Genomic DNA, 56514 nt, shown 5'->3' with positions numbered 1-56514 from the left:
CCCGTGTAGATGTTCGCGCCGTTCAGCGTCTGCGTGCCGGTGCCCGCGAGCGTCAGGCTCCCCGTGCCGCCGATCACGCCGCCGAACGTGCCGCTGGCGGTGCCGCCCAGCGTCAGCGCGCTGGCGCCGAGATTCACGCTCGTGCCGGCGCTGCCCGACAACGCGCCGATCGACTGTGCACCGCCCGCGCTGATGTCGAGCGCGGCACCCGGATTGACCAGGTTCACCGTGCCCGTGGACGACAGGCTGCCGCCCGCGCCGATCGCCAGCGTGCCGGCGTTGATCGTCGTGCCGCCCGTGTACGTGTTCGCGCCCGTCAGCGTCGTGGTCGACGCGCCGTTCTTCACGAGCGCACCCGCACCGGAAATCACGCCGCTCAGCCCGAGCGCGTTGCTGCCGCCGAGCGTCAGCGTATTGCCCGTCCCGATATCGATCGCATTGCCGACCGTGAGATTCGCGTTCGTATCGAGCGTCGCCGAGCCGCCGACGGTCAGTGCGCCGGTGCCGAGTGCCGACGCGTTGCCGAGCACCAGGCCGCCGGCGTTCAGCGTCGTACCGCCCGAGTAGGTATTCGCGCCGGACAGCGTCGTGGTCGCCGCGCCGTTCTTCACGAGGCCGCCGCCGCCCGAGATCGTGCCGCCCAGCCCGAGCGCGGTGCTGCCGGCGAGCGTCAGCGTCGTGCCCGTCGCGAGGTTGACGGCATTCGCGAGCGACACGTTGGTGGTCGCGTCGAGCGACGACGAAGCGTTCACGTTCACCGTGCCGCTGCCGAGCGCCGTGTTGCTGCCGACGGCGAGGTTGCCGCCGTTCAGGTTGGTCCCGCCCGTGTACACGTTCGTGCCGGTCAGCGATTGCGTGCCGGCGCCCGACAGCGTCACGCTGCCCGCGCCGCCGATCGTGCCGGCATAGGTCGCGTTGCCGGTGGCGTTGATCGTCAATCCGTTGCTGCCGAGAGCCACGTTCGTGCCCGCCGCGCCTGCCAGCGAGCCGATCGTCCGCGCGCCCGACGCACCGCTCAGGTCGAACGTCGCGCCCGCGCCGGTCAGGTTCACGGTGCCGGTCGACGCAAGGCTGCCGTTTCCGCTCAGCGCGAGCGTACCGGAATTGATCGTCGTGTCGCCGGTGTACGTGTTCGTGCCGGTCAGCGTCGTGGTCGCCGCGCCGTTCTTCACGAGGCCGCCGGCCCCGGAGATCGTGCCGGTGAGCCCGAGATTGTTGCTGCCGCCAACTGTCAGTGTCGTACCCGTCGCAAGATTGACCGCATTGCCGAGCGTCACGTTCGTGCTCGTGTCGAGCGACGCCGACGCGTTGACGTTGAGCGCACCCGTGCCGAGCGCCGAGTTGTTGCCGACCGTGAGGCCGCCGCCGTTCAGGTTCGTGCCGCCCGTGTAGGTATTCGCGCCGGACAGCGTCAGCACGCCGCCATCGTTCTTTGTCAGCGCGCCGCCGCCCGACACCGCGCCCGACAGCGTAAGCCCGGTCGCGCCCTGCACCGTCAGCCCGCCCGCGCCGATCGTCACGCCGTTGGCGACGTTGAGCCCCGCCGTGCCGGCCTGCAGCGCGCCGCCGATGGCCGTGACGGTGCCCGTGCCGAGCGACGCGTTGTCGTTGATGATCGCGACGCCGCCCGCCAGCGTCGCGTCCTGCGCGGTGGACGCACCGTTGATCGTCCAGTTGCCGCTCGTGACGTCGAGGTGATTGAAGTTGATGTAGTTGTTGGCCGCGATCGTGCCGTTCGCGGGAGCGCCCTGCTGCAGGACGAGCGTGTTGTTGCCGCCCGCGCCGCCGTCGACGACGCCGGTCGCCGCGACACCGAGCGTGACCGGACCGACCGTGATGTTGAACGCTCCGCCAGTGCCGCCTGCCGTGTTGACCGACGAGCCGGTGACCGCGGTAAACGTGTTCGTGCTGTTCGCACCCATCGACACGCTGCCGTTGATCACGCCCGAGTTGGTGAACGTATTGCCCGCCCCTGGCGAGTTGTTCGAGCCCAACGACACCCGCCCGGTGATCGTCCCGCTGTTCGTCACGTTGACCTGGCCGCCGCCGTACGCAGCGACCACGGGCGCATCCGCGCCGACCAACGTCGCACCGACCAGCGGGGTGGAACCGATCGAACCGGTGTTCGTGATGTTGGAAACGCCGCCCGTGCCGTTCTGGACCGACAGCGCCATGCCCGTCACGCCACTGATCGCCACGCCGGTCGAGCCGTTCATCACGCCGTTGTTGGTGATGTTGACCGAGCTCGCCGCCGCGTTGCCGATCACCGCGCCGCTCGACAGTATGCCGAGCCCCGAGCCGAGCGCGGACGGGTCGATCGTGCCGTTGTTGGTCAGCGTGGCGTTGTTGCCCGTCAGCGACATCGCCGTGCCGCCGACGCCAAGCAGCACGCCGACGCTTGCGCCGGGGTTGACGGTCGCGTTCACATTGTTGAGGTTGCTCGAGTAACTCGGCGCCAGCGGGTTCGCGACGCCGGAACAGGTCACCGTCGTGCCCGCCTGGCTGCAGGTCGCATGGGCAGGCACGATACCCGCGCCGGACAGTGCCAGGAAAACGCCCGTGGGCAACAGCAGTCTCGGAAACGGCTCACCGGCTTTTTTCGAACGCGCAAGATTCATGCTTTCCCTCGTTTTTGGTTTTGATATGGGTATGGCAGCCGCACCGAACGGCGCGCAGCAGAAAATCGCGGACAAAAGCGTCCGCCCCGGCAGTCGCGATGCAACGTCGGTTTATTCAAGGATGAATTTTCAATCAGCCCGGGATCGGGATGGCAGACGCAAGACTAGTCGAATGACATGATGGTGGCCCCTGTTTTTCTGCAGCGACTTTCTGGTTGATTTGATTACTGCCCTGCTTTTATCAGACAAGGCTATATCAAACTCGAACCGTTTTCCAGTCGATGTTTAGCCATCGGATCAAGGGCCGGCAAGCATGTATTTTTTACCCACCGAGAGACGTCCGGCGGCGCCTCTGCATGTTTTTCGTCTTTGTTATTTGATTTTTCGCAGAAAGAGCGGAATCGCCGCATCCGTGAAAACGCTGATGCGCATTCTCGATTCAAGGTATATGAATCCCGCAGTGCAATATTCAAATTCCCGAAAATCGCCTACGCGGATAATCAGCACTCACTTAATTACCGGAGAAAATCGGGATTTTATGGAGCCTGATGGATTTATCCGGATTTCTGCATTGCATCAAAATTGCAATGCGAATCGTTATCGCCTGCCGAGTGTCGAATATATTCGTGCTGCGGAGAGGAAACGACAGGAAACCGGAAAAAAGAGAGAGAACGACGCGCGCCGGAAGCATTCGCCCCGCGGCGCGGCGCGTTACGAAAACAGGCTCATCAGATAAAGCATCGGCCGGAACGATAGCGGCCGCGCATCGGGATTCACCCACAGCCGCACCGCATACATCGCGTATGCCGGCACTTCGCGCCAGCTCGAATAGACATCACGCAACTGGAAGCGGTGCGGATACGCGGCAGAGATGTTCGCCCGCGCGATGCCGACGCGCTCGAACGCGAGCCGGGCCCGCGCGAGGTGGTAGTACTGGCTGACGATCAGCACGCGCGACAGCTTGTGCGCCTGCAGGTAAGCGAGCGTGTGCTGCGCGGTCGCGAGCGTGTTGTCGCCCTGGTCGTCGACCGCGATCCGGTCGGCCGGCACGCCGCGCGCGACGAGATAGTCGCGCATGGCCGTCGCCTCGTTCAGCCCGGGACCGTCGATCGCGCCGCTGACCAGAAACGCCGGGCACTGCCCCGCGCGGTAGCAGCGCACGCCGACATCGAGCCGGGCCGCGAGCACGGGCTTCGGCGCGCCGGTATCGTCGAGCGCGTTGCCGAAGATCACGGCGACGTCCGCCGGTTCACTCGGCATCCGCATCCCGTGGACGACGATCGCAACGGCCGCCGCGATCCAGAGGCACGCGAACACGGCCAGCAGGCGGCCCGCTCGGGCCGCGAAGCCCCGTTTGGTTCGATATTTCAAGGTTGTCGGTCTCTCAGGTCGGCGGGCGTGCCGGCTCGCCCGGCCCCGGACGGGCGCAACACCCTAGCATGGCGCGCTCGCGCCTGTCCACGCGGCGGATCGATGCCGGAAGGTCGGCGGCCGTTCGACACGACGACCGACGCAGTGCGTGGCGGCAAGAGGGAGACCGAAAGAGTGCGAAAGCCTGCGCGACCGGCCGCGGAACCGGCTCAGTCGGCCGGACACATCGACAGCCGCCCCATCGCCTCGCCGGCGCCGCGCACCGCGCAGGTGGCCGGTTCGTCGGCGATCCGGGCGACCAGCCCCGTCTCGTCGTAGAGCAGGCGCTCGAGGTCGGCGAGCAGCGCGCCGCCGCCCGTCAGCACCACGCCGCGATTGGCGATGTCGGTCACGAGCTCGGCCGGCGCGTTTTCCAGCACCGACTTCACCGCACCGATCACCTGCTTCAGCGGCGCGGCCAGCGCGTCCGCGACGTCGTGGTTGGACAGCTCGACCGAGCGCGGCAGGCCGTCGCCGATGCTGCGCCCCACCGCACGCGTCGACGTGCGCGGCACCGCGCTGGTGGCCGAGCCGATCGTCTTCTTCACGTGCTCGGCCGTCTGCTCGCCGAGCAGCACGCCATACAGGTTGCGGACATGGTTGACGATCGCCGCGTCGAACTGGCTGCCGCCGACGCGGATCGCCTCGCGATAGACGATCCCGCCGAGCGCGATCACCGCGACTTCGGTCGTCCCGCCGCCGATGTCGATGACCATCGAGCCGACCGGCTCGGTTACCGGCAGGCCGGCGCCGAGCCCGGCCGCGAGCGACTCCTCGATCAGTTCGACGTCCGATGCACCGGCCGCGAACGCGGCCTCGCGAATCGCGCGGCGCTCGACGGCCGTCGCGTCGGACGGCACGCACAGCGTGACCTCGACCCGGCGGCCGAAGCGCGACCGCGTGCGCGACATGTCGATGAAGCTGCGGATCATCTGCTCGGCCGCGTGCGCGTCGGCGATCACACCGTGCCGCATCGGCCGCACGGCTTCGAGATGCCCCGGTTCGCGGCCGAGCAGCGCCTTCGCGAGCTCGCCGACGGCCTCGAGCGTCGGCCGCGCGTCGGTCGCACCGCCCTTGCGGAAGCAGACGACCGACGGCTGGTTCAGCACCACACCGCGCTCGTGCGTATAAATCTGCGTACTCGCCGTTCCAGGGTCGATCGCAACGGGTTGCGCAAACAACTTTCCGAACAGCGGTGTCGACATATCAAACCTTTGTGAAGGAACGGGCCGGGACAGCCGCGCCGCGTTTTCGCGGCGCGTCCATGCCGCCCCATCACGAGCTTAGCGGCAAATCGTTCCGATACTTTAGGCAATTCCGATGATTTTTTCGCGACGATATTGCCGAAAATGACATTTCGGATGCCTCAGGCTGCACAACGGCCTCTCGCGTTGCGCGTGTAAAACACGGTAATCTCTCGGTCTTGCCTGCTCCCGGCAGGCCTCAGACGCCCGATCACGCCAGGTATTTTCACCATGACAGCGACCGTTTCCTCCCGCTGGGCGCGGGTGCGCCCGCTCTGCACGACGCTCGTCGCCTTCTGGTGCTGCACGGTCGCCGCGCAGCCGCTGCCGGCCACCGAACCCACTGCTGCCCCCGCCGCCTCGGCCGCGGCAGCCGGCACGCCCGCGGCCAGGCCCGCTGCGCCCGCGGACGCCTGCACGGCCGACGGCGGCCCGGCCGGCCGGCCGTCGATCGGCCTCGTGCTGTCCGGCGGCGGCGCGCGCGGTTACGCACACCTCGGTGTCCTGAAGGTATTGGAGGACAACCGGATCCCGATCGACTGCATCGCGGGCACCAGCATGGGCGCCGTGGTCGGCGGCCTGTACGCGAGCGGGATGGCGGCCGGCGAGATGCAGAAGCGGCTGTCGGAGGTCAACCTCGCGGATATCGCGTTCGACGTGACGGACCGCGCGGACCTGCCGCAAACGAGCCGGGAAGACGAACGCCTGTACATCAACGGGCTGACGCTCGGCTTCGGCAAGAAGGGCGTGAAGGCGCCGGTCGGCCTCGTGCAGGGCAACCGGTTGCAGGCGCTGCTCGCGAACTGGACGGCCGCCGTGCCGACCAACCAGCCGTTCGATCGCCTGCCGATCCCGTACCGCGCGGTCGCGACCGACCTGCAGACGGGCCAGATGGTCGTGCTCGACCACGGCTCGCTGCCGCTCGCGATCCGCGCGAGCATGGCGATGCCGGGCCTGTTCGCGCCGGCCGAGATCAACGGGCGCGCGCTCGTGGACGGCGGGCTCGTCAGCAACCTGCCCGTCGACACCGCGCGGCAGATGGGCGCGAACGTCGTGATCGCGGTCGACATCGGCTCGCAACTGCGCCCGCTCGATGCGCTTGCGTCGCCCGCCGACGTGATGCAGCAGATGGTCGGCATCCTGATTCGCCAGAACGTGACCGCGCAGCGCAAGCAGCTCGACGCACGGGACGTGCTGCTCACGCCGGACCTCGGCGCGCTCGCGTTCACCGATTTCCAGAACGCGAAGCAGGCGATCGCCGCCGGCGCGGCCGCCGCGACCGCCGCGCTGCCGAAGCTGCAGCGTTTCGCGCTCACGCCGGAGCAGTACGCCGCCTACCGGTCGGCGCACGCGCAGCCGCTGCCGCCGCCGATCCGGATCACGCGCATCGACATCCAGACCAGCGGCGGCGTGCCGAAGCGCGTCGTCAGCAATGCGCTGCACGTGAAGCCCGGCGATACCTACGATCCGCAGACCGTCAGCCAGGACCTGCTCGGGCTCACGACGGGCGGCAATTTCGAGAGCGTCACGCAGCAGATCGTGAGCCACGGCGACGACAACGTGCTCGAGATCAACGCGCGCGAGAAGTACTGGGGGCCGAATTTCCTGCTGTTCGGGCTCGGCATGTCGAGCAGCTCGACCGACGAGGGCGGCTTCCGCCTGCACGTCGGCTACCGGCGGCCCTGGCTCACCGAATCGGGGCTCGAATTCCGCGCGGACACGACGATCGGCAGCGACCTGCAGTCGGCGCGCATCGAATTGCGCCAGCCGCTGCCGGCCGCCTACGGCGTCTACCTGTCGCCCTACGCGGAATACCAGCGCCGCTACGCGAACCTGTACGACGACAGCGGCAACGTGAAGATCACGCAGTACCTGATGCAGACGGCACGCGCCGGGCTCGATCTCGGCCTGCCGATCGGGCGGCTCGGCGATTTCCGGATCGGCGTCGGTTACGTGACCGGACACGGTTCGCCGACCTACAACGTGCCGTTGGACGACGGGAGCGGCCAGACGCTGCTGTGGCCAAGCTTCACGTCGCAGGCGCTGACCGCGCGCGCGCGGCTCGTCATCGACCAGCTCGACGATCCGCTGTTCCCGCGCAAGGGTTATTTCACCGAGCTGCGTATCGAACGCTCGCTGGTGTCGCGCAACGGGGGCTCGGCGTCGTCGTTCGACGACAGCATCAACAACGCGCCCTACACCGAGATCTACGGCAAGGCGATGGTCGCGCAGCAGTTCGGCCGGCACAGCATCAGCGCGACGATCGAAGGCGGCAAGAGCATCGGCGGCACCAACCTGATCAACGCGTTCAATTTCACGCTCGGCGGCTTCCAGCACCTGTCCGCGTATGCGGCCGACCAGCTGAACGGCAACGAGCTCGCGTATGCGCAGGTAACCTACATGAACCAGTTGATGACGTTCAACGCGTCGCCGGTCAAGGCGCTGTCGATCGGCGCCAGCGCGGAAGTCGGCAACGTGTGGTCGAGCGGGCAGCAGATCGGCGGCGGCGCACTCAAGCAGAGCTATACGTTCTTCACGAGCCTGTCGACCGCGTTCGGGCCCGTCTATATCGGCGTGGCGCTTGCGCCGAGCGGCCGGCGCAACTTCTATCTGCAGCTCGGCCGTACGTACTGAGCATGCGCGGATGCCGCTTCGGCGGCATCCGTGTTGCCGCGTTGCCGTCCTGCCTTCGAACTCCCGATCAGAATTCCGCGGCCATCGCCACCGCCCGCGCTTGCGCCCGCTCGATGCTGTCGCGCGCCCTCGCATTCCACGTGTGTTCGACGGTCAGGCTCCTGACCTCGTCCACGCCGATGAACTTCAGCCAGAATTCGATGTAATCGGCCTGATGCCCGAACCCGGGGGTGTCGAGACGCCCCGCACCGGTTTCCCCGCTCTGTCCGCGAACATGGATGACCAGCGCGCGCGGAATCTTCAGCAGCGGGCCATAGGCGGCACCGTCGAACGTGAACAGCATGTTCCGCTGGCTGACGAGATCGATCAGTTGCTTGAGTTTGTACGGATAACCGAAATTCCACATCGGCACGCCGACAACGATCCGGTCCGCCTCCTGAAACCGCTTCACTAGCGACTGAATCCGCAGCCAGGCCGACTGCTCGGCGGCATTCATCGGTTCGTTGGCGACGCCTTTGTACTTCGCGCCGATCGCCTCGCTGTCGAAGTCCGGCAAGTCCGCGTCCCAGACATTCAGCGTATCGACGTCGAGCAGCGCGTTCGCGTTGCGGCACGCATCGACAAACGCACTGGCGACCGCGATTGACGCCGACCGGACGCCGCGCGGAGAAGACACGATGTTCAGCAGCCGCATGATGCGTGACCTCGCACACGATTTATAGTTGCAAATGCAATCGTAATGCAAAGCGTGCGCATGCCGCAAACGAATCTTCGTCCGATTGCGGCTAAAAAAGGCATCAACGAGGGAAAGGGACGGCAGGAATCGTCGGCGACGCGCGTCCAATCGAAGCGCGCCGCCATCGCGGCGATCGAGGATCGGACCTCGCGCGCGGAATTGCTAGACCGGCCAGCTGATTTCGAAGCGCGCGCCGCCGAGCTCGACCGGATCGACAACCGCGATCCGGCCGTTGTGCGCATGGAGCACCTGCCGCGTGATCGACAGGCCTAACCCGTAGCCGCCGGTGCGGCGGTCGAGGCGCACGAAGGCATCGAAGATCCGTTCGCGCTCGCTCTCGGGCACGCCGGGGCCATCATCCTCGACGAAGATGCCGATGTTGCCGTGCACGAGCGAGATCCCGACGACGATTCGCGATCTCGCGTACTTGCTCGCGTTGCGCAGCAGGTTGCGCATCGCATACGACATCAGCCGCCGGTCCATCTTCACGCGCAGGTCCGACGTGATCGCGATGCGCGACTCGATCGCGCGTTCCGGATACAGCAGTTGCGCGTCGTCGACCTGATGCTCGAACCACGCGACGGGCGCGGTCATCTCGAGGTTCGACTGCAGCGAGCTGTATTCGAGCCGCGCGTACGTGAGGCTCATGTCGATCAGCTCCTCGAGCTCGGTCACGTCCTGCGCGATGCTCTCGAGCGCGCCCTGGTACTCGGCCGCGGAACTCGGCTCGCGCAGCATTTCGAGCGCGAAGCGCACGCGCGCGAGCGGCGTGCGCAGCTCGTGCGAAATGCCGTTCGTCAGGTCGCGCTGCGCGGCGATCAGCCGCTCCATGCGCATCGCGAGCGCATTCAGCGTGCGCGCGAGCGGGCCGATGATCACGCTGTGCGATTCACGTGCACGCGTGTTGAAGCGCCCGCCCGTGAAGTCGATCGCGCGTTCGCGCACCATCACCAGATCCGACCAGACGGGCCGCATCCACCGGTACGCGGCGAGCGCGGGCGCGGCGAACACGAACGCGAGCACGATCCAGATATCGCCCGGCAGCGAGTCGAACGCATGCCACACGATTTGCGGCGACAATTCGACGCACAGCGCGAGCGCCGGCACCAGCGCGGTCAGCAGGACGAGGCCGAGCAGGTGCAGGTAGGTGCGCACATACAGGCGCGACCAGCTCGGTATACGGTCGGCGCGCGTGTCGGTCCATGCGCGGCGGAAATGCAGCCAGCGCCATTTGACGTAGCGCAGCGTCGGCAGCGGCGGTGCATCGGGGTGCGAACGGGTTCGTCGAATCATCGCGGCTCCCGGCCGGCGGGCGGAATGCCCGCGCGGAACGTGACGGCGTCGCGCGCGGGCGGCGTCATTCCCACGCGTGCTTGCTGAATTGATAACCCTTGCTGCGGATCGTCTTGATCCGCTGCGGGTTGCTCGCGTCGTCGCGCAGCTTGCGACGCAGCTTCGAGATGCGCCCGTCGATCGTGCGGTCGAGGCCGTCGAATTCGACGCCGCGCAACTGCAGCATCAGGTCGTCGCGGCTGACGACTTCGCCCGCATGGCACACGAGCGCCCACAGCAGGTCGAATTCGGCCGACGTCAGGTCGGGCGTGCTGCCGTCGGGCAGCACGACGGTGCGGTCGGTGCGATCGATCGAGAACTTGCCGAACGCGTAGCGCTCGGGCTGCGGCGCGGCATTCTCGGTCGCGCGCACGGGCGCGCGGCGCAGCTGCGCCTTGATCCGCGCGAGCAGGATGCGCGGCTCGACCGGCTTGTGCACGTAGTCGTCCGCGCCGAATTCGAGGCCGAGCAGTTCGTCGAACGGCTCGTCGCGCGCCGTCACCATGATGATCACGCCGTCGTACTGCTTGCGCGCCTCGCGGCAGATTTCGAAGCCGTCCTTGCCCGGCAGGTTCACGTCGAGGATGACGAGATCGGGACGAATGGACAGGATCGCCGGCACCGCGGCGTCGCCATGCAGCACAGTGTCGACTTCGTAGTCGTTCTTGCGCAGGTAGCCGGCGATCAGCGTGGACAGGCGGGTGTCGTCTTCGACGAGCAGGATACGAAAAGACATGGGCAGCGGTCGGATCATCAGGAAGGCCGCGGCGACGGCGCCGGCCCGTGCCGGACGCCGGCCCTCGGCCGAAACGTACCGCATGATACTGCGCCCGCCGCTTGCCTGTTTGCCGGTCTTGAAAATAAGGGCGCGATGCAGGCCGCGCTTGACGAATCGGCGCCGGGGCGGTTCCATACGGGCTCGCCGGAATCCCCGGCTCTGCTTCTACCCCGCCCGACGTGATGAATTACCAATCGATTCTCGAACGCATCCATACCGAACTCGCCCCCTGGATCGGCCAGGGACGGGTTGCCGACTATATTCCCGAACTCGCGAAAGTGCCTGCCGACAAGTTCGGGATGGCCGTCGTGACGCTCGACGGAAACGTTTACACGGTCGGCGACGCGCGCGAGCGCTTCTCGATCCAGAGCATCTCGAAGCTGTTCGCGTGCACGCTCGCGTTCCAGCTGCTGGGCGACGAGCTGTGGGAACGGGTCGGCCGCGAGCCGTCCGGCACCGCGTTCAATTCGCTCGTCCAGCTCGAAAGCGAGCGCGGCAAGCCGCGCAATCCGTTCATCAACGCGGGCGCGCTGGTCGTCACCGACGTCCTGTGCCGCCGCTTCGTGAAGGCCGAGACGGCGCTCGTCGAGTTCGTGCGGCGGCTGATCGGCGCGAACGACATCGACTACGACTCGCGGGTCGCGCTGTCGGAGTTGCAGCACGCGGAGCGCAATCGTGCGATGGCGCATTTCATGGCGAGCTTCGGCAACATGCAGATGCCGCCCGATACCGTGATCGACGCGTATTGCCGCCAGTGTGCGATCGAGATGAACTGCGTCGAGCTGGCCAGCGCCGCGCTGTTTCTTGCGAACGGCGGCGTCGCACCGGTGACGGGCGAGCGGGTCGTCGATTCGAGTTCGGCGAAGCGGCTGTCGGCGCTGATGCTGACCTGCGGCACCTACGATGCGGCCGGCGATTTCGTGTATCGCGTCGGGCTGCCGGCGAAGAGCGGCGTCGGCGGCGGGATCGTCGCGGTGCTGCCGGGTGAGATGGCCGTGTGCGTGTGGGCGCCGGGGCTCGATGCGAACGGGAACTCGCTGGCGGGGACGCTGGCGCTGGAGTGGTTGACGACTTATACGGGAAGGTCGATTTTTTGAGGCGTTGGGGTGAGGCATGCCTCACCTGGCGCAACGGCGGTCGATTCATATCGGCGCGGCGGTGCGCCGGGTTGCTGGACGGGTCACTGGAGAACAGTGACTTTTCCACCGTTACGCTCGAACTCGGAGCGAGTCGTACGACTGACCTCCTGCGCCAGTGAGTCACTGTGAAGAATGTCTCGGAAAAACAATTTTGGTGGCCGATACGTCTCCCGAAACGTCTGGAACGACCCGCCTGCGACGTTCGAGCCAACTTCTTCAACACGCGCCAGCCATGAGCACTTGAAATCGGACCGCTTAAGCGCGGCGTTTACCCGGCGTTCAATAGCAAGATAACCGTCCGTACCATCCGCTATCGCGCGGAACTCTTCTGCCGTTACCTGCGTAACGACGATTTCCGGTCGATCTGTGCTCGTCAAGGACACCCATCCCATGGTCGCCATGTCGGTGTCGGCAGAAAATTCAGCGATCGGAAATTGCTCCGCACTGGTATTCGACTGCAACCAGACGATGGTGTCGTAAATAGTGGTCATGTAGAGGGTAGAGACAGAATCGATTATCGACGAACGATACAACCTTATTGAGCGACCAAGAATGGCCGGTTCTCGCCCGACAGTTTCGGGGTTCTCTCATCTGGCTGCGATGCCGTCGACGGGGTTACCGATAACCCGCTCTATCAGCCAGCGCCGAGCAATGTCGGTACAAAGCGACGGCCGCTCCAGCGTCGGAAAGTGCCCGCATCCTTCCAGCGTCTCGAAGCGGGCATGCGGCATCAGCTTGGCGATCCGACGGCCGACATCGACCGGAACGAAACGGTCTGCCTCGCCCCATATGAGAAGTGTCGGAATCGCACTCGTGGCCAGCGTCGACCAATGATCCGAGCGAGTCAAAGTCGCATCGGATTGTCGTGCGAACATGTCAGCACCTGTATCGCGAGCCATTTGAACAAACGCTGCTCTTGACCTGACATCTACAGGGGGAATGGCATTTTCGGCAAACTCGGCGATAACTTGTTCATGCTCCCCCACCAGAATCCTTCGGCTGGTGTCGCGAACACGATCCGGATACGGATGTAATCCGGGCTGACAGTTCATCAACCACAGTCCACGCACGCGCTGGGCCGCCCGCGCGACTACTTCCATCGCAATACAGCCACCGTAGGCCGTGCCTGCAATGATGAACGGGCCATCAATAGAAGCAAGCAGCCTCTCGGCGCTTTCAGCGAACGTAGGATAGGCCAGCATCCGGACGGACGGTACGACCAGATCGCTCAACCCTTCGAGTTGATCGGCATACATGCGTCCGTCGCAGGGCATTGCGGGCAAAAAGACGAGCGGTAATTGGCATGGCATTCTGCGAGGACCGGTTGGACGACTGAGGTAACGCGTTCGCGATCTCGCACAACGAGACCAAGACGTCTTACGTATTGTCGAGGATTTCAACCGGATCGTCGATTGACCGCTCCAGGCGGAAACCCCATCGCCGACAGCCGCGTGGCGCTCGTCTGCCTGGTTGGCGCTGGAATGGTTGACGACTTATACTGGGCGGTCGATTTTCTGAAGTCGCGAAATCGAGCGCGCGTCATCTGGCGTGACTGCGGCAGGTGAATATCGGCGTGCTCGATCGAGAATTCGTCATTCGGCAGCAGTCGACCCCAAAGAGACATTCACAAGTTCATAAAACAAAATCAAAAAAATGAAAATATTCGTCGTCGCCTCGCTAGGGATTTCATTACTGGCCCAAGCATCACCGACCTTTGCGGACAGTGACAACGGGAAAAGGATCTTCCTCGCGAGATGTGCCATGTGCCACGGAGCAGATGCCAAAGGAACGGGGCCGTTGGCCAACAAAAGCAACCCACCCACACCCGACCTTACGACGCCCGCCTTCAAAAAACGGCTTGGCGACTATCCGGGCGTCATCGTCTCGTCAGTCATACTTCGCCCGAATGGCGACCTGATTCCCAAAACCTTGCGAGAAAACGGCGTAAAGCTACCGCCCCACTCCTGGACGGTTAAGGATTTTCGCGATTTGAATCAATACCTGAGTGGCTTGATCTTGAAAAGCTGAATGCTTGCTTGTTGCCCGCCGCGCTCACGGATATCCTCACGCGAGGCTACGAGCCGCGAGCAAACGGCATGGTTGACGACGTATGCAGAACGATCAGATTTTCTGACGCCCCGCAGCGGTTACTGGAGAACATCACGCATGCATCCGGACAACGCACCAGCAGTCGCAACGACCTCAGGCCCCGGCGCCTCCGCACCGATTCCCGCCATCGTGCCGTCGAAAACCGCGCTGCTCGTCATGCATTACCAGACCGACATCCTCGGCCTCTTCCCGTCGGTTGCGCCTGAATTGCTCGCCAATACGCGTCGTCTGTGCGACGCTGCACGAGCCGCCGGCGTCGGCGCCTGGTTCGCGAACCTCCGCTTCAGCCCCGGCTATCCGGAAGTCAGCCCGCTCAACAAGAACGGTCAGGGCATCAAGCAACTGGGCCTCTTCATCGACGATGCCCCGTGTCCCGAACTGGGCAAGCAGCCCGACGAGCCGCTGATCGTCGCGCATCGCGCCAGCGTGTTCTTCGGCACCGATCTGCAGGCACGGCTGGTCGCGCAAGGCATCGATTCGCTGATCATGGTCGGCATTGCGTCGACCGGCGTGATGCTGTCGTCGATCGCCCACGCGAGCGACGCGGATTTCCGCCTCTACACGGTTAAGGATTGCTGCTACGACCCGGACCCGATCGTCCACGAGCATCTGTTCGCCACCGCGTTCGAATCGCGCACGACGGTGCTGTGGCTCGTGGATGCGTTGCGGTTGCTGGCATAGCGACGGACGAGCCGAACCGCTGCCAGAATGAGGTCGATGCGGCATTGCGCGCTTTCAGCGGCGTGCCCGACATCCCCGAATACCCGGATCGGCCGCGACGTGCGCGATATCGCGCACGTCAGCCGCATCCGCCTTACTTCGCGATAAACACCCCCGACGTCGGGCACGTGCCCTGCGTGTTGCCGTCCGTCACGAGCGACGCTGCGCTCGGGAACTGCGCGGCCGCGTCCGTCTTCACCGCGATCCACGCTTCGGTGAAGTAGCTCACGCCGTTCGTCTTCGTGCATTTCAGCGACACCGCGCTGCGCGTGTTGCTGCCGAACGCGCCTTCGAATGCCGACAGCAACTGGTTACGCGTGACCGTCTTGCCCGCGTTCGTCTGCAGGAACGCGTTGAACGACGTATTGCCGAGCCGGCTGATCATGCCCGACGCCTGATTCCAGTACGCATCGGGCGTCGCCGAGTTCGAGCAGGTACCGTGCTTGAACCACTCGTGCTTGTCGAGACACGACGCGACGCCCGGCATGTACGTCGACAGCGTATTGCGCGTCGCGCTGCTGATCGGGTAGGCGTCCATGCTGCACCACTGGTGCGCGTTGTCGAGGTCGATGTCGTTCTGCGGCACGCCGCAGTAGAACGGCTGGTTGCCGTCATAGCGGTTCGGCCACAGGCCATGCAGCGAGAGGCTCGTCGCCGCATACGAGCCGGCGAGGTTCGTGCACTCCGGCGTGTCGTGCGACGCGCAGAAGCCGGGCTCCCACGATGCGGCAAGCAACAGGTAGTCGTAGCTGGTCTGCGCGGCGGCGTGCAGTGAAACGGAAGCGACGGCGAGTGCGGCAGCGGCGCGGGCGAGCGTCTTGAGCATGGCGTGTTTCCTCGGAAAAGGCATGCGGTCGCGGGATGCGCCGCACGGTTGTCGAATGTCTGCCCGCGATTGTTGCTGCCGCAACGTGGCACGAATGTGAAGGTGGACGAAAGAATTCGCACGCACCGCCGCCTCCGCTACGCGCGGGACCGGTACCAACCGTTGCCTTCCGTCGCTAGCGATGCCGGCAAGCGGGCGCTACGACCCGCTACCGAGCTGCGTGCACGCGCGAGCGGACGCTTCGGGGCCTTCGAGCGCGAGTATCTGCCACACGCCGATACTGACGCGCTGGCGGGCCGCCGTCGACGCATCGGCCAGCAGCGCCTCGACACGCGGCGCGGCATCGGGCGCCTTCTGCTGCAGCGCCGCGTGATGCCGCGCGCGCGACGCCGGCTCGGATTCGTACACGTCGCAGAGGCGCACCATGCCGGCGAGCCCGGCCACGTCGTCGTCCTTGTCGATCGCGCCCGGCTCGACGGGCGCGAGCCCCTTGCGCTCCTCCGGCGGCAGCTTGTTGCGCGCGCCTTCGTCGATCGCCGTGGCGGACGCCGGCGGCAGGCCGCCGATCGCCGCGACGATCCGGCTGCCCGCGGCGATCATGTCGCCCTGGCACGCGATCTTCTCGGCGGCCGCAACGTTCGAGCAGAACGATACCGATGTCCGGTACACGTCATTGCTCATGCGCGGCACTTCGTCCGTGCCCGCCTGCGCGAGGCCCGCGCCGGCCAGCACGAGCGCCACGGGAATCAGGGTGCGGAAAGCTCTCGTCTCGTTCATTGTTGTCGTCTGTGGGTTGTCATGGCGGGCATACTCACCGGGCCGCACGGTGGCGGCCCCTGTGACGCCGGGCCCTCGTCCGGCGCCACGCGCTTCACTTCATCGACGCCGCCTCCGATCCGCCGGGCGACAGCGCCGCGTTGTCCTGCTCGCGCCACGTGCGGCGCGATGCCATGATCGCGCTCACCGCCGAGCGCGCGACCTTCCACCACGCGAACGGCCGCGGATCGGCGAGCATGCTGAGCGCGCGTGCGTAGTCGAGCGTGAGGCCGGGCGTCCACGCCATCGTCACCGCACGTTTGCGGATCTGCGCGGCCACCCACAGCTCGGGCGTCAGCAACAGCCGCACGAACGCACCCCACCCGGCCCGTGCGCCCTTCAGCCGCCATACCGCGCCGTCGAGTGCGGCTTCGAGCGCATTCGACACGGTGCTCGAACAGTTGCGGTATGTGAGGTTGTACGTCACGTTCTGCCGGTACGACGACCAGAACGCATCGAGCTTCGCCGGATCGTAGTTGCGGATGCGCACGCGCACGGTCGACGGGCACCACGCGATCGACTCGGTCGCATAGTCGGGCTGGAACAGGCCCGGCACGTCGTTCTCGCGCGTCGCGCGCAGGATGCGCGTGAATTCGTCCGGAGAACGATCGATTTCAACGCCGGGGTACAGGCTGATGTAGATGCCTTCCGGCGACTCCAGCGCCGCATGCCCGGTCGAGATCACGCCATTGACGTCGACCGCCGCGATGTAGCGGTCGATCACCGGATAGCGCTGCGCTTCGGCCTTCGACGTGCCGGTCGGCGTCCACACGTGCACGGTGAGCGCGTGCTCGCCGTCGGCCGGCGGGCCGTCCCATTCGGATTGCGTGAACCGCGGCTGCTCGCGCGGATCGTCGAGATCGGGCACGAGCGCCGGCGCGGGCGACGTCGCGAACGCGGGATTGCGCGTCAGCCGCCGCACGCGCGCGGCGAGGCTCAGCATGTGCATCCCGCCGAACATCAGCAGCAGGCCGAGGCAGTACGGTACGGTGCCCGCGTAATGCGTCGGGTACGGCTGGAAGAAGAAGACCGCCAGCAGGATCTCGACGACGCCCCACGCGAACGCGACGTTCCAGCGGCGGTAGCGCACCATCCACGCGGACGTGCACTGCAGCAGCCCGTCGACGAGGAACAGCGTGCCGAAGATCATCGACAGCAGGAAGTGGCCGTGGTGATGGCCGGCGAACACGAGCCCCGCGGCCACCACGGCCACGACGCCCTTCACGTAGCGCAGGATGCGCTGCCCGCCGACGCCGCTGCCGGCCACCGCGAGCGTCGCGAGCCCCTCGATCAGGAACAACCACGCGAACAGCTCGATCGGGAAATGCAGCGCGCCGTCGAGCGCGTCGACGAAGATGCCGACGCCTGCTGCCACCCACACCCAGCCGAGCACGGTCAGCCCGCGCCAGCGGGTTCGCAGATATTCGATGCCCAGCAACAGCAACACCAGTCGTACCATCGCGCCCTCGTGTCATTTTTCGGGATACGCGCGGCCTCGCGCTCCCTGTCATGTCGACCGCGCGTCGTGCGACGCGGCGGCCGGAAGGCGGTCATCGTTGCCGGCGTGTCATGCCATCGACATGACCGATGGCGGCCGGCACGCGCCGCTCTGGCCGAATAATAAGATATGAAGGAGCCGGTTGAAAGCGCGACGGAAACGTTTTCGGCGGGGCGCGGGCCGATCGGGCCGCACGCTGCCATGACAGATTTCCCGTTCGACAACCTGCCGCGGATACGCGAGAATCCGGCTTCCGAGGGCGAAAGCCTCTGAATAGAACCGAACCGCACAGACGGGACAACAAGAAATGAGCATATCGATCACGCGCCGGCGCCTGCTGGCCGCGGGCATGGCCGCGAGCAGCCTCGCGCTGTCGGGCTGTTTCACGCCGAAGCTGTACAAGAACGACGCTTACAGCGAAAACGTATCCGCATTCATGATTACCGAAGACGGCAAGAAACTGGTCGTCCTCGGCACGCGCTACCATTACATCTTCGATCTGCCGGCGCGGTTGCGGCCGGTACTGCAGTCCGGCTACCGGAAATCGGTGCGCACGACGTTTGCCGATTTTCATGCGAGAGGCGGCGGCGTCACCGGGCATTACCGGATCGTGCTGCCGAAAGATGCTTCGGACGACGATCGACGGGCCGCTGCCGCCGACGGCTTCGTGAGCGAGACCGCCGGCCTCGTGCTCGAAGGCGACATCGACGGCAAGCGCTACTCGACCGAAGGCTTCGTCGAGCAGGACAAGACGGCCGCGCAGCCGTTCAACCGCCCGTACTCGGTCACCATCAGGGAATCGCCGTCCGTCGTCGGCATGGGGCTGCGGATTCTCGCCACGCCGATCACCGTGGCCGCCGACGGCGTGCTCGTGCTGGGTGGCATCGTGCTCGTGCCGTTCGCGGCGATCGCGATCAAGGCGAACGGCGGCCTCCGGATCATGTAACGGCGTGCGCCGTACGGCCGCCACAGGAGCATCGCCATGACCGCCTCACCGCTTCATACGCCGCCGCTCGGCCCGCAGCTCAAGCGCTGGCGCGCGCTGCACCGCGTCAAGCAAAGCCATGCGGCCGAACTGTTCGGCGTCGCGCAATCGACGATCTCGCGCTGGGAAGCCGGCCGCCAGCAGATGTCGCCCGACGAGCGCGCGACGGCCGAGCGGTTGCTCGCCGCGCGCGTCGATTCGGCGGGCGACCACGCGCTCGCGCGGCTGATCGCCGGCAGCGCGGGCCGCATGCATCTCGTGTGCGATCTCACGCACCGCCTGCTCGCCAGTTCGCCGGCGCGCGCGGCCGAATTCTCGCAACCGCTTTCGAGGCTGCTCGGCACGTCGCTGTGGCGCTACGCGACGCCCGAGATCGTCCGCATGGAAGCCGCGCTCGACCCGCTCGGCTGGCACGACCGCGCAGGGCCGCCGAGCGTCGAGTTCGACACCGGCGCGAATGCGTCGCGCGTCGTGCCGATTCGCGGCAGCCGGTGCCGATGGACACGGATGACGCTGTCGGACGGTGCGGCGGTGCGGCTGGTGGAAACGCTCGACGCGCACTGACACCCCGCGCATATTTCATGCGTGGACGAACCGTACGCGGCCGGCGTACGCTTGGCGGCTCATCGCAAGGAGCCGACCATGAACCCCGATACGATCCGCGCACGGCTCGATTTCCTGCGCGAAGCCGAACGCCTGAAGGACGTGCTGCGCAGCGGCCATACGTCGGGCGGCCGCCCCGAAAGCACGGCCGAGCACAGCTGGCGGCTGTGCCTGATGGCGCTCGTGTTCGCCGACGCACTGCCCGGCATCGACACGCTGAAGCTGCTGAAGCTGTGCGTCGTCCACGATCTCGGCGAGGCGCTGCACGGCGACATCCCCGCAATCGAGCAGGCCGCGCACCCCGACAAGAGCGCGCACGAACGCGACGACCTGCTGACGCTGACGGCATCGCTCGACCGCACGCGGCGCGACGAGATCGTCGCGCTGTGGGACGAATACGAGGCGGCCGCGTCGCCGGAAGCACGCGCGGCGAAGGCGCTCGACAAGCTCGAAACGATCCTGCAGCACATCCAGGGCAGCAATCCGCCCGATTTCGACTACGCGTTCAATCTCGGCTACGGCCGGCGCTATACCGACGCTGCACCACTGTTCAGCGCGATCCGCGAGATCGTCGACGCCGATACGCAGCGCAGGATCGACGCCGCGCGGAGGTAACGCGGGCCTCCCCCCTCCGGCGTCACGATTGGCAACCATGCTGCAGCCCGGCCCCCGCTCCGGCACGGCATTCGCACAATTCAGCACAAATTCCACACGATTTGTCGCGAAATCCTCGCTTACCATGAGCGCCTGATTCGACTCGGCACGCCCGCGCGATGCGTATGCGGATGCCGTCGCGGGCGACATGCCCGGCATGCGACGCCGACCGCCTCGTCCCGCTCGGCGGCACGCATCGCCGGCGCCGCCTCATCCTCGCAGCGTTCTCATGACCCAGAAGACCCATCGCTGCCGGCGCATCGTGCTGGCCACCCTCGCCGTCGTCGCGATCGCCGCCGGCGTGACGCTGAAGGCCTGCGCGCCCGACAAGCATCCGCAATACCTGTCCGCGCCCGTCACGCGCGGCGATCTCGAGAACGCGGTGCTCGCGACCGGCGCGCTGCAGGCGTTCAGGCAGGTCGACGTCGGCGCGCAGGTGTCGGGACAGTTGAAGACGCTGAAGGTCAAGCTCGGCGACAAGGTCACGAAGGGCCAGTGGCTCGCCGAAATCGATCCCGTGATCTCGGAAAACGCGCTGCGCCAGGCGCGCGCCAGCGAAGAAAGCCTGCGCGCGCAACAGCAATCGGCGGCCGCGCAACTGACGCAAGCCGAACTCGCGTTCCGCCGCCAGCAGGCGATGCTGCCCGACGACGCGACGTCGCGCGAATCGTTCGAGGCCGCAAAGGCGACGCTCGACGTGCAGCGCGCGACCCTCGCGTCGCTCGCCGCGCAGATCCGTTCGGCCCGCATCCAGATCGAGACCGCGCAGGCCAACCTCGGCTATACGCGCATCGTCGCGCCGATCGACGGCGAGGTCGTCGCGATCGTCACGCAGGAAGGCCAGACCGTGATCGCGCAGCAGCAGGCGCCGGTGATCCTGAAGCTCGCGAATCTCGACACGATGACCGTGAAGGCGCAGGTGTCGGAAGCCGACGTGATTCGCGTGAGCGCCGGCCAGACCGCGTATTTCACGAGCCTCGGCGAACCGGACAAGCGTCATTACGGCAAACTGCGCGCGATCGAACCGGCGCCGCAGAACTACGCCGACGCACAAAGCCCGCTCGGCGGAGGCGGCGCAAAGCCGAACGCCGCAGTGTTCTACAACGCGCTGTTCGACGTGCCGAATCCCGAGCACCGGCTGCGCATCGCGATGACCGCGCAGGTCAACATCGTGCTCGGCGACGCACGCAACGCGCTCAGCATTCCGGCCGCCGCACTCGGCGAGAAGCGCAAGGACGGCACCTATGCGGTGCGCGTGCTGCGCGCCGACGGCAGCACGGAAACGCGGCATGTCCGCATCGGCATCAACAACAACGTGCGCGTCGAAGTGCTGGCCGGCCTGAAGGCCGGCGAGCGCGTGGTGATCGGCGAAGCCTCGGCGGACGAGCACGTACCGCTGTCGGACGCGTTGTGACGATGAGCCAGCCCCTGCTGAAACTCTCGGCCGTCACGCGACGCTTTCCCGCCGGCGACAAGGACGTCGTCGTCCTGAACAACGTGAACCTGTCGATCGACGCGGGCGAGATCGTCGCGATCGTCGGCGCGTCGGGCTCGGGCAAGTCGACGCTGATGAACATCCTCGGCTGCCTCGATCACCCGAGCGAAGGGATCTATACGGTCGGCGGCCGCGACACGCACATGCTCGACAGCGACGAGCTCGCGCAGCTGCGGCGCGAGCACTTCGGCTTCGTGTTCCAGCGCTATCACCTGCTGCCGCACGTCGACGCGGTCGCGAACCTCGAAATGCCCGCGATCTACGCGGGCACCACGCGCGCGGCGCGGCACGCACGCGCACGCGAACTGCTCGCGCGCCTCGGGCTCGCGGATCGTGCGCATCACCGGCCGGGGCAGCTGTCCGGCGGCCAGCAGCAGCGCGTGAGCATCGCACGCGCGCTGATGAACGGCGGCCAGGTGATCCTCGCCGACGAACCGACCGGCGCGCTCGACACGAAGAGCGGCCAGGACGTGATCCGCATCCTGCACGAGCTGAACGCGCTCGGCCATACGATCGTGATCGTCACGCACGACAAGGCCGTCGCGCGCCATGCGCGGCGCATCATCGAGATCAGCGACGGCGAGATCGTCGCCGACCGGCCGAATCGCCAGTACGCGGAAGCGCTCGCGGAAACCGGCATCGAGACGATCGATGCCGCCGCAACCGCCGTGGCAGCCGGCACGCCGCCAGCAAGCGGTCGTCACGATGAACCACCACCCGCCGGCGCCGGTGCCGATACCGATACCGATGCCGGCCCACGCGCCCCGCGCTTCGCGGCCAGCACCGGCCGTTTCGCCGAAGCATGCCGGATGGCGTGGATCGCGCTCGTGTCACATAGGCTGCGCACGCTGCTGACGATGCTCGGCATCATCATCGGCATCACGTCGGTCGTGTCGATCGTCGCGGTCGGCGAAGGCGCGAAGCGCTACATGCTCGACGAGATCGGCAGCATCGGCACCAATACGATCAGCCTCTATCCGGGCAGCGACTGGGGCGACAGCCGCGCGGACACGATCCAGACGCTCGTGCCGGCCGATGTCGCCGCGCTCGCCGAGCAGCCGTACGTCGACAGCGCGACGCCCGAAACGTCGCGCACGCTGCTGCTGCGCTACCGCAACATCGACGTCCACGCGCTCGTGAGCGGCGTCGGTGACAGCTACTTCCAGACGCGCGGGATGCGTTTCGCGCTCGGCGTGGCGTTCGACGACGATGCAGTGCGCCGCCAGGCGCAGGTCGCCGTGATCGACCAGAACACGCGCCGCAAGCTGTTCGGCGCGACGCGCAATCCGGTGGGCGAAGTGATCCTGGCCGACAACGTGCCGTGCGTCGTGATCGGCGTGACCGCCGACAAGAAGAGTGCATTCGGCAGCGTGAAGAGCCTGAACGTGTGGGTGCCGTACACGACCGCGAGCGGCCGCCTGTTCGGCCAGCGCCATCTCGACAGCATCACCGTGCGCGTGCGCGACGGGCAGCCGAGCGCCGCCGCCGAGAAAAGCCTCGAGAAGCTGATGATCCAGCGCCACGGGCGCAAGGACTTCTTCACGTACAACATGGACAGCGTGGTCAAGACCGTCGAGAAGACCGGCCAGTCGCTGACGCTGCTGCTGTCGCTGATCGCCGTGATCTCGCTCGTCGTCGGCGGGATCGGCGTGATGAACATCATGCTGGTGTCGGTCACCGAGCGCACGCGCGAGATCGGCATCCGGATGGCGGTCGGCGCGCGCCAGTCGGACATCCTGCAACAGTTCCTCGTCGAGGCCGTGCTCGTCTGCCTGCTCGGCGGCACGATCGGCATCGCGCTGTCGTTCGGGCTCGGCGCGCTGTTCTCGATGTTCGTCACGCAGTGGAAGATGGTGTTCTCGGCCGGCGCGATCGTGACGGCGTTCGTGTGCTCGACGCTCACCGGTGTGATTTTCGGGTTCATGCCCGCGCGCAACGCGTCGCGGCTCGATCCGATCGATGCGCTCGCGCGCGACTGACGAAACATGGCCATCACGCATTCCTCACCGCTTCACCGCCTCGGCGCATTCGCGTGCGCGGCCGCGCTGCTCGCCGGCTGCGCGGGCGCACGCCACGACCCGCTGCCGGCCGTCGCGATGCCCGCGAACTGGGCCGCGCCGGTCGCGGCCGATGCGCCGGCCGCCACGCGTGACTGGTGGCGCAGCTTCGGCGATCCGCAACTCGACGCGTTGATCGACGACGCGCTGCGCGCCAACAACGACCTCGCGATCGCGACGATCCGCGTCTATCGCGCGCAGTTGCAGGCCGGGCTCGTCGACACGAACCTCACACCCAACGTGACGCTCGGCGCGAACGGCGCCGTGTCGCGCACGCTCGATACGCACCGGACGAGCCGGTCGAGCGGCATCAATGGTTCGCTAAGCTATGAAATCGACCTGTGGGGGAGGCTTGCCGCGCTGCGCGACGCCGCGCGCTGGGAAGCCGACGCGACGGCCGCCGATCTCGAAGCCGCGCGGCTGTCGTTGATCGGCACGACCGCGTCGCTGTACTGGCAGCTCGGCTACCTGAACCGGCAGATCGCGCTCGGCGACGCGAACATCGCGTATGCCGTGCGCACGCTCGCCGTCGTCCGGTCGCGGCACACGGCCGGTGCCGTGTCGGGGCTCGATCTCGCGCAGGCCGAACAGAGCCTCGCCGCGCAACGCGCCGCGCAGACGCAGTTGATCCAGCAACGCACCGAGAACCGCCACGCGCTCGCGATCCTGTTCGACCGGCCGCCGCAGCAGCTCGCGGCCGAGCCATCGGCACTGCCCGACGCGGCCCCGCCGGAAGTGGCGGCCGGCCTGCCCGCGAGCCTGCTCGGCCGGCGCCCCGACCTGCGTGCGGCGGAATTCCGGCTGCGCGAATCGCTCGCGCAGGTCGATGCGACACGCACGAGCTTCTACCCGACCTTCACGCTGACCGGCAGCGCCGGCACATCGAGCGCGAGCCTCGAGCGCGTGCTGACGAATCCGGTCGGCACGCTCGGGCTCGGCCTCGCGCTGCCGTTCATCCAGTGGAACACGATGCAGTTGCAGATCAAGGTGTCGAAGTCGCAGTACGAGGAAGCGGTAGTCGGCTTCCGCCAGCGGCTCTACACGGCGCTCGCGGAAGTCGAGAATGCGCTGTCGGCGCGCGTGCAGCTCGAACGCGAAGCCGAACAGCGCGCGCTGTCGCTGGCCCAGGCGCAGCGTGCCGAGCGGCTGGCCGCCGCGCGCTTCGCGGCCGGCGCGACCGCCGTGCAGCCATGGCTCGACCAGCAGCAGGTACTGAGGAACGCGCAAAGCGCCGATGAACTGACGCGCCTGAACCGGCTCAACAACCAGATGACGCTGTACCGCGCGCTCGGCGGCGGGACGTCCTGACCGGCCGCCACAAGTCGCACGCCGCGCGTCGACCGCCTCACTCGCACACGGCCGCCCGGCGCCGCGCGGGCGCGAACGCCACCGCGCTCGCGGTGGCGAGCACGGCCACGCCAGCCGCACCGTACACCATCACCCAGCCGAAGCCGTGCACGAGCGCCGCATGCAATGCAGCACCGGTCGGGTCGGCCTGCGCGAGCGCCGGCGCGATCGCGTTCAGCCCGTCGGTGCGGCCCGACGCGATCTCCTGCGCAAGCCGGCGCAGCGCGGCATCGCCGATCGCGCCCGCCGCCCCGCCCTTCAGGCTCGCGACGATCCCCGCGACCAGCACGAAGCCCATCGCCGCAATGTTCAGCGCGAGCGAGATCATCCGCGCACTCATGTCGATGCCCGACGCCATCCCGGCCCGCGAACTCGGCACCGCGCCCGTCGTCGTGTTCGTGACGGGCGTGTTCGTCAAGCCGAGCCCGATGCCGGCGATCACGCAGCCGGGCAGCATCGTCAGCCAGCTCGCATGCTCGGCCGCGCTGCCGAGCCGCATCAGCGCGAAGCCCGCCGCGATCGTGAACAGGCCGCCCGGAATCACGACGCCCGGCCCGTAGCGCAGCGCGAGCCGCTCGCCGAGCGGCGGCGCGACCAGCGTCGGCAGCGTGTACGCGAGCAACGCGAGGCCGGCCGTCACGCTGTCGTAGCCGAGCGCGACCTGGAACCAGATCGGCAGGTAGATCATGAACGGCCAGAAGCTGAAGTTCATCCCCATCGAGCCGAAGATCGCGCCGGTGAACGCGCGGATCCGGAACACCTGGAAGTCGAACATCGGCCGCGCGCTGGCGCGCTCCGCGAAGACGAAACCGATCACCGCGAGCACGGTCGCGCCGAGTACGCCGAGGCCGGCCGCACTCGTCAGCCCGAGTTCCGCACTTTGCGTGATGTAGAACGCGAGGCCGAGCACCGCGAGCGACAGCGTGACGATGCCCGCGACGTCGAGCGTGCCCGCATGCGGATCGCGCGACTCCTGCACCGCGCCGCCGATCAGCACGAGCGCGACGGCCGCAAGCGGCGCATGGACGAGGAACACCCACGGCCAGCTCGCCAGCGCGACGATCGCGCCGCCGACGATCGGTCCGAAGCCGAGCCCGATGCCGAACACGATCCCCCAGATCCCGAACGCGCGGCCGCGCTCGCGGCCCTCGCGGAACTGGTGCGACAGCACGGCAATCTGGCAGATCAGCATCGCGCCGCCGCTCGCACCCTGCAGCAGCCGGCCCGCGACGAGCACCGGCACGTTCGGCGCGAGCCCGCACAGCAGCGACGTCGCGCCGAACAACGCGGTGCCGATCACGTACACGCGCTTGCGGCCGAACCGGTCGGCGAGCGTGCCGGCCGCCATCAGCACCGTCGTGCACGCGATCGTGTACGCGTTCATGATCCACTGCATGCCGTTGAAATCGCCATGCAGCACGTGTTCGAGCGTCGGCAGGATCACCGGCACGCTCGAGATTTCGAGGCCGAACATTAGCGACGTGAGACAGACGGCCGCGAGTGCGACCGCATTCCTGCGGGAGTCGGATAGCGTCATGCGTATTGCGCGGCGGCCCGGTCACGAGCCGCGCGCCTCCAGGTGATTAGGATTCCCCGCGTGCGGCCGGCAACGCACGCTGGACGGGAATCGGTACTATAGTGAGAATTTCCCGCCCCATTGACGCGCATATTTCCACGAACTGGGGAATTTCAGGACCCAATCGACGCAACCAGCGATGACCGACAGACTCGACGGCGTGACGACCTTCGTCCAGGTAGTGGAATCGGGCAGCTTCGCGCTCGCGGCGGAGCGGCTCGACATGACGCGCTCGGCGGTCGGCAAGGCGATCGCGCGGCTCGAGAAGCGGCTCGGCGCGCGGCTGCTGCAGCGCACGACGCGCAGCCAGAGCCTGACCGACGACGGCCAGGCGTATTACGACCGCTGCGTGCGTGCGCTGGCGGAGCTCGAAGCCGCGGAAGCCGATCTCGATTGCGGCCGCAACGAAGCGCGCGGCAAGCTGCGGCTGAGCGTGCCGCTCGCGTTCGGGCACCACTGCGTGACGCCGATCGTGCTCGATCTCGCGCGCACTTACCCGCACCTGCGGATCGACGTGTCGATCACCGATCGCTTCGTCGATCTCGTCGAGGAAGGCATCGACCTCGCGGTGCGGATCGGCACGCTGGCGGACAGCACGAGCCTCGCGGTGCGCCGGCTCGGCACGCAATACGGCAGCCTCGGCGCGGCGCCGTCGTATCTCGCGCGCCATGGGGTGCCGAAGACGCTCGACGACCTGAAGCATCACCGGACGATCGCGTATTCACGCTCGGGCGTGGTTCAACCGTGGGACTTGCGCGCGCCGGACGGCACGACGGTGCGGATCGACATGCCGCACCAGCTGAGTTTCGACGACGTGCAGGCGATCGCGGCGGCCGGTGCGTCGGGGTTCGGGATCGCATGGGTGCCGAGCTGGCTGCTCGACCATTACGTGAAGCGCGGCGAGATGGTCGTCGTGCTCGATCGCTGCTTCGTGTGCGAAGGCGACATTCACGCGATCTGGCCGAAGACGCGCTACCTGCCGCGCAAGACGCGCTGCGTGATCGACGCGCTCGCACAGGCGGTTCCGCCGATGATCGAGCGCCCGGACGAAGTGCGATGAGATGAGTCGAAACCGACGCGCCGATGCGCGGCGCGTCGGGAGATCACGCCGCGCCGAGATCGGCGAGCGGATGCGCGAACAGCTTCCACGGCGACGTCAGGAAATGCCGCACGCGTTCGGCACGCACTTCGACGAGCGACGCGGGCGCCCAGCGCGGCTTGCGATCCTTGTCGACGAGATGCGCGCGCACACCTTCGCAGAAGTCGCCCTCCTCGATCGCGCGCGCCACGATGCCGAGCTCCATCCGGAACGATTCGGCGAGCGTCATCTGCCGGCCGCGCAGCAGCGCCTCGCGCGTCACCGAGAGCATCGTCGGCGAATGGCTCGCGAGCGCATCGAGCGTCGCCTGCAGCCATTGACGGTGCTCGCGCGACAGCTCTTCACGCGCGAGATCCTGCGTGAGCGTCGCGACGATCCGCTCGACGGTCGAGCGCTTGTCGAACTGACGGACGATCCACGGCATCTGGCTGTCGAGCGCCGCGTGCGGCACCACGTTGCACGGCGGCTCGAACACCTTGCGCAGCAGCGGCAGCGCATCGCCGTCCCACTTGACGCTTTCGATGCGCGTCTCGAACGTATCGAGCCATGCGGACGGCACGCACAGGTCCGCGAGCTTCGCGGTCAATGCATCGGCACCCGACAGCATCGCGCCGGTCAGCCCGACGTACAGCTCGAGTTCGACCGGCATGCGCGACAGGAAATGCGTCGCGCCGACGTCGGGCACGAGGCCGATGCGCGTCTCCGGCATCGCGATCCTGCTGCGCTCGGTCGCGACGCGCAGCGCCGCGCCCTGCGCGAGCCCCATGCCGCCGCCCATCGTCACGCCGTCCATCAGCGCGACCACCGGTTTCGGGAACGTGTGAATCGCGTAGTCGAGCCGGTATTCGTCGACGAAGAACGGCAGCCAGGTTTCGCGCTGCGCGACCATCCGGTACAGCGCACGCACGTCGCCGCCCGCGCAGAAACCCTTCTCGCCCGCGCCGCGCAGCACGACCGCGACGATCTGGCTGTCGTCGCGGCAGCGCTCGAACAGCGCGGCCAGCTCGCCGATCATCGCGTACGACAGCGCGTTGAGCGCGGCCGGACGGTTCAGCGTGATCAGCGCCACGCGGTTCACCACGCGGAACAGCACCTCGGGCGCGTGCTCCGCGAATGCGTCGCGACTCGTGACCGGCGTGCTCATCGTTGCGGCTCCCCGTCGGTCTGCCACTGCGGCGCGCGCTTGCCGAGGAACGCGGCCACGCCTTCGCGCGGATCGTTCGTCTCGAACAGGTCGACGAAGCGTTCGCGCTCGACCGCGAGCGCCGCGCTGCGCGGCACGCCACGGCGCGCGAGGCCGATCAGTTCCTTGCTGTACGCGACCGCGTGCGGGCTCTGCCGCGCGACGTTGCGCGCCAGCGCCAGCGCCGCATCGCGTGCGCCGCCGCTCTCCACCACGTCCTCGACGAGGCCGATCCGCAGCGCGGTGGCCGCGTCGACGCGCGCGCCGGTCAGGATGATCTTCTTCGCCCAGCCTTCTCCGACGAGCCAGGGCAGCGTCTGCGTGCCGAGCCCGCACGGCAGCAGGCCGACCGACGGCTCGGGCAGCGCCATCTGCGCATGCGTCTCGGCGATCCGCAGGTCGCACGCGAGCGCGCATTCGAGCCCGCCGCCCATCGCATAGCCGTTGATCGCGGCGATCGTCACGACGCGCGCGTCGTGCAGCGCCTCGAACGCCGCACCGAAGCGCGACGCCATCTCACGCGCGACCGCGCGATCGCCGTCGGCGAACGTGTTGAGATCGGCGCCCGCGCTGAAGAACTTCGGGCCGTCGCCGGTGATCACCAGTGCGCGCACGCGCGGGTTCGCATTCAGATCCGCGACGGCTGCCTGCAATTGCTGCAGCCCTTGCGCGGTAAACGCGTTCGCAGGCGGACGCTTGAGCGTCGCGCACGCGATCGCGCCGTCGTCGACGTAGTCCAGTTCGATCATCATGCGTCCTTCTTCGTTGCCGGTTGATACAGGCGGATCACCGCCGAGAAATCGAGCTGGCCGTCGCCGCGGCTGCTCATCGTCTGGTACAGCTGCTGCGCGAGCGCGCCGAGATAGACGGGCTGGCGCGCCTGCTTCGCCGCGTCGTTCGCGAGGCCGAGATCCTTCAGCATCAGGTCGGTGCCGAAGCCGCCCGAGTAGCCGCGCGACGACGGCGCGGTCTCGATCACGCCCGGATACGGGTTGTAGGTGTCCGAACTCCAGCAGCGGCCCGTCGACGTGTTGACGATGCCGGCCAGCACCTTCGGATCGATGCCGAGCGCGACGCCGAGCGACATCGCCTCGGACACGGCCGCCATCGAGATGCCGAGCACGAGGTTGTTGCAGACCTTCGCGACCTGCCCCATGCCCGTCGCGCCGCAATGGACGATGTTCTTGCCCATGCCGGCGAGCACCGGCTTCACGCGCTCGAAATCCGCGTCGCTGCCGCCGACCATGAAGGTCAGCGTGCCGGCTGCCGCACCGCCGGTGCCACCCGACACCGGCGCATCGACGAACGCGCCGCCGTGCTCGCGCACCAGCGCGCCGAACGCCTGCGCGCTGGCCGGGTCGATCGTGCTCGAATCGATCACGGTTGCGCCCGCACCGAGGCCGGCCAGCACGCCGTTCTCGCCGGACAGCACCGAGCGCACGTGCGGCGCGGCCGGCAGCATCGTGATCACGAACGTCGCGCCCGACGCCGCGTCGCGCGGCGACGCGGCCACCTGCGCGCCGGCGTCCTGCAGCGCGCGCAATGCGTCGGCGCTCAGGTCGAACGCGTGCACGTCGTGGCCGGCTTTCAGCAGGTTCAGCGCCATCGGCGCGCCCATGTGGCCGAGGCCGATAAATCCGATTTTCATGTTCGTTTCCTCCGTCGCTCAATGCAGCCGGATCGTCGTGTTCACCGGGCCGGCCGTCGTGTCGTCGTCGAACCAGCGCGCGGTGACCGTCTTGGTCTGCGTGTAGAACTGCACGACCTGCTTGCCGTACGGGCCGAGGTCGCCGAGCTTCGAGCCGCGCGAGCCGGTGAAGCTGAAGAACGGCACCGGCACCGGGATCGGGATGTTGATGCCGACCTGGCCGATGTCGATCTCGCTCTGGAACCTGCGGGCCGCCGCGCCGCTTTGCGTGAACAGGCCGACGCCGTTGCCGAACGGATTCGCGTTGACGAGCGCGATCGCTTCGTCGAGCGTGTCGACTTCCATCACGACCAGCACGGGGCCGAAGATTTCATGCGTGTAGACCGACATGTCGGTGGTCACGCCCGAGAAGATCGTCGGGCCGATGAAGTTGCCGTGTTCGTAGCCGTCCACCTTCACGCCGCGGCCGTCGAGTTCGAGCTTCGCGCCTTCCTTCACGCCCGCCTCGACCAGCGACAGGATGCGTTCCTTCGCGGCCTTCGACACGACCGGCCCGACGTCCGTGCCGGCTTCCGCGCCCGCATTGACCTTCAGCGCCTTCGCCTTCGCGACGAGGTCCGGCAGCCAGTCGCGCGCACGGCCGACGAGCACCGCGACCGAGGTCGCCATGCAGCGCTGGCCGGCCGCGCCGAAGCCCGCGCCGACGAGCGCATTGAGCGCCTGCTCGCGGTTCGCGTCAGGCAGGACGATCGCGTGGTTCTTCGCGCCCATCATCGACTGCACGCGCTTGCCGTGCGCGCTGCCGAGGTTGTACACGTGCGTGCCGACCGCCGTCGAGCCGACGAACGAGATCGCCTTCACGAGCGGATGCGTGCAGATCGCATCGACGACTTCCTTGCCGCCGTGCACGACGTTCAGCACGCCTTTCGGTACGCCGGCCTCGATCGCGAGTTCGACGAGTTCCATCGTCGACATCGGATCCTGTTCCGACGGCTTCAGCACGAACGTGTTGCCGCATACGATCGCCATCGGGAACATCCACAGCGGAATCATCGCGGGGAAGTTGAACGGCGTGATGCCCGCGCACACGCCGAGCGGCTGGCGCAGCGTGTAGGTATCGACGCCGCCCGCGACGTTCTCCGCGAATTCGCCGAGCTGCAGCGTGCCGATCGAGCACGCATGCTCGACGACTTCGAGGCCGCGGAAGATGTCGCCTTCGGCGTCGGGGATCGTCTTGCCCTGCTCGGCCGTCAGCGTCTTCGCGATGCGCTGCAGGTTCGTGCGCACGAGATCCTGGAACTTCAGCATGATGCGCATGCGCGCGGAAATCGGCGTGTTCTTCCACGTCGCATACGCGGTATGCGCGGCCTGCACGGCCGCGTCGACTTCCGCGACGGTCGCGAACGGCACGCGCGCGAGCACCTGCTGCGTCGCCGGGTTGACGATGTCGCGCCACTCGCGGGTGGCGGACTCGACGAAGGCGCCGTCGATCAGCAGCTTGACCGTCGGCACGTCTTGCCCTTCACGGGGCGTCGGATTCGCGTTCATCAGCGTTCTCTCCTTGCAGTGGGCCGCGGCGTAGCGTCATGTTGCCGCGCGGCCGGTTCAGTTCGGCTGCGGGCGGCCGCCGCGACATGCGGCGCGCGCGGCCCGCGGTCACGTCATTTCAGTTCAGCAGCAAAATCCTCTTCCCAGTACTCGCCCGGCATGCGCGCGCTCGCGTCGTCGCCGCGTTCGATCTCGCGGCGGCGCAGCTCGACGCGGCGGATCTTCCCCGAGATCGTCTTCGGCAGCTCCGCGAACTGCAGGCGGCGGATGCGCTTGTACGGCGCGAGCTTCTCGCGCGAGAAACGGAAGATCTCCAGCGCGAGTTCGGGGCTTTCCTCGTAGCCCTGCCGCAGCGTGATGAAGGTCTTCGGCACCGACAGCCGCACGGGGTCGGGGCTCGGCACGACGGCCGCCTCGGCGATCGCCGGATGCTCGATCAGCACGCTCTCGAGTTCGAACGGGCTCACCCGGTAGTCGGACGACTTGAATACGTCGTCCGCGCGGCCGATGTACACGTAGTAGCCGTCGTCGCCGCGCATCGCGATGTCCGACGTGCGGTAGTGGCCGTCGCGCATCGCGTGGGCCGTCGCGTCGGGATTGTTCGCGTAGCCGGTCATCAGCCCGACCGGGCGCGTGACGTCCGCGCCGATCGGCAGCGCGACTTCGCCTTCGGTCACCGGCGCGCCGTCCGGGTCGAGCAGCGCGATCCGGTAGCCGGGCAGCGGCCGGCCCATCGAGCCCGCAACGACCGGCTGGCCCGGCGAGTTGCCGATCAGGCAGGTCGTCTCGGTCTGGCCGTAGCCGTCGCGAATCGAAATATTCCACGCCTTCTTCACGCGCTCGATGATCTCGGGATTCAGCGGCTCGCCCGCGCCGACGATCTCGCGCAGCTTCACGTCGAACGACGCGAGCGGCTGCTGCACGAGCATGCGCCACACGGTCGGCGGCGCGCACAGCGTCGTCACCCGGTATTTGACGAGCGCATCGAGCACGACCTTCGGCTCGAAGCGCGCGTAGTTGAAGGCGAACACGCAAGCCTGCGCATTCCACGGCGCGAAGAAGCAGCTCCATGCATGCTTCGCCCACCCCGGCGAGCTGATGTTCCAGTGGATGTCGCCCGGCTGCAGGCCGACCCAATACATCGTCGACAGATGGCCGACCGGATAGGTGCGGTGCGTGTGCTCGACGAGCTTCGGCTTCGACGTCGTGCCCGATGTGAAGTACAGCAGCATCGGATCGTTGGCGTGCGTGACGGCGTCCGGCTCGAATACGGCGCTCGCCGCGTAGCCGTCGTTCATCGCGAGCCAGCCAGCGCGCGGCGCGCCGGCGACGATCTTCTGCGCGAGGCCGAGGTCGGGCTGTTCGAATTTCGCGGTTTCGTTCTCGTCGACGATCACGTATTTCGCGCCGCCGATCTGCACGCGGTCGCGCACGTCGTCGGGCGACAGCTGCGTGGTGGCAGGCAGCACGATCGCGCCGAGCTTCATCGCGGCGAGCATCGCGTCCCACAGCTCGACACGGTTCGGCAGCATCAGCAGGATGCGGTCGCCGCGTACGACGCCGATCGATCGCAGCCAGTTCGCGATCCGCGACGAACGCTCGGACATCTGCGCGAACGAATACGGATCGCCCGTGCCGGTTGCCGCATCGACGATCCACAGCGCGGGCTGGTCGTTGCCGCGCGCCATCGGGTCGAAGTAGTCGAGCGCCCAGTTGAACGCATCGAGCACCGGCCATTCGAAATCGCGGTACGCGGTCTCGTAGTCGGTGCGATGGCGCAGCAGAAAGTCGCGTGCGTTCAGGAATGCCTGTACCGTCATGTGTCGTCTCCGTCCAGTCTCCATGCCCAGCGGTCAACCGGCGCCTGTGCTGCAGCACATGCCCGGTTCCGTGTTGCACGGCGCACGGTCACGTCGTTGCGTGCCGCGTTCACCGCGCTGCCCTCGTGCCCTGCCTGACGTTTCAAACGGTGCGACCGGCGCGCGTCAAAGCTGCCGCGCGATCACCATCCGCTGCACTTCGCTGGTGCCTTCGTAAATCTGCGTGATGCGCGCGTCGCGATAGTGACGCTCGACTTCGTAATCGACCAGGTAGCCGTAGCCGCCGTGGATCTGGATCGCATCCGAACATACGCGCTCGGCCATCTCGGACGCGAACAGCTTCGCCTGCGACGCTTCCGACAGGCACGGCAGGCCGGCCGTGCGCAGCTTCGCCGCGTGATGCACGAGCAGGCGCGCGGCGTTGATCTGCACGGCCATGTCGGCGAGCTTCTGCTGGATCGCCTGATGCTCGGCGATCGGCTTGCCGAACTGCACGCGCTCGCCCGCATAGCGGCGCGCCTTGTCGAACGCGGCGCGCGCGATGCCGAGCGCCTGCGCGGCGATGCCGATGCGGCCGCCTTCGAGGTTCGACAGCGCGATCTTCAGCCCTTCGCCGCGGTTGCCGAGCAGGTTTTCCTCTGGGATAGCGCAGTTCTCGAACGTGATCGGGCACGTATCCGACGCGCGGATGCCCATCTTCTTCTCCGGCTTGCCGACGATGAAGCCCGGCGTGTCGGTCGGCACCAGGAACGCGGAAATGCCGCGCTTGCCGGCTTCCGGGTCGGTCATGGCAAAAACGATCGCGACACCGGCGCGCTGGCCGTTGGTCACGAACTGCTTCGCGCCGTTCAGCACCCATTTGCCGTCGCGCAGTTCAGCACGCGTGCGCAGGTTGTTGGCCTCGGAACCGGCCTGCGGCTCGGTCAGGCAGAACGCGCCGATCACGCGGCCCGCCGCCATGTCGGCCAGCCAGCGATCCTTCTGCGCGGGCGTGCCGAAGCCGAGGATCGGCCCGCAGCCGACCGAGTTGTGCACGCTCATCATCGTCGCGCACGCGGCGTCGCCGGCGGCGACCTCTTCCATCGCCAGCGCGTAGGCCACGTAGTCCGTATACGAACCGCCCAGCTCCTGCGGCACGATCATCCCGAGCAGGCCGAGTTCGCCGAGCTGCGCGACGATCGCGTCCGGCAGGTGCGCGTCGTGGTCCCACTGCGCCGCGTTCGGCGCCAGCATCTCGGTCGCAAAGGCGCGCGCGGCGTCGCGGATCATCCGCTGGTCTTCGGTGTAAAGCTCGTCCATGGTGCTGCTGTCTCCCGCGGCCGCCGGGCGCGACCGTCCTTGCGTTTCGATGCAACAAGTGTAGGCAAGCCCGTGCGACTGTTCGATGCTCGCGTCGCTCATTTACACTGAGCGTTTTTGCCACACCGGCGACACCGATGAAGCAGGAAGACAAGGGAACCGTGGCGATCAGCCTCGTCGCTTACAGCGTCGCGCTCGCCACGCGGCGCGGCGTCGCGGCCGAGCCGCTGCTCGCGCAGGCCGGCATCGCGCCCGCGCTGCTCGAGCAGCCGCGCGCACGCGTGTCCGCGCAGCAGTACGGCGCGCTGTGGAATGCGATCGCGCGCACGATGGACGACGAGTTTTTCGGGCAGGATCGCCACCCGATGCGCAGCGGCAGCTTCATCGCGATGAGCCAGTCCGCGCTGTCCGCGCGCGACGGGCTGCACGCGATGGCGCGCGCGGTGAATTTCATGCACTGCGTGCTCGACGACCTGCACGCGGAGCTCGACGCGAACCCGCAGCGCGTGCGGCTGCGCTTCGTGCACCGCAACAACGGCGCGACGCCCGCGATGTTCACGTACGCGACCTATTTCATCATCGTGTACGGGCTCACCTGCTGGCTGATCGGGCGCCGCATTCCGCTGCTGCACGCGAGCTTCCGCTGCGACACGCCGCCCGCCGACCACGAATACCCGTCGATGTTCTGCGACGACATGCGGTTCAACGAGCCCGATTCGTATGTCGATTTCGATCCCGAATTCGCGACGCTGCCGGTCGTGCAGAACGCGAAGACGCTGAAGACGTTCCTGCGCAACGCGCCGGCCAGCTTCATCGTCAAGTACCGCAACCCGAACGCGCTCGCGCAGCGCGTGCGCGCGGTGCTGCGCGGGATGCCGCCCGCCGCCTGGCCGGGCGCGGGCGGGATGGCCGCGCGGCTGCACGTGGCCGAGGCCACGCTGCGGCGCAAGCTGCACCAGGAGGGCCAGGCCTACCAGTCGATCAAGGACACGCTGCGGCGCGATCTCGCGTTCGAGGCGCTGGCCGACCCCGCGCGCACGATCGCCGATGTCGCTGCGGCAACCGGTTTCGCGGAGCCCAGCGCGTTCTACCGCGCGTTCCGCAAATGGAGCGGGCGCAGCCCGGCCGACTATCGCGACGAAGTACTCGCGCGCGGCGGCGGCGCGGTCTGAATCGGGCCGGCACGGCCGCGGCTTCGCGCTTTCCGCCGAAACCGCCTAATCTTTAAGCATCGGGCCCACGCCCTTTCCGCGAGCCGGACGGCGCGCGTCCGCGCGCGCCGCCCGGACGTCCCGATGCGCTTTCACCGTCATGAGCCGCCGCCGGCGCCTGCCGCGCCCGACGGCCGCCCCCGTCACCCGCTGTCCGCGCGGGTCGCGCGCGCCGCGCTGTTCGCGGCGCTGCTCGTCGTGTGCGCCGCCGTCGCCGCGCCGCCGCCGGCCGACGCACCCGGCGCGCGCCCGGTCGTCGTGATCCCCGTCAACGGCGCGATCGGCCCGGCCAGCGCCGATTTCATCGTGCGCTCGCTCGATCGCGCCGCCCGCGAGCACGCGCCGCTCGCGATCCTGCAGCTCGACACGCCCGGCGGGCTCGACACGTCGATGCGGCAGATCATCAAGGCGATCCTCGGCTCGCCGGTGCCGGTCGCCGCGTTCGTCGCGCCGGGCGGCGCGCGGGCCGCGAGCGCGGGCACCTATATCGTGTACGCGAGCCACTTCGCGGCGATGGCGCCCGGCACCAATCTCGGCGCGGCGTCGCCCGTGCAGTTCGGCATCGGCGGCGCCGCGCCGCCGGGCGGAAACCCGGCGGCACCGCGGCCGACCGGCGCAGCGGGCGCATCCGGCGCGTCGGATGCATCCGCCACCGCGGCCGCGCTGCCGACCGATACGCAATCGACCGAAATCCGCAAGGCGATGCAGGACGCCTCCGCCTATATCCGCGGCCTCGCGCAGCTGCGCGGACGCAATGCCGAATGGGCCGAGCGCGCGGTACGCGAAGCCGTCAGCCTGTCGGCCAGCGAAGCGCGCGCGCAGCACGTGGTCGACCTGATCGCGCAGGACCCTGCCGACCTCGCGCGCCAGCTCGACGGCCATGGCGCGACGACCACCGCCGGCACGGTGCGGCTCGCGACCGCGCATGCGCCGCTCGTCGTGCTCGCGCCCGACTGGCGCAGCCGCTTTCTCGCGATCATCGCCGATCCGAACGTCGCGCTGATCCTGCTGACGATCGGCATCTACGGCCTCTTCTTCGAATTCGCGAACCCCGGCTTCGTGCTGCCGGGCGTCGCCGGCACGATCTGCCTGCTGGTCGGGCTGTTCGCGATGCAGTTGCTGCCGATCAGCTACGCGGGCCTCGGCCTCGTGCTGCTCGGGCTCGGCTGCCTCGTCGCCGAGGCGTTCCTGCCGACCTTCGGCGTGCTCGGTTTCGGCGGGATCGTGTCGTTCACGATCGGCGCGCTGATGCTGATCGACACCGACGTGCCCGGCTACGGAATCCCGTGGCCCGTGATCGCGAGCCTCGCGCTCGGCGGCGGGCTGCTCGTCGCGGGCGTGTCGAGCGTCGCGCTGCGCGCACGGCGCCGGCCGGTCGTGACGGGCGCCGAGGCGATGCTCGGCAGCATCGGCGAAGTGCTCGACGACGGCCTCCGTCCGGACCAGCCGCATGGCGCGGCCGGCGCCGCCGCGTCGGCCGCCGGCTGGGCGCTCGTGCACGGCGAGCGCTGGCGCGTGGCGAGCAGCGCGCCGCTGGCCGCCGGCTGCCGCGTGCGCGTCACCGGCCGCCAGGGGCTGACGCTGACCGTCGCGCCGCTCTACGACATGCCGATACCGCAGCCAACCCAGGGAGAACCTTCATGATCGGTTACACGTTCGGCTTCAGCAGCGTCCTGATCGTCTTCGTCGTGGTGCTCGTCGCGTCGTCGATCCGCATCTTCCGCGAGTACGAACGCGGCGTCGTGTTCATGCTCGGCCGGTTCTGGAAAGTGAAAGGGCCGGGGCTCGTGCTGATCATCCCGATCGTCCAGCAGGTCGTGCGGATCGACCTGCGCACCGTCGTGTTCGACGTGCCCGCACAGGACGTGATCACGCGCGACAACGTGTCGGTGAAGGTCAATGCGGTCGTGTATTTCCGCGTCGTCGACCCGGAGAAGGCCGTGATCCAGGTCGCGCGCTTCTTCGAGGCGACGAGCCAGCTCGCGCAGACGACGCTGCGCGCGGTGCTCGGCAAGCACGAACTCGATGCGCTGCTCGCCGAGCGCGAGCAACTGAACGCGGATATCCAGAAAACGCTCGACGCGCAGACCGATGCGTGGGGGATCAAGGTGTCGACGGTCGAGATCAAGCACGTCGACCTGAACGAGACGATGATCCGCGCGATCGCGCGGCAGGCCGAAGCCGAGCGCGAGCGGCGCGCGAAGGTGATTCACGCGGAAGGCGAACTGCAGGCTTCGGAGAAACTGCTGCAGGCCGCGCAGCGCCTTGCGCTGCAACCGCAGGCGATGCAGCTGCGCTATCTGCAGACGCTGACGACGATCGCCGCGGACAAGAATTCGACGATCGTGTTTCCGCTGCCGGTCGATCTGCTCGGGGCGTTGCTGGATCGGCTGGGCCCGCCGCGCGAGCGTTGAAACGCAACGCATGGCGGCCCGCACGGCGCCGCAGCGGCCGATGCAGATACAGATGCCGATGGGCGCGGAGCTGCGACGGCCGGGCGGCCGGTTGCCCGCCGCCCGGCCCGCGTCAGGCCAGCAGCTTGCGCTCGGCCTTGCCGTACTTGATCGACTTCTCGTCCGGGATCATCAGGCCCGTGTGCTCGTCGCGGCCCTGCAGCAGGAAGCGCGCGTCCGGGTTGCCGATCTGTTCGGCCGCGAGCTTGCTGTCCGCGCCGATCTCGCCCTTCTTCATCCGGTTGACGATCACGCCGGCGGCCGTGTCCTTGAAATCGCGCAGCATCCACGCGTCGCCGTCGCTGTCGCCGAACACCAGCAGCGGGCCGTAGCCCTTCTTCGACGCGAGGACGTTGCGGATGCCCACCGTCTTGCCGGGCCCCCAGTTGAAATGCCAGCCGGCCGGATAGGTGCTCGTGTACTTGCCGTCCTGCATGTCGAGACGCAGGCCGATCACGTTCTCGGGCGGCACGCCGTAGCCATAGTTCGGATTGCCGGCGAACACGCGCACGACGTCGTCGAGCGACGCGGTGCTCACGTACACGTCGATGCCGTTCGCACGCAGCGTATGCATCACCGCGCGGATTTCCTCGTGAATGCGGATGCCGTGGAAATGCGTATCGGCCACCACGCCGGCCTTGCCCGGCAGCGTCTTCGGGCTTTCGTAGCGGACCTTGCGCAGCGCGTCGCCGATCCCGTAGTTGTTCGACGCTTCCGCCATCGCCTGCAGCTCGGCGGTCGTCATGTTCTTGTAGAAGTAGATGATCCACTTGTAGCCGACTTCGAGCGGATGCGTGTCGCAGATCGCGTCGTACATGAAGTACAGCTTCGCGCGAAAATCCTTGAACTGGTCGGTCTCGCGAATCTCGTCGAGGCTCTTGTCGCCGCCGAGGCCCTTGTAGTTCGCATGGAGCCAGCGGTAGTCGGACTCCACGTCGGCGGCGAGGTCCTCCATCGTCACCGGCTTGCCGTCGATCGTCGTGTAGTCCTTCATGAACGCGCCCTTGGGCACGTCCTTCCACATCACGGCGACGAACTCGTCCGGCGTCAGCTTGTACTGCAGATGGTTGATCTGGTACATCAGCAACGCCTCTTCGCAGTCGTTCATGATGCACGTGTTGTCCCAGTCGAACACCGCATACGGGCGGCGCTTTCCGTCGTAGCGCGCGCTCGCGACGCCATGCTGGTCGAGCACCGCCTGCAGGCGCGCGGCGTTGAACGGCGACCAGCGGCCCGGGTCCAGCGCGTCCGGCACGGTTGCGCTCTTCGCGCCGGCCAGGCCGGCCTTGAGCATCAGCGGCGTCGCAGCGGTCGCCGCGGCAAGGGTGTTCATGAACTGACGGCGTTGCATGGTCTCTCCGTTGAAATGTCGAATCGGCTTCGGTCGCTGCCCCGCGCGACGCGCGGCACATCGGCCCTGCGAAGCCGCAAAGGCTTCGAATCGGGGCGGATGATGTGACGAAATTATTTCGGCAATTTGACAGCGTCGCGCTGCGACACGACGGAGAGTTGATCCGGCACGACATCCGGGGTCCGCGCCAGGCCTCGCGTGGCGCTCGCCGGCCGGCGCCCCCGGCTCGAGACGCGTGCGCAGCAACGGCCATCCGGCCCCCACCGCCCGAAACCTAGAGCGTCCCCTCCATTTCGGCCCTTCATTAGGAGAAATCCTCACCTCCGGGGGCTGGCGCACGACGTCGAACCGGCTATGATTGTTACATCATTCAATGGCACATTAAATGCTGACTGAATAATCCGCCCCAGGATCGCCGGTGGATGCATTCCAGATCAGCGCCCCGCCTTGCACCGGACCCGCGCCGCGCCGAGACGCAAACGCGGGCCGACACATGGAGACGCATCATGCCCGACCACCATCCGCTGCCGGAAGTCCACCTCGACGAATTGCCGCAATTCCGCGCGGTCCAGCAGCTGGCGTACCGCTGCGTCGAAACCGTCGGCGCGATGCTCTACCCCGGCATCACCGAGAAGGAAGCCGCGCGCCTCCTGACTGAATGGCTGCAGGACAACGGCGTGCACGACTGGCTGCACAAGCCGTTCGCGTGGTTCGGCGACCGCACCGCGTTCGAAGGCTTCTCGGGCCTCAAGCACATGGGTGGCTTCAATCTCGCGTTCTTCCCGAGCAACCGCCAGCTCGAAACCGACATGCCGGTGATCCTCGACGTCGCGCCGGTGCTCGACGGCATCGTCGCCGACGTCGGCTACGCGCACTGCCTCGGCCACAACCCGATCCTGGAACAGCTGCAGGACGACCTGATGGACCATCGCGAGATGATCGTGCGGCTCGTGAAGGCGCGCCGCCCGATGGCCGAGGTCGCGCAGGAAGTCGACGCGCTGTGTCGCCGCCAGGGCGTCGAGCCGCGTCACAAGGCCTATCCGTTCAAGGTGCTCGCGCATCGCGTCGCGAAGATCCACAAGCTGTCGAAGCCGCGCTTCGTCGCGCGCTTCGGGCTGAACGCGACGCGCAACCTGCTGCTCGACCAGGGCCGCGCGGCGAAGCAGCAGGGCTGGTCGCCACTGTGGTCGATCGACCGCCGCTCCGAACACGCGCCGGTGCCGGGCCTGTGGGCCGTCGAGCCGCATCTCGGCTTCGCCGGCGTCGGCGCGAAATTCGAGGAACTGCTCGTGATCACCGACGACGACGCGTACTGGCTCGACGACGACCTGCCGCACGTGCGCCGCTGGCAGCGCCGCCAGGCCGAACGCACGCAGGCCGTCGCGACCGTGCCGGCCGCCGCCTGACGCACCCGCGCCTTCCTCCCGACTCCCTGAACGACGGACTCACGATGCAGCCTCTTTCCGACGAAGCGCCGCTGGCCCTGTTCGAATCGGTTCACAGCGAAACGGCGGTCACCTCCGGCGACCTGACGCTCGCGGTCAGGACCTGGGGCGACCCCGCCCGCTCGCCGGTCGTGCTCGTGCACGGCTATCCCGACGACAGCAGCGTCTGGCAGCACGTCGCGCCGCTGCTCGCGCGCAAGCACTACGTGATCGCGTACGACGTGCGCGGCGCGGGCCTGTCCGGCGTGCCGAAACGCACGGCCGACTATCATCTGGCGAAACTGACCGACGATTTCGTCGCGGTGATCGACGCGCTCTGCCCCGGCCGCGCGGTGCACCTGGTCGCGCACGACTGGGGCTCGATCCAGGGCTGGGAATTCGTTACCGATGCCCGTCTCGCCGGCCGCATCGCGTCGTACACGTCGTGCTCGGGGCCGTGCCTCGACCACGTCGGCTTCTGGCTGCGCGAGCGCGTGCTGCGCCCGACGCCCGCATCGCTCGCCAAGCTCGGCGGCCAGCTCGTGCGCTCGTGGTACGTGTACCTGTTCCACCTGCCGTTCATTCCCGAGCTCGGCTGGCGGCTGTGGCTCGGCCGCGCGTGGCCGCGCCTGCTGCGCCGGCTCGAGAAGACGCCGGCCACGCCGCGCCCGACGCAGGCCGACGACGGCGCGCGCGGCGTGCGCCTCTATCGCGCGAACTTCATCCGCTGCCTGTTCGCGCCGCGCGAACGCCATGCGCACGCGCCCGTGCAGACGATCGTGCCGCTCGGCGACAAGTACGTGAGCCCCGCGCTGTCCGAAAACCTGTCGCGCTGGGTGCCGCAGTACTACCGTCGCGAAGTCGCGGCCGGCCACTGGCTGCCGCTTGCCGATCCCGCACGCTTCGCGGAACTCGCCGGACAACTGATCGACGCGGTCGAATCCGGCGACGAGCCGCCCGCGCTCGCGAACGCGCGCCGCCGTGCCACGAGCGGCCGTTTCAGCGGCAAGGTCGCGGTCGTCACCGGCGCGGGCAGCGGCATCGGCCGGTGCGCGGCGCTCGCGTTCGCCCGGGAAGGCGCGACGGTCGTCGCGTGCGACATCGACCTCGCGAGCGCCGAACGCACCGCGCTGCTGCTCGGATTGACCGGCGCGCAGGCGCACGCGAAACGCGTCGACGTCGGGTCCGCCGACGAGATGGAAGCGCTCGCGACGTGGGTCGGCAACGAACTCGGCGGCGCGGACATCGTGATCAACAACGCCGGCATCGGCATGGCCGGCGGCATCCTCGACACGAGCGCGCGGCACTGGGAGCGCATCCTGCACGTGAACCTGTGGGGCGTGATCCACGGCTCGCGGCTGTTCGCACAGCAGATGGCCGCGCGCGGCACCGGCGGGCACATCGTCAACACCGCGTCGGCTGCCGCGTTCGGGCCGTCGCGCGACCTGCCCGCCTACGCAACGACCAAGGCCGCCGTGCTGATGCTCAGCGAATGCATGCGCGCGGAACTCGCGGAGAAAGGCATCGGCGTGACGGCCGTGTGCCCGGGTTTCGCGGAAACCGGAATCATGGCGTCGACGCAATACGCGGGCGCCAACGCCCAGGACGAAGCACGGCTGCGCAAGCGCGCGACGAAGCTGTACCAGATGCGCGGCCTGAAACCCGAAACCGTCGCGCAGGCAATGGTCGACGGCGTGCTGCGCAACCGGCCCGTCGTCGCCGTCGGCGGCGAGGCGCACGCGATGCGCTTCGTCGGCCGCTTCATGCCGTGGCTCGGCCGGATGATCGCCCGCGTCAGCATGGCATCGCATTGACGGCGCATGGCGCCGCACAGGGAGACAACATGACCGATACCGCCGACTATCACAAGATCAAGGCCCGGCACGTGAAGTTCGACTTCAGCGACACGCCGATTACCTGGGTGCCGAACGATCCGGGCAGCACGCACATCATCAACACGCTGAACCTGCTGTTCCCGGAAGGCGAGCTGTGGTTCTGCCGCGTGTACAACAAGGCGCTGCCGCTGATCACCGATGCGCGCCTGCGCGACGAGGCCGAAGGCTTCCTGCGCCAGGAAGCCGTGCATTCACGCTCGCACGGCGGCGTGCTGAAGCACTACTACGACCGGCATGGGATCGACACGAAGCCGTTCACGCAGAAGCTCAACCGCCTCTTCACGCGCGTGCTCGGCGAGCAGCCGCTCGGGCTGAAGATCGGCCATACGCGCTTCTGGCTGCGGCAGCAGCTGGCCGTCATCGCGTCGCTCGAGCACTTCTTCGGCTATCTCGGCAACTGGGTGCTCAACGCGCACGGGCTCGACGAAGGCCGTGCCGACCCGACGATGGTCGACCTGCTGCGCTGGCACGGCGCCGAGGAAGTCGAGCACCGCACCGTCGCGTTCGACATCTACCGGCACCTGGGCGGCAACTATCCGGAGCGCTGCGTGCACATGGCGTTCGTGATCCTGCTGCTGCTCTACTACATCACGACCGGCGCGAAGTTCATGTACCGGCGCGACCCGGACGCCGGCCGCTATCCGGGCTTCGTGCGCGCGTGGTGGCAGGGTTCGCGACGCGGGCACCTGCCGTCGTTCTGGAAGGTGATCGGCGCGGCGCTGCGCTATTTCAGGCCGGGCTATACGCCGCACCACGAAGGTTCGACCGAGCAGGCGCTCGCCTACCTCGCGCGCTCGCCGGCCGCGCAGGCGGCCGCGCACGGCGGCAACTGGGGCACGACGAAGGGCGCCTGACCGCGTTTCCGGCCGGTTCGGCGGGCGGCGCCCGCCGAAATGCGTACAATCGCGGCTTCAATTTCCCGGAGGTGCCGCGATGGCCATGAAGAAAACCGATCTCGAAAAGAACAAGGCGCTCAAGCTGACGCACGCGATGAAGCAGTCCGGCTCCGCGCGTTTCGGCAAGGGTGCCGAAGAAGCGGTCAAGCTGGACCGCCGCGCGCAGCGCAAGCTCGACCAGGAACAGGGCCTCGTGCCGTTCGCGTGCAAGCTCAACGCCGAGCTCGTCGAACAGCTGAAGGCGCGTGCGGCCACGCACCCGGAAGGCATGACCGGCCTGCTGTCCGAGCTGCTCGTGAACGGCCTCGCGCAACGCGACGCGTAACCGCCACGTATCTCGAAATTTCCGTTGACAGCGCCGCGCCGCCACGACACACTCGTTCGCATGCCTATGCTCAAGCCCAACGCCATCGCGCATAAAACACGAGTGAACGCCCATGCGTGGCGATCACCGGGGGCGCTTGTGCGTTAGCATCGAGATTCAGTTGCGCATGTCACAAGGCCTCGCCGGAAACGGATGAGGCCTTTTGTTTTGGTGCGCGTCATCCCGCCCGGCTCAACGGATGGAGATGACGATGGACCAAGCAAGCCGGCTGGTTGTTTGTCGCGATCGGTGCCGCACCGACGCAATCGCATTGCCGAGAGTCGAGCTGCATTTCACGGTCGCGCCGCGCAGGACGCTGGCGTGGCGTGCCCAGCACGACGCCGAGATCCGCGTGCACGATGCGACGCTGTGGATCACGCGGCTGGGCAGCATCGACGATTACTGGATTCGAACCGGCGACGTGCTGCGCGTGCAGCGCGGCGATCGCATCTGGATCAGCACCGACGACGAGCGGCCCGCCGCAGCGTCGATCACGACTGCGTACCTGATGAAACGCGACGCGTGGCTTGCGCGTGCGCTCGCGCAGCTGCGCACGATGCTGGGCGAACGATGTCGATGACGTCCCGCGTGACGCACCTTGCATCGCTGCGCGCTCGACTCGCGTGCGCAGCGCCCTCATGAAACGCAGCACGCGCGCGGCAACGTATCGCCCGCGCATCTCCCGAAAATTGTCGTTGACAACACCGCAGCCCGACAACAAAATCGTTCGCATGCCTACGTTCAAGCTCATCGCCGTCGCGATTCATTGCTCGATGAACATTCGAAAGAATGATTCACGGGAGGCGCTTGTGCGTTAGCAATCGAGCAGTACCGCATGTCACACAAGGCCTCGCCGGAAACGGATGAGGCCTTTTTGTTCTGGTGCGCGTCATCCGTCCGGCTCACTGAATGGAGAAGACGATGGACCAGGCAAGCCAGCTGTTTGACCGTCCCGATCGGCGCCGCACCGGCACGATCGCACTACCGACTGTCGTGATCCGTTTCGCGGTCGCGCCGCGCACGACGATGACCTGGCGCGCGCCGCAGGATGCGGAGCTCCGCACGCATGGCGCGGCGCTGTGGGTCACGCGCCCGCCAAGCGTCGACGATGACTGGGTGCGCCCCGGCGACGTGCTGCGCATCGCGCGCGGCGAGCGCATCTGGATCGGCACCGATGCCGACCGATCGGCTGAAGCGACGATCACGACCGCGTACGTGCGCCGCGGCGAGCGCTTCAGGCGCGCGCTCGCGCAAGTGCAACGTTTGCTCGTCGGGGTAGGGAGAAGCAGCGGATGAGCGACGTGCCGTCAAGCACGCGAGACGCGGAACGGCCGCGACCGGAAACAGACGCACCCGCGGCGCAGCACGCCGCAGGTGCGCATCGAATGCCGCGGCACGCAAGTGCGTGCCGCGAGCGATCGCGCGCCGTGCGCAACGACCGGATGCAGTGCGTGCATCAGGTGCTGGCGGCGAGACGCGGGCCCGTGCTCCGGGGAGTGGAATCGAGGTCGGGACGTTGCGCTGCCTGCGAGGTCACCCACGGATCGATGCCCTGCTTCTGCACCTCTTCGAGGAATGACACTCGTGTACGCCAGTAATCCGCTTGTAATTTCGCATCGATGACGCGCTGTTCGGCTGCGAACAGTTCCATGCGCGCCGTCACGAGCATCGACGCAGCGGTTTTTTCCGGCGTGGGGGCGTGTCGCATCGCCCAACGGCTGATCCAGTTCAACATGCTGACCTCCGTGATTTACGGACGAACCCGCATCGGGCAATCGCAATCGGCCGTGCCTGCCCGAACGCGCAACGGCCTTGACCGCCATTCACCGCCTGGCCTGCACGGACTGCGACTCCCCCGCGTCGGCAATTACCGGCCGGCGTGTGCATGCGCGGTGTATCTATCGTAGAAAGACTTGCCGGTTTATGCGATGGGGTCTTGCAATCTTTTACACAGAAACCACAGTCGCGCCCGCATCGCGAAATGACAGTTGCGGACGGGACGGCTTCGGCGCAGGATAGCCCGATATCTGCACCCGCCCGAGCTGACGAATGGCCGCTGCGGGCCGCTGCCGGGCATTCTTACCGGCCGCGCACGGGTGTCCGCGCGGTTTCCATCGCATGTCGTCGCGCACTCGCCACGCGCGATGCGGCCGCCATGCCGTTGCGCACGCATCGGCCGGTTTTCCGCGTCCCTCCCGCTTCCGCTTCCTTCATTTCGCCCGCTTCCGCCATTTCTGCCGGTCCGTGCCGCGCGAACCGGTAAAATGCGCGCCTTCGTCGCGCGGCCGGGCTGCCAGACCGTTCGCGCGCAGGCAACCGATCGTGCCCTCCAACTATATCGTCCGAGCTATCCGCGCTATTACAATCCGCCGATAGCCGGGCAATAGTGGCTGGTTACATTAGGCCGGCCGCGCGCTGCCTGTAAAACAATTCGGCACAACAATCAACACGATCCGACCGGAGAAACGCCTTCATGGAATCCATCAAGCGGTATTTCGGCTTCGCTGAAGCCGGCACCGACTTCCGCACCGAGATACTCGCGGGCGTCACCACGTTCCTGACGATGGCTTACATCATCTTCGTCAACCCCGCGATCCTCGGCGATGCCGGCATGCCGAAGGAATCCGTGTTCGTCGCGACCTGCCTCGTCGCGGCGCTGGCGTCGATCATCATGGGGCTGTACGCGAACTACCCGATCGCGTGCGCACCCGGCATGGGCCTGAACGCGTATTTCGCGTACACGGTCGTCAAGGGGATGGGCTTCACGTGGCAGGCCGCGCTCGGCGCCGTGTTCATCTCCGGCTGCCTGTTCCTGCTCGTCACGCTGTTCCGCGTGCGCGAGGCGATCGTCAACGGCATTCCGAAATCGCTGCGGATCTCGATCACCGCCGGTATCGGCCTGTTCCTCGGCATCATCTCGCTGAAGACGTCGGGCGTGATCGTCGGCAACCCGGCCACGCTCGTCACGCTCGGCGACCTGCACAAGCACGAGACGATCCTCGCGATCGTAGGCTTCTTCACGATCGTCACGCTCGACCACCTGCGCGTGCGCGGCGCGATCCTGATCGGCATCATCGGCGTGACGATCCTGTCGTTCTTCTTCGCCGGCAACCAGTTCCACGGCGTGTTCTCCGCGCCGCCGTCGATCGATGCGACGCTGTTCAAGCTCGACATCGGCGCCGCGCTGTCGACCGGCATCATCAACGTGATCCTCGTGTTCTTCCTCGTCGAGCTGTTCGACGCGACGGGCACGCTGATGGGCGTCGCGAACCGCGCGGGCCTGCTCGTCGAGGGCAAGATGAACCGCCTGAACAAGGCGCTGCTCGCCGACAGCACGGCGATCGTCGCGGGCTCGGTGCTCGGCACGTCGTCGACCACCGCGTATATCGAAAGCGCGTCGGGCGTGCAGGCCGGCGGCCGCACGGGCGTGACGGCGATCACCGTCGCGATACTGTTCCTCGCGTGCCTGTTCATCGCCCCGCTCGCCGGCGTCGTGCCGGCCTACGCAACGGCGCCGGCATTGCTGTACGTGTCGTGCCTGATGCTGCGCGAGATGGTCGAAGTACCGTGGGACGATGCGACGGAAGCCGTGCCGGCCGCGCTGACCGCGCTGCTGATGCCGTTCACGTACTCGATCGCGAACGGCGTCGCGTTCGGCTTCATCGCATACGGCGGCCTCAAGCTGCTGACGGGCCAGGCGCGCACGGTCAAGCCGATCGTGTGGATCATCGCGGCCGTGTTCCTGTTCCGCTTCTTCTATCTCGGCAGCGAATGACGGTGGCGCTTCGGCGCGATGCATGATGAAAAAACGCCACCCTCGGGTGGCGTTTCTTTTTCCTCGCGATTTCTTCTGCGATCCTGAGAATCGCCGTACCGGGCCGTGCGTGCGCCAGGTCAACCGGTGCTGCCCGCATACGAAAATGCCGCCCGGCCCCGCCGAACGGCATTGCGTGAAGGCAACGTCTTCGCGTGCGCCGCGCTCGGTCGCGCGCGCCGCAAGACGAGCGTCGTGTCGTCAGCGCCAGTTGGCTTCGTAGAAGCGCACGTAACCGCTGCGCAGCGTCACGCACTGCGCGCGCGTCTCCGACAGCAGGCGTCGCGCAGCCGCCTCGATACGGTCGCGGTGCTGGTCGAATGCGCCGACCATGTCCTCGAAGCGCGGCGATGCCGCGCCGAAGTGGTCTTCCAGCGCCTCGGCGGTGATCTGACATTGGACGCGCTCGCCATTGACCAGTGCCGTGAATGCAAGCATCAGGTCACGCCCCGAATACTCGGGCTTCTCATTCGTGAAATGGATCTGCATGGGAGCTGCCTCGACCGGTAGAAAACGAATGACCGCGTCCGTCGTCCGCTACCGGCCGGACGAAATGTACGCGGGCTCGCCGGCGGAGGCCCCGACCGCGGAGTGTGGCGCGGTCGATGCATGCCGGTTGATTTCCACTTTAGACGGTTTCGCGCAGGAGACAAATTTTCCCGCATGCGTCGTTCCGACGCGCCATTCGTCAGATCAGCGCGGCATCAGGCACCGTTTCGGAAACGGGCGTCAGTGCGGATCGGTGGGCCAGATGTTGAGCGCGATCGCGGCGGTCGTGACGCCCACCGCAATCGCGGCCGCCCCGTATTGCACCGCATCGGTCAGATCGAACAGCAATCCGTGGATCGCCACGGCAATGCCGCCCAGCATGATGAACGTGGCGATGGCCGCCAGCACGACTCTCAGTTCCGTCCGAACCATGATGCGTCTCCCGAACGGATGCATGTCGCGTCGCATGCATGTTGCAGTGCGGAACACGGCGCGTGCGTGCTCCATTTCCATCATTGCAGGCGGGCGCTTAAAAGCAAGGGGATTTTGTTCGCGGTCGCGCATCGCACGTGGCGCTTGTATGATGATGCGTACCCGGACGGTCGGCTGTTGCGCCGGATGGTGCACCGCGAGCGGAGACACACTCCGCCGCCGGTTCCGATTCGGTCGGCCCAGGTTGCCCCGGGAACAGGAGACAAGTCATGCCGCAACCCTTCGTGCTGCCCGCCGCCGCGGGTCGCACCGACCTGCTCGCGCAGGCGCATGCGCGTTCGACCGCGGTCGGCCTGCGCGCGCACGAACGCCCCGATTTCGCGCCGCTGTCGCGCCTCGCGCTGCGCGAACTGCTCGACACGAATCACACGCTGTTCTCGCACGCGCGCCCGGTGATGGAAGACCTCCACGCACAGATCGCCGATACGCAAAGCCTCGTGCTGCTGACCGACGCCGACGGCGTGATCCTGCACAGCATCGGCGACGCGGACTTCATCGAGAAAGCCAACCGCGTCGCGCTGTGCACCGGCGTGTCGTGGGCCGAAGGCGCGCGCGGCACCAATGCGATCGGCACCGCGCTCGCGTCGGGCCAGGCCGTCGTCGTGCATGGGTCCGAGCACTTCCTGCGCGCGAACCACATCCTCACCTGCTCGTGCGCGCCGATCGTCGATCCGTTCGGCCGCACGCTCGGCACGCTCGACGTGAGCGGCGACCCGCGCGGCTCAAGCCCGCATACGCTCGCGCTCGTACGGATGTCCGCGCAGCTGATCGAGAACCATCTGTTCGCGAACCAGTGCGGCGAAGCGCTGCGGCTGCGCTTTCACGCACACGAGGATTGCGTCGACTCGCTGTTCGCCGGGCTCGTCGCGTTCGGCCCCGACGGCGGGCTGATCGCCGCGAACCGCAGCGCGCAATTCCAGCTCGGCGCATCGTTCGACGCGCTGCAGCATCAGGCCTGCGATGCGCTGTTCGGCATGCGCTTCGGCCAGCTCGCGCAGCAGGCCGCCCGCGCGCCGGGCGCCACGTTCCGTCTGACGTTGTCGACCGGCGTGCGCGTGCTCGCACGCTGCGAATTCCCGGAAGCGCAGAAGACGGCCGTGGCCGTCACGCCGCCCGCGCCGGCCGCACGCGTACGCGCGCCGGACCCCGACACCATCACGTTCGCGACGCTCGACACCGGTGACGCACGCATGGCCGCCGTGCTCGAGCGCGTCGCGAAAATCCGCGGGCGCGACCTGCCGCTGCTGATCCTCGGCCAGACGGGCACCGGCAAGGAATGGCTCGCCCGCGCGCTGCACCAGGCGTCGCCGCGCGCGGACGGCCCGTTCGTCGCGGTCAACTGCGCGGCGCTGCCCGATTCGCTGATCGAGGCCGAACTGTTCGGCTATGAAGACGGCGCGTTCACGGGCGCGCGCAAGCGCGGCAGCCCCGGCAAGATCGCGCAGGCCGACGGCGGCACGCTGTTTCTCGACGAAATCGGCGACATGCCGCTCGCGCAGCAGGTGCGGCTGATGCGCGTGCTGCAGGAACGCGCGGTGATGCCGCTCGGCGGCGCACGCGCGGTGCCGGTCGACGTGCGCGTGGTCTGCGCGACCCATCGCGACCTGCGCGCGATGATCGCGGACGGTACGTTCCGCGAAGATTTGTTCTACCGGATCAACGGGCTCGCGGTCACGCTGCCGGCGCTCGCCGCACGTACCGACCTGCCCGCGCTCGTCGAGCGCATCCTGGCGCGGCTGGCACGCAGCGAACCGATGCCGCGCCGTATCGCGGCCGACGTGCTCGACGCGTTCACGCGCCATCGCTGGCCCGGCAACCTGCGGCAGATGACGAACGTGCTGCGCACGGCCGGCATGCTCGCCGAAGACGAAGCCGAAATCGCGCTCGCGCATTTGCCCGACGATTTCTGGCTCGACTGCGACGACGCGCCGGCCATGCCCGCCGCAGCTGCGCCGGTCATGCCGACCGCACTGGCCGGCACGCGCGAAGGCACGACGCTGCAAAGCCACCAGGCCGCGGTGATCGACGCCGCGCTGGCGCGGCATGGCGGTAACGTATCGGCGGCCGCGCGCGAGCTCGGCCTCGCGCGCAATACCGTGTACCGCTACCTGCGGCGGCACTGACGCCCACGGCCGGCGGAGGCTGCCGGCCGCTTCGGGTATGCTTGGCGCGTTGCCGCCGAACCGCCGCCCGCATTCGTCATGACCGACCCAGACCACCCACCCCTCGTGCGCATCGAGCCGCTCGGCACGACCTTCGACGCCCCCGATTCGCTGACGCTGCTCGAAGCCGCCGCGTTCGCGCGCGTCTCGCTGCCGCGCTCGTGCCGCAACGGCACATGCCGAAGCTGCCTTTGCCGGATCGTCAGCGGCAGCGTACGCTACACGATCGAATGGCCGGGACTGAGCCGCGAGGAAAAGGCCGACGGCTATACGCTGCCGTGCGTGGCCGTCGCGACGTCGGACCTCGTGCTCGACGTGCCCGACGCGGTCATGCTCGACTAGATGCGGCGTGCGGTCGCGCGCGCCGCCCTGCAACGCCTGATCCTGCATGGAGAACGTGATGACCCAGCAAACCGACCGCATCGAGAAACACGCCCAGCTCGCGGCTTCGCCAGACCGCGTCTGGGAAGCCGTCAGCAATTCCGGCGAATTCGGCGAGTGGTTCGGCGTGACGTTCGACGGTCCTTTCGCGGCCGGCCAGCCGCTGTTCGGCCGCATCACGCCGACCCGCGTCGACGACGACGTCGCCAAGGCGCAAGAGCCCTATGCGGGCACTGTGTTCGAAATCGTCGTCGATCGCGTTGAACCGAAGCAACTGTTCTCGTTTCGCTGGCACCCATTCGCGATCGACCCGAATTTCGATTACGCGTCGGAGCCGATGACGCTCGTCACGTTCACGCTCGCCGCCCAGGCCGGCGGCACGCTGCTCACGGTCACCGAAACGGGCTTCGACCAGTTGATCGAAGCGCGCCGTGCGAAGGCGCGCGAGATGAACGACCACGGCTGGACCGCGCAGATGATGCTGATCACGAAGTACCTGGCGAAGCACGCGTAGCGTGCCGCTTCGTCGCACACCGCTGCCGTCCCGCGAATCGACGTGCGTGGCATAATCCGCTCCATCGTCGCCCACCCGCCGCCGCGCATCGCATGCTGAGTCGTCGCCTCCGGAAGATCGGCAGTCTGATCGGGATGCTCGCCATCCTGATGACGGCGCTCGCGCCGGCGATCTCGCAGGCGCTGACGACGCAAGGGCGTGTCGACGCGCTGCTGGCCGGCTACTGCACGGCCGCGCCGGCCACCGGCGACCACTCGGCCGATGCGTCGACGAAGCGCCTGCAAGCCCATCTCCAGGCATGCGGCTATTGCAGCCTGCTGGCCCATTCGCCCGGGCTGCCCGCGCCCGAACTGACGTTCGCGGCCAACGTGCGGGTGATCCAGCACCGCGCGGCCACCCGCTTCGAAAGCCTGCGCCGCGCGCTGCCGCTCACGGCCGCGCAGCCGCGCGCCCCGCCGTTCACGTCCTGATCCGTTGCCGCCACGCGTGATGCCGTAGCGCATCGCGCGGCCCGCGCACGCCGCCCGCGTGCGTGACATGTCACGTTTCGAAGGACGATCACCGTCATGAACACCGCCACTTTCTTTCGCGGCACACTCGCCGCGCTCGGCTTCATCGTCATCCAGGCTGCGCACGCGCATGCCACGCCGAAAACGCAGGACCCGGCCGCCGACGCCACGCTGTCGGCCGCACCGCACGCAGTCACGATCAATTTCAGCGAAGCGCTCGAACCGGCCTTCAGCTCGATCGCCGTCACCGACAGCCGCGGGCAATCGGTCGCCGACGGGAAATCGGCCGTCGACGCCGGCAACCGGAAGCGGATGCAGGTCGCGCTGGCCAGCCTGGCGGCCGGCACGTACACGGTCGCGTGGGTCGCCGTCGCAACCGACGGCCATCGCACGCAAGGCCGCTACACGTTCACGCTGAAGTAACGCACGCGCGCCCCCTGCGTCCCACCATAAGGAGAACAAACGATGAAACGCCCGATTCCGACCGCCCTGCTCGTTGCATTGCTCGCACTGCAAGCCCCTGCCACGTTCGCTGCGCCGGCCGTGCAGGCCGATGCGTGCTGGATCCGCGCGATGCCGGCGACGGTACCGTCGTCCGGCTACTTCACGCTGAAGAACGACGGCGACACACCCGCCACGCTGACGGGCATCGACAGCCCCGCGTACGGGATGGCGATGGTGCATGAAACGCAGACGAACGGCAGCACTGCGAAGATGGTTCATGTCGACTCGGTCGTCGTCCCCGCGCACGGCTCGGTGGTCTTCAAGCCGAAGGGCTATCACGTGATGCTGGAGGAGCCGCGCCGCGCCGTCGCGCCCGGCGCGAAGGTACCGTTCCGGCTGCATTTCGCGGACGGCTCGACGGTGCCGGTCACCTGCGACGCGAAGCCGCCGACCTACGCCGGCCAGTAACGCGCCCCTTACCGCGAACGAAGGAGACGCACATGAAAGACCGCCTGCCGCTGGCCGACCTGATCGTCCGCTACCGGACGCCGCTGAATCTCGCCGTGCTGATCGTCTGCGGGTTGTGGGCCGCATGGATCGCGTGGATGACGCGGCCCACCGCGATCGACACGCCGCCGTCGATCCCCGCGTACTGCATGCGCGACGCGCGCTGACGCGCCGCGCCCGCGCGGTTCCGGCGGCGGTCCGCGCCATTATTGACGTGGCATCATCGGTGCATCCTGACCGCCGGAACCGCCACTCGGAGCGCCGCATGTCCATTCAGACCTGGATGCTGTTTGCCGCAGCCTATCTCGCCACGACGCTGTCGCCGGGGCCGAACGTGCTGCTCGTGATCCGCAACACGGTGCGCTACGGGTCGCACGGCACCGCCGCGACGATCGCGGGCAACCTCGTCGCACAGGGCGTGGTCGTGCTGCTCGTCGCGCTCGGCGTCGGCGCGGTGCTGGCCGCGATGCCGCCGCTGTTCGTCGCGATGAAGATCGTCGGCGCCGCGTACCTGATCGTTCTGGGTGTCCGGCAACTGCGCGGCGACCGCAAGGCTGCCGCGTCGGGCAGCGCCGCGGAAATCGCCGTGCCCGACCGCAGGAAGCTGTTCCGCGAAGCGCTGTTCGTGTCGGGCAGCAATCCGAAGACGATGATCTTCCTGTCGGCGTTCATGCCGCAGTTCATCGTGCACGACCGCCCGCTCGCGCTGCAGTTCGTCGTGATGTACGCGACGATCGCCTGCACCGTCGTGGTCGTTCACAGCGTCTATTCGGCCGGCGTGCGCCGGTTCCATCGCGGTTTCGGCATGAGCGGCGCGGTAGGTGCGCTCAAACGTGCCAGCGGGCTGCTGTTCGTCGGGCTCGGGATCAAGCTGCTGACCGCGCGGCAGGCGTAAGCGGGCGCTCGCGTCAGCGCGTGTGCGCGGCGAGCGCCGTCGCGATCTCGCCGAACGACGGACGCGCGTCGACATCCTCATTCAGGCAGGCCGCCGCGAGCGCATCGAGCGCATCCGTGCGCGGCTCGCATCGCTCGAGCAACTCGCCGAGCAGATGGCCGAACGCGCGCACCTCGATCCGTTCGAACCTGCCGCCGCGCGTGCGGTCGTTCACGTCGTAGAGCGACGCCGCACCGAAATCCCCGAGCAACGCGCCGCCTGCCCCGTCGTGCAGGATGTTGTGTGCATACAGGTCGCCATGCATGATGCCGCGCGCATGCAGGTGGCCCGCGACCGACGCGATGCCGTGCGCGATCCGCACCGCTTCCGCCGGCGCGAATCTCTCGTCGGCCGCATATACGTCGCGCGTGCAGGACGCGAAGCTCGGCGGCCCGGCGAGATTCCTGAGCGCCGGATCGACCAGTTCCATCACGAGACCGTGCGTGCCGTCCGGATGCCCGCGCACCTTGCCGATCACCGGGATCAGGTCCGGGTGGCGACCGGCATGCAGGCACGCGGCCATTTCGCAATCGGGCAGGCCGTCGCTCGTCACCGCGCCTTTGAACAGCTTGACCGCGACGGCTCGTGAAGCGTGCCCTTGCGCGCGCCACTGCGCGCGGTAAATGACGCCCGATGCGCCCTCGCCCAGCTTCCGTTCACATGAAAGCGACGCCCAGTCGATCTCCGCGACGTCCGGCCCCGCAGACGCCGCGGCCTCCGGCGCCGCGCCGAACGGATTGCCGGCAGCGGCGAGCCACGCGAGGCGCGGCAGGCGCAGCAGCCAGTCGGGCAACGCGTCCAGCCGGTTCGCCGACAGGCGCACCAGTTCGAGCGCACGACAGGCGGCCATCTCGGCCGGCAGCGCGCGCAGCCGATTGCCCGCGAGCATGAGCTTCTGCAGCCGCGAACAGTCGCCGATGTCGGCAGGCAGCGCCTCGATCGCATTGTCGGTGAGGATCAGCCAGCGCAGCGCACGCGGCAATGCACCGCGCGGCACCGTGCGGATCCGGTTCGCCTTGAAGCCGATCATGTCGAGTTGCCCGCACGCGCCAAGCACGTCGGGAAACGCGGTGAAGCGGTTGCCGGACGCAAACAGGATGCGCAGGCGATGCAGCCGCGGCAGGTCGTCCGGCAGCGCGGACAGCGCATTGCCGGTCAGGTCGAGCACTTCGAGCGTGTCGGCAAGTTCGAAGATCTCGCGCGGAAATTCGGTCAACCCGCATGCGAGCTTGAGTTGCCGTGCGCCCGACAGTTGTCCGGCCTGCAGTTGTTCGAGGGTGTGGGTCACGGGAGAAAACGGGTTGCGGTTGCGATGATCGTCAGACCGATCCGACGAATTCTACCGGGATCGCCTTCAAGCAAAACCACAACCTTGTCACGGCCCCTTCACAAATGCGCGATGTGACGTTAGAATTGCGCCCCTTGCAGTGCCGACGTGGTGAAATTGGTAGACACGCTATCTTGAGGGGGTAGTGGCGAAAGCTGTGCGAGTTCGAGTCT

General features: G+C 67.6%; 55 protein-coding genes (1 of these 55 only partly in view). 32 read left to right on the top strand and 23 right to left on the bottom strand.

The features are described 5' to 3' along the window. The coding region annotated (locus DIE03_RS34840; RefSeq protein WP_185658288.1) for an autotransporter-associated beta strand repeat-containing protein crosses the window boundary (this coding region is incomplete at its 3' end): on the bottom strand, positions 1–2618 show 2618 of its 4302 nt. Its footprint begins 1684 nt before the window's first position. Here DIE03_RS34840 and DIE03_RS34835 point away from each other — a divergent pair. Next, positions 2560–2799, top strand: a complete 240-nt coding sequence (locus DIE03_RS34835; protein ID WP_124456637.1) for a hypothetical protein — start codon at positions 2560–2562, stop codon at positions 2797–2799. The genes DIE03_RS34840 and DIE03_RS34835 overlap by 59 nt on opposite strands. A gap of 530 nt (positions 2800–3329) precedes the next feature. On the opposite strand, the gene DIE03_RS34830 is transcribed toward DIE03_RS34835, so the two are convergent. Together DIE03_RS34830 and DIE03_RS34825 are read right to left on the bottom strand one after the other, a co-directional pair. Then, positions 3330–3989, bottom strand: a complete 660-nt coding sequence (locus tag DIE03_RS34830) for a YdcF family protein (protein WP_124456636.1) — start codon at positions 3987–3989, stop codon at positions 3330–3332. A 209-nt stretch (positions 3990–4198) separates the two neighbouring features. Then, complete coding sequence (locus tag DIE03_RS34825) at positions 4199–5233, bottom strand: rod shape-determining protein (protein WP_124456635.1); 1035 nt, start codon at positions 5231–5233, stop codon at positions 4199–4201. A gap of 270 nt (positions 5234–5503) precedes the next feature. Between DIE03_RS34825 and DIE03_RS34820 the strand changes: the two genes are divergently transcribed. Then, positions 5504–7906, top strand: coding sequence for a patatin-like phospholipase family protein (locus tag DIE03_RS34820; RefSeq protein WP_124456634.1), 2403 nt, complete (start codon positions 5504–5506; stop codon positions 7904–7906). Between the two features lie 67 nt (positions 7907–7973). On the opposite strand, the gene DIE03_RS34815 is transcribed toward DIE03_RS34820, so the two are convergent. The 3 genes from DIE03_RS34815 to DIE03_RS34805 form a co-directional block, all read right to left on the bottom strand. After that, the gene (locus DIE03_RS34815; protein WP_124456633.1) at positions 7974–8600 is read right to left on the bottom strand and encodes an FMN-dependent NADH-azoreductase; all 627 of its coding nucleotides are present in this window, start codon (positions 8598–8600) and stop codon (positions 7974–7976) included. Positions 8601–8804: 204 nt separating this feature from the next. Continuing rightward, positions 8805–9935 carry an ATP-binding protein gene (locus DIE03_RS34810; RefSeq protein WP_124456632.1) on the bottom strand — a complete coding sequence of 377 codons (1131 nt, stop codon included), beginning with the start codon at positions 9933–9935 and terminating at the stop codon, positions 8805–8807. A 64-nt stretch (positions 9936–9999) separates the two neighbouring features. Continuing rightward, positions 10000–10710, bottom strand: a complete 711-nt coding sequence (locus tag DIE03_RS34805) for a response regulator (protein ID WP_124456631.1) — start codon at positions 10708–10710, stop codon at positions 10000–10002. A gap of 224 nt (positions 10711–10934) precedes the next feature. On the opposite strand from DIE03_RS34805, the gene DIE03_RS34800 reads away from it, so the two are divergent. Then, the gene (locus DIE03_RS34800; RefSeq protein ID WP_124456630.1) at positions 10935–11849 is read left to right on the top strand and encodes a glutaminase; all 915 of its coding nucleotides are present in this window, start codon (positions 10935–10937) and stop codon (positions 11847–11849) included. Between the two features lie 83 nt (positions 11850–11932). On the opposite strand, the gene DIE03_RS34795 is transcribed toward DIE03_RS34800, so the two are convergent. Then, complete coding sequence (locus DIE03_RS34795; protein ID WP_124456629.1) at positions 11933–12382, bottom strand: hypothetical protein; 450 nt, start codon at positions 12380–12382, stop codon at positions 11933–11935. Between the two features lie 96 nt (positions 12383–12478). Next, positions 12479–13147: an alpha/beta fold hydrolase gene (locus DIE03_RS34790; RefSeq protein ID WP_260434997.1), complete on the bottom strand. Its 669-nt coding sequence runs from the start codon at positions 13145–13147 to the stop codon at positions 12479–12481. 397 nt (positions 13148–13544) lie between these two features. Between DIE03_RS34790 and DIE03_RS34785 the strand changes: the two genes are divergently transcribed. Next, positions 13545–13919: a cytochrome c gene (locus tag DIE03_RS34785; RefSeq protein WP_124456627.1), complete on the top strand. Its 375-nt coding sequence runs from the start codon at positions 13545–13547 to the stop codon at positions 13917–13919. A gap of 138 nt (positions 13920–14057) precedes the next feature. Then, positions 14058–14681: an isochorismatase family cysteine hydrolase gene (locus tag DIE03_RS34780; protein WP_124456626.1), complete on the top strand. Its 624-nt coding sequence runs from the start codon at positions 14058–14060 to the stop codon at positions 14679–14681. A gap of 133 nt (positions 14682–14814) precedes the next feature. Here DIE03_RS34780 and DIE03_RS34775 read toward each other — a convergent pair whose 3' ends face one another. The 3 genes from DIE03_RS34775 to DIE03_RS34765 all read right to left on the bottom strand — a co-directional run bounded on the left by DIE03_RS34775 (position 14815) and on the right by DIE03_RS34765 (position 17821). Then, entirely contained in the window at positions 14815–15546 is a 732-nt protein-coding gene (locus tag DIE03_RS34775) for a ribonuclease T2 (protein WP_124456625.1), read from the bottom strand. A 198-nt stretch (positions 15547–15744) separates the two neighbouring features. Beyond that, complete coding sequence (locus tag DIE03_RS34770; RefSeq protein ID WP_124456624.1) at positions 15745–16323, bottom strand: hypothetical protein; 579 nt, start codon at positions 16321–16323, stop codon at positions 15745–15747. 94 nt (positions 16324–16417) lie between these two features. After that, positions 16418–17821: an HdeD family acid-resistance protein gene (locus tag DIE03_RS34765; protein ID WP_124456623.1), complete on the bottom strand. Its 1404-nt coding sequence runs from the start codon at positions 17819–17821 to the stop codon at positions 16418–16420. Between the two features lie 168 nt (positions 17822–17989). On the opposite strand from DIE03_RS34765, the gene DIE03_RS38520 reads away from it, so the two are divergent. The 7 genes from DIE03_RS38520 to DIE03_RS34735 all read left to right on the top strand — a co-directional run bounded on the left by DIE03_RS38520 (position 17990) and on the right by DIE03_RS34735 (position 24962). Continuing rightward, a complete protein-coding gene (locus tag DIE03_RS38520) occupies positions 17990–18133 on the top strand; it encodes a hypothetical protein (RefSeq protein WP_185658286.1) in 144 nt (47 codons plus the stop codon). Positions 18134–18167: 34 nt separating this feature from the next. Next, entirely contained in the window at positions 18168–18806 is a 639-nt protein-coding gene (locus DIE03_RS34760) for a hypothetical protein (RefSeq protein WP_124456622.1), read from the top strand. A 36-nt stretch (positions 18807–18842) separates the two neighbouring features. Next, positions 18843–19409, top strand: coding sequence for a helix-turn-helix transcriptional regulator (locus tag DIE03_RS34755; RefSeq protein WP_124456621.1), 567 nt, complete (start codon positions 18843–18845; stop codon positions 19407–19409). A 78-nt stretch (positions 19410–19487) separates the two neighbouring features. Next, entirely contained in the window at positions 19488–20063 is a 576-nt protein-coding gene (locus DIE03_RS34750; RefSeq protein ID WP_124456620.1) for an HD domain-containing protein, read from the top strand. A 268-nt stretch (positions 20064–20331) separates the two neighbouring features. After that, a complete protein-coding gene (macA, locus tag DIE03_RS34745) occupies positions 20332–21516 on the top strand; it encodes a macrolide transporter subunit MacA (RefSeq protein ID WP_124456619.1) in 1185 nt (394 codons plus the stop codon). A 2-nt stretch (positions 21517–21518) separates the two neighbouring features. Further along, entirely contained in the window at positions 21519–23576 is a 2058-nt protein-coding gene (locus DIE03_RS34740) for a MacB family efflux pump subunit (protein ID WP_124456618.1), read from the top strand. 6 nt (positions 23577–23582) lie between these two features. Next, a complete protein-coding gene (locus DIE03_RS34735; protein ID WP_124456617.1) occupies positions 23583–24962 on the top strand; it encodes an efflux transporter outer membrane subunit in 1380 nt (459 codons plus the stop codon). A gap of 37 nt (positions 24963–24999) precedes the next feature. On the opposite strand, the gene DIE03_RS34730 is transcribed toward DIE03_RS34735, so the two are convergent. After that, complete coding sequence (locus DIE03_RS34730) at positions 25000–26538, bottom strand: MFS transporter (protein ID WP_124456616.1); 1539 nt, start codon at positions 26536–26538, stop codon at positions 25000–25002. 178 nt (positions 26539–26716) lie between these two features. Here DIE03_RS34730 and DIE03_RS34725 point away from each other — a divergent pair, with 178 nt between their 5' ends. Further along, positions 26717–27637 carry a LysR family transcriptional regulator gene (locus DIE03_RS34725; RefSeq protein ID WP_124456615.1) on the top strand — a complete coding sequence of 307 codons (921 nt, stop codon included), beginning with the start codon at positions 26717–26719 and terminating at the stop codon, positions 27635–27637. 43 nt (positions 27638–27680) lie between these two features. On the opposite strand, the gene DIE03_RS34720 is transcribed toward DIE03_RS34725, so the two are convergent. The 6 genes from DIE03_RS34720 to DIE03_RS34695 all read right to left on the bottom strand — a co-directional run bounded on the left by DIE03_RS34720 (position 27681) and on the right by DIE03_RS34695 (position 35174). After that, positions 27681–28820: an enoyl-CoA hydratase/isomerase family protein gene (locus DIE03_RS34720; RefSeq protein WP_124456614.1), complete on the bottom strand. Its 1140-nt coding sequence runs from the start codon at positions 28818–28820 to the stop codon at positions 27681–27683. Next, positions 28817–29608 carry an enoyl-CoA hydratase gene (locus DIE03_RS34715; protein WP_124456639.1) on the bottom strand — a complete coding sequence of 264 codons (792 nt, stop codon included), beginning with the start codon at positions 29606–29608 and terminating at the stop codon, positions 28817–28819. The genes DIE03_RS34720 and DIE03_RS34715 overlap by 4 nt, the downstream gene beginning before the upstream one ends. After that, entirely contained in the window at positions 29608–30507 is a 900-nt protein-coding gene (mmsB, locus tag DIE03_RS34710) for a 3-hydroxyisobutyrate dehydrogenase (RefSeq protein ID WP_006480765.1), read from the bottom strand. The genes DIE03_RS34715 and mmsB overlap by 1 nt, the downstream gene beginning before the upstream one ends. A gap of 18 nt (positions 30508–30525) precedes the next feature. Then, a complete protein-coding gene (locus DIE03_RS34705) occupies positions 30526–32055 on the bottom strand; it encodes a CoA-acylating methylmalonate-semialdehyde dehydrogenase (protein WP_124456613.1) in 1530 nt (509 codons plus the stop codon). 113 nt (positions 32056–32168) lie between these two features. Further along, entirely contained in the window at positions 32169–33875 is a 1707-nt protein-coding gene (locus DIE03_RS34700) for an AMP-binding protein (protein WP_124456612.1), read from the bottom strand. 165 nt (positions 33876–34040) lie between these two features. Further along, the gene (locus DIE03_RS34695) at positions 34041–35174 is read right to left on the bottom strand and encodes an acyl-CoA dehydrogenase family protein (RefSeq protein WP_027789617.1); all 1134 of its coding nucleotides are present in this window, start codon (positions 35172–35174) and stop codon (positions 34041–34043) included. A 137-nt stretch (positions 35175–35311) separates the two neighbouring features. Between DIE03_RS34695 and DIE03_RS34690 the strand changes: the two genes are divergently transcribed. From DIE03_RS34690 to DIE03_RS34680, 3 genes are all read left to right on the top strand, one after another. Next, on the top strand, positions 35312–36346 hold the full coding sequence (locus DIE03_RS34690) for an AraC family transcriptional regulator (RefSeq protein WP_124456611.1): 1035 nt from the start codon (positions 35312–35314) through the stop codon (positions 36344–36346). Between the two features lie 123 nt (positions 36347–36469). Then, positions 36470–38029, top strand: coding sequence for a nodulation protein NfeD (locus tag DIE03_RS34685; RefSeq protein WP_124456610.1), 1560 nt, complete (start codon positions 36470–36472; stop codon positions 38027–38029). Continuing rightward, complete coding sequence (locus tag DIE03_RS34680) at positions 38026–38799, top strand: slipin family protein (RefSeq protein WP_124456609.1); 774 nt, start codon at positions 38026–38028, stop codon at positions 38797–38799. The genes DIE03_RS34685 and DIE03_RS34680 overlap by 4 nt, the downstream gene beginning before the upstream one ends. A 112-nt stretch (positions 38800–38911) precedes the next feature. On the opposite strand, the gene DIE03_RS34675 is transcribed toward DIE03_RS34680, so the two are convergent. Further along, complete coding sequence (locus tag DIE03_RS34675; RefSeq protein ID WP_124456608.1) at positions 38912–40189, bottom strand: haloacid dehalogenase-like hydrolase; 1278 nt, start codon at positions 40187–40189, stop codon at positions 38912–38914. A gap of 506 nt (positions 40190–40695) precedes the next feature. Here DIE03_RS34675 and DIE03_RS34670 point away from each other — a divergent pair. The 7 genes from DIE03_RS34670 to DIE03_RS34640 all read left to right on the top strand — a co-directional run bounded on the left by DIE03_RS34670 (position 40696) and on the right by DIE03_RS34640 (position 46064). Further along, positions 40696–41595, top strand: a complete 900-nt coding sequence (locus DIE03_RS34670; protein WP_124456607.1) for a M24 family metallopeptidase — start codon at positions 40696–40698, stop codon at positions 41593–41595. Positions 41596–41639: 44 nt separating this feature from the next. Then, a complete protein-coding gene (locus DIE03_RS34665) occupies positions 41640–43427 on the top strand; it encodes an SDR family oxidoreductase (RefSeq protein ID WP_124456606.1) in 1788 nt (595 codons plus the stop codon). Positions 43428–43456: 29 nt separating this feature from the next. Beyond that, positions 43457–44362 (top strand): metal-dependent hydrolase, encoded by a 906-nt coding sequence (locus tag DIE03_RS34660; protein ID WP_124456605.1) that lies wholly within the window; start codon positions 43457–43459, stop codon positions 44360–44362. Between the two features lie 79 nt (positions 44363–44441). After that, positions 44442–44729: a hypothetical protein gene (locus DIE03_RS34655; RefSeq protein WP_124456604.1), complete on the top strand. Its 288-nt coding sequence runs from the start codon at positions 44442–44444 to the stop codon at positions 44727–44729. Positions 44730–44979: 250 nt separating this feature from the next. Next, positions 44980–45348, top strand: a complete 369-nt coding sequence (locus DIE03_RS34650) for a DUF2917 domain-containing protein (protein WP_124456603.1) — start codon at positions 44980–44982, stop codon at positions 45346–45348. Positions 45349–45406: 58 nt separating this feature from the next. Next, positions 45407–45586 carry a hypothetical protein gene (locus tag DIE03_RS34645; RefSeq protein ID WP_124456602.1) on the top strand — a complete coding sequence of 60 codons (180 nt, stop codon included), beginning with the start codon at positions 45407–45409 and terminating at the stop codon, positions 45584–45586. A 103-nt stretch (positions 45587–45689) separates the two neighbouring features. After that, entirely contained in the window at positions 45690–46064 is a 375-nt protein-coding gene (locus tag DIE03_RS34640; protein WP_124456601.1) for a DUF2917 domain-containing protein, read from the top strand. A 160-nt stretch (positions 46065–46224) separates the two neighbouring features. Here the strand turns inward: DIE03_RS34640 and DIE03_RS34635 are convergent, their stop codons facing one another. Beyond that, positions 46225–46503: a hypothetical protein gene (locus DIE03_RS34635; protein WP_006480752.1), complete on the bottom strand. Its 279-nt coding sequence runs from the start codon at positions 46501–46503 to the stop codon at positions 46225–46227. A 738-nt stretch (positions 46504–47241) separates the two neighbouring features. On the opposite strand from DIE03_RS34635, the gene DIE03_RS34625 reads away from it, so the two are divergent. Beyond that, the gene (locus tag DIE03_RS34625) at positions 47242–48543 is read left to right on the top strand and encodes an NCS2 family permease (RefSeq protein WP_124456600.1); all 1302 of its coding nucleotides are present in this window, start codon (positions 47242–47244) and stop codon (positions 48541–48543) included. A gap of 240 nt (positions 48544–48783) precedes the next feature. On the opposite strand, the gene DIE03_RS34620 is transcribed toward DIE03_RS34625, so the two are convergent. Then, positions 48784–49071, bottom strand: coding sequence for a DUF1488 domain-containing protein (locus tag DIE03_RS34620; protein WP_011354308.1), 288 nt, complete (start codon positions 49069–49071; stop codon positions 48784–48786). Between the two features lie 240 nt (positions 49072–49311). Beyond that, positions 49312–49587: a DUF2964 family protein gene (locus DIE03_RS34615; RefSeq protein WP_311767318.1), complete on the bottom strand. Its 276-nt coding sequence runs from the start codon at positions 49585–49587 to the stop codon at positions 49312–49314. 185 nt (positions 49588–49772) lie between these two features. Between DIE03_RS34615 and DIE03_RS34610 the strand changes: the two genes are divergently transcribed. The 8 genes from DIE03_RS34610 to DIE03_RS34580 all read left to right on the top strand — a co-directional run bounded on the left by DIE03_RS34610 (position 49773) and on the right by DIE03_RS34580 (position 54975). Beyond that, on the top strand, positions 49773–51686 hold the full coding sequence (locus DIE03_RS34610) for a sigma-54-dependent Fis family transcriptional regulator (protein ID WP_124456599.1): 1914 nt from the start codon (positions 49773–49775) through the stop codon (positions 51684–51686). Between the two features lie 78 nt (positions 51687–51764). After that, the gene (locus DIE03_RS34605) at positions 51765–52067 is read left to right on the top strand and encodes a 2Fe-2S iron-sulfur cluster-binding protein (protein WP_077220533.1); all 303 of its coding nucleotides are present in this window, start codon (positions 51765–51767) and stop codon (positions 52065–52067) included. 58 nt (positions 52068–52125) lie between these two features. Next, positions 52126–52620, top strand: coding sequence for an SRPBCC family protein (locus DIE03_RS34600; RefSeq protein WP_124456598.1), 495 nt, complete (start codon positions 52126–52128; stop codon positions 52618–52620). 92 nt (positions 52621–52712) lie between these two features. Further along, complete coding sequence (locus DIE03_RS34595; protein ID WP_124456597.1) at positions 52713–53090, top strand: DUF2946 domain-containing protein; 378 nt, start codon at positions 52713–52715, stop codon at positions 53088–53090. 96 nt (positions 53091–53186) lie between these two features. Continuing rightward, on the top strand, positions 53187–53552 hold the full coding sequence (gene copC, locus DIE03_RS34590) for a copper homeostasis periplasmic binding protein CopC (protein ID WP_124456596.1): 366 nt from the start codon (positions 53187–53189) through the stop codon (positions 53550–53552). A gap of 42 nt (positions 53553–53594) precedes the next feature. Beyond that, on the top strand, positions 53595–54041 hold the full coding sequence (locus DIE03_RS34585; RefSeq protein WP_124456595.1) for a copper chaperone PCu(A)C: 447 nt from the start codon (positions 53595–53597) through the stop codon (positions 54039–54041). A gap of 32 nt (positions 54042–54073) precedes the next feature. Then, entirely contained in the window at positions 54074–54247 is a 174-nt protein-coding gene (locus DIE03_RS38515) for a hypothetical protein (RefSeq protein WP_185658285.1), read from the top strand. Positions 54248–54345: 98 nt separating this feature from the next. After that, positions 54346–54975: a LysE family translocator gene (locus tag DIE03_RS34580; protein ID WP_124456594.1), complete on the top strand. Its 630-nt coding sequence runs from the start codon at positions 54346–54348 to the stop codon at positions 54973–54975. A gap of 13 nt (positions 54976–54988) precedes the next feature. Here the strand turns inward: DIE03_RS34580 and DIE03_RS34575 are convergent, their stop codons facing one another. Next, positions 54989–56302: a leucine-rich repeat-containing protein kinase family protein gene (locus DIE03_RS34575; protein WP_124456593.1), complete on the bottom strand. Its 1314-nt coding sequence runs from the start codon at positions 56300–56302 to the stop codon at positions 54989–54991. Positions 56303–56514 lie beyond the last annotated feature (212 nt).

The organism is Burkholderia sp. Bp8992 (genome assembly GCF_003853705.1).
Lineage (GTDB): Bacteria > Pseudomonadota > Gammaproteobacteria > Burkholderiales > Burkholderiaceae > Burkholderia.
Note: the sequence above shows the minus strand (reverse complement) of the source record. Positions and strands in the feature narration are given on the sequence as shown.

Coding starts and splice junctions, on each gene's coding strand:
- DIE03_RS34825 (WP_124456635.1), bottom strand. CDS start 5,233: ATGTCGACACCGCTGTTCGGAAAGTTGTTTGCGCAACCCGTTGCGATC.
- DIE03_RS34820 (WP_124456634.1), top strand. CDS start 5,504: ATGACAGCGACCGTTTCCTCCCGCTGGGCGCGGGTGCGCCCGCTCTGC.
- DIE03_RS34815 (WP_124456633.1), bottom strand. CDS start 8,600: ATGCGGCTGCTGAACATCGTGTCTTCTCCGCGCGGCGTCCGGTCGGCG.
- DIE03_RS34810 (WP_124456632.1), bottom strand. CDS start 9,935: ATGATTCGACGAACCCGTTCGCACCCCGATGCACCGCCGCTGCCGACG.
- DIE03_RS34805 (WP_124456631.1), bottom strand. CDS start 10,710: ATGTCTTTTCGTATCCTGCTCGTCGAAGACGACACCCGCCTGTCCACG.
- DIE03_RS34800 (WP_124456630.1), top strand. CDS start 10,935: ATGAATTACCAATCGATTCTCGAACGCATCCATACCGAACTCGCCCCC.
- DIE03_RS34795 (WP_124456629.1), bottom strand. CDS start 12,382: ATGACCACTATTTACGACACCATCGTCTGGTTGCAGTCGAATACCAGT.
- DIE03_RS34790 (WP_260434997.1), bottom strand. CDS start 13,147: ATGTATGCCGATCAACTCGAAGGGTTGAGCGATCTGGTCGTACCGTCC.
- DIE03_RS34785 (WP_124456627.1), top strand. CDS start 13,545: ATGAAAATATTCGTCGTCGCCTCGCTAGGGATTTCATTACTGGCCCAA.
- DIE03_RS34780 (WP_124456626.1), top strand. CDS start 14,058: ATGCATCCGGACAACGCACCAGCAGTCGCAACGACCTCAGGCCCCGGC.
- DIE03_RS34775 (WP_124456625.1), bottom strand. CDS start 15,546: ATGCTCAAGACGCTCGCCCGCGCCGCTGCCGCACTCGCCGTCGCTTCC.
- DIE03_RS34770 (WP_124456624.1), bottom strand. CDS start 16,323: ATGAACGAGACGAGAGCTTTCCGCACCCTGATTCCCGTGGCGCTCGTG.
- DIE03_RS34765 (WP_124456623.1), bottom strand. CDS start 17,821: ATGGTACGACTGGTGTTGCTGTTGCTGGGCATCGAATATCTGCGAACC.
- DIE03_RS38520 (WP_185658286.1), top strand. CDS start 17,990: ATGAAGGAGCCGGTTGAAAGCGCGACGGAAACGTTTTCGGCGGGGCGC.
- DIE03_RS34760 (WP_124456622.1), top strand. CDS start 18,168: ATGAGCATATCGATCACGCGCCGGCGCCTGCTGGCCGCGGGCATGGCC.
- DIE03_RS34755 (WP_124456621.1), top strand. CDS start 18,843: ATGACCGCCTCACCGCTTCATACGCCGCCGCTCGGCCCGCAGCTCAAG.
- DIE03_RS34750 (WP_124456620.1), top strand. CDS start 19,488: ATGAACCCCGATACGATCCGCGCACGGCTCGATTTCCTGCGCGAAGCC.
- macA (WP_124456619.1), top strand. CDS start 20,332: ATGACCCAGAAGACCCATCGCTGCCGGCGCATCGTGCTGGCCACCCTC.
- DIE03_RS34740 (WP_124456618.1), top strand. CDS start 21,519: ATGAGCCAGCCCCTGCTGAAACTCTCGGCCGTCACGCGACGCTTTCCC.
- DIE03_RS34735 (WP_124456617.1), top strand. CDS start 23,583: ATGGCCATCACGCATTCCTCACCGCTTCACCGCCTCGGCGCATTCGCG.
- DIE03_RS34730 (WP_124456616.1), bottom strand. CDS start 26,538: ATGACGCTATCCGACTCCCGCAGGAATGCGGTCGCACTCGCGGCCGTC.
- DIE03_RS34725 (WP_124456615.1), top strand. CDS start 26,717: ATGACCGACAGACTCGACGGCGTGACGACCTTCGTCCAGGTAGTGGAA.
- DIE03_RS34720 (WP_124456614.1), bottom strand. CDS start 28,820: ATGAGCACGCCGGTCACGAGTCGCGACGCATTCGCGGAGCACGCGCCC.
- DIE03_RS34715 (WP_124456639.1), bottom strand. CDS start 29,608: ATGATCGAACTGGACTACGTCGACGACGGCGCGATCGCGTGCGCGACG.
- mmsB (WP_006480765.1), bottom strand. CDS start 30,507: ATGAAAATCGGATTTATCGGCCTCGGCCACATGGGCGCGCCGATGGCG.
- DIE03_RS34705 (WP_124456613.1), bottom strand. CDS start 32,055: ATGAACGCGAATCCGACGCCCCGTGAAGGGCAAGACGTGCCGACGGTC.
- DIE03_RS34700 (WP_124456612.1), bottom strand. CDS start 33,875: ATGACGGTACAGGCATTCCTGAACGCACGCGACTTTCTGCTGCGCCAT.
- DIE03_RS34695 (WP_027789617.1), bottom strand. CDS start 35,174: ATGGACGAGCTTTACACCGAAGACCAGCGGATGATCCGCGACGCCGCG.
- DIE03_RS34690 (WP_124456611.1), top strand. CDS start 35,312: ATGAAGCAGGAAGACAAGGGAACCGTGGCGATCAGCCTCGTCGCTTAC.
- DIE03_RS34685 (WP_124456610.1), top strand. CDS start 36,470: ATGCGCTTTCACCGTCATGAGCCGCCGCCGGCGCCTGCCGCGCCCGAC.
- DIE03_RS34680 (WP_124456609.1), top strand. CDS start 38,026: ATGATCGGTTACACGTTCGGCTTCAGCAGCGTCCTGATCGTCTTCGTC.
- DIE03_RS34675 (WP_124456608.1), bottom strand. CDS start 40,189: ATGCAACGCCGTCAGTTCATGAACACCCTTGCCGCGGCGACCGCTGCG.
- DIE03_RS34670 (WP_124456607.1), top strand. CDS start 40,696: ATGCCCGACCACCATCCGCTGCCGGAAGTCCACCTCGACGAATTGCCG.
- DIE03_RS34665 (WP_124456606.1), top strand. CDS start 41,640: ATGCAGCCTCTTTCCGACGAAGCGCCGCTGGCCCTGTTCGAATCGGTT.
- DIE03_RS34660 (WP_124456605.1), top strand. CDS start 43,457: ATGACCGATACCGCCGACTATCACAAGATCAAGGCCCGGCACGTGAAG.
- DIE03_RS34655 (WP_124456604.1), top strand. CDS start 44,442: ATGGCCATGAAGAAAACCGATCTCGAAAAGAACAAGGCGCTCAAGCTG.
- DIE03_RS34650 (WP_124456603.1), top strand. CDS start 44,980: ATGGACCAAGCAAGCCGGCTGGTTGTTTGTCGCGATCGGTGCCGCACC.
- DIE03_RS34645 (WP_124456602.1), top strand. CDS start 45,407: ATGAAACGCAGCACGCGCGCGGCAACGTATCGCCCGCGCATCTCCCGA.
- DIE03_RS34640 (WP_124456601.1), top strand. CDS start 45,690: ATGGACCAGGCAAGCCAGCTGTTTGACCGTCCCGATCGGCGCCGCACC.
- DIE03_RS34635 (WP_006480752.1), bottom strand. CDS start 46,503: ATGTTGAACTGGATCAGCCGTTGGGCGATGCGACACGCCCCCACGCCG.
- DIE03_RS34625 (WP_124456600.1), top strand. CDS start 47,242: ATGGAATCCATCAAGCGGTATTTCGGCTTCGCTGAAGCCGGCACCGAC.
- DIE03_RS34620 (WP_011354308.1), bottom strand. CDS start 49,071: ATGCAGATCCATTTCACGAATGAGAAGCCCGAGTATTCGGGGCGTGAC.
- DIE03_RS34615 (WP_311767318.1), bottom strand. CDS start 49,587: ATGATGGAAATGGAGCACGCACGCGCCGTGTTCCGCACTGCAACATGC.
- DIE03_RS34610 (WP_124456599.1), top strand. CDS start 49,773: ATGCCGCAACCCTTCGTGCTGCCCGCCGCCGCGGGTCGCACCGACCTG.
- DIE03_RS34605 (WP_077220533.1), top strand. CDS start 51,765: ATGACCGACCCAGACCACCCACCCCTCGTGCGCATCGAGCCGCTCGGC.
- DIE03_RS34600 (WP_124456598.1), top strand. CDS start 52,126: ATGACCCAGCAAACCGACCGCATCGAGAAACACGCCCAGCTCGCGGCT.
- DIE03_RS34595 (WP_124456597.1), top strand. CDS start 52,713: ATGCTGAGTCGTCGCCTCCGGAAGATCGGCAGTCTGATCGGGATGCTC.
- copC (WP_124456596.1), top strand. CDS start 53,187: ATGAACACCGCCACTTTCTTTCGCGGCACACTCGCCGCGCTCGGCTTC.
- DIE03_RS34585 (WP_124456595.1), top strand. CDS start 53,595: ATGAAACGCCCGATTCCGACCGCCCTGCTCGTTGCATTGCTCGCACTG.
- DIE03_RS38515 (WP_185658285.1), top strand. CDS start 54,074: ATGAAAGACCGCCTGCCGCTGGCCGACCTGATCGTCCGCTACCGGACG.
- DIE03_RS34580 (WP_124456594.1), top strand. CDS start 54,346: ATGTCCATTCAGACCTGGATGCTGTTTGCCGCAGCCTATCTCGCCACG.